This window comes from Photobacterium indicum (assembly GCF_003026215.1).
Classification (GTDB): Bacteria; Pseudomonadota; Gammaproteobacteria; order Enterobacterales; family Vibrionaceae; genus Photobacterium; species Photobacterium indicum.
In genome coordinates this window covers 1-57,671 of sequence record NZ_PYOC01000003.1, presented here as the reverse complement: position 1 = coordinate 57,671, position 57,671 = coordinate 1, and the positions used below count along the sequence as shown (strand labels likewise).

Annotated in this window: 59 protein-coding genes (1 of these 59 running past the window's edge); 25 read left to right on the top strand and 34 right to left on the bottom strand. The window is 40.8% G+C overall.

Features of this window, described 5'->3' with window-relative positions; all coding sequences use genetic code 11:
- Both ccoO and ccoN read right to left on the bottom strand, forming a co-directional pair.
- Positions 1-405 carry the 5' portion of a cytochrome-c oxidase, cbb3-type subunit II gene (ccoO, locus tag C9J47_RS10685; protein WP_107253523.1) on the bottom strand. The gene continues 204 nt to the left of window position 1, outside the view, so 405 of the gene's 609 nt are visible here — the first part of the coding sequence; the start codon lies at positions 403-405; its stop codon lies off the left edge, out of view.
- A gap of 12 nt (positions 406-417) precedes the next feature.
- Positions 418-1,845: a cytochrome-c oxidase, cbb3-type subunit I gene (gene ccoN, locus C9J47_RS10680; protein WP_006231872.1), complete on the bottom strand. Its 1,428-nt coding sequence runs from the start codon at positions 1,843-1,845 to the stop codon at positions 418-420.
- 273 nt (positions 1,846-2,118) lie between these two features.
- On the opposite strand from ccoN, the gene C9J47_RS10675 reads away from it, so the two are divergent.
- Positions 2,119-2,562, top strand: coding sequence for a hypothetical protein (locus tag C9J47_RS10675; RefSeq protein ID WP_107253522.1), 444 nt, complete (start codon positions 2,119-2,121; stop codon positions 2,560-2,562).
- 149 nt (positions 2,563-2,711) lie between these two features.
- Here C9J47_RS10675 and C9J47_RS10670 read toward each other — a convergent pair whose 3' ends face one another.
- Positions 2,712-3,467, bottom strand: a complete 756-nt coding sequence (locus C9J47_RS10670; RefSeq protein WP_107253521.1) for an SDR family oxidoreductase — start codon at positions 3,465-3,467, stop codon at positions 2,712-2,714.
- A gap of 157 nt (positions 3,468-3,624) precedes the next feature.
- Between C9J47_RS10670 and C9J47_RS10665 the strand changes: the two genes are divergently transcribed.
- The 6 genes from C9J47_RS10665 (at position 3,625) to C9J47_RS10635 (ending at position 12,681) form a co-directional block, all read left to right on the top strand.
- On the top strand, positions 3,625-4,815 hold the full coding sequence (locus tag C9J47_RS10665; protein ID WP_107253520.1) for an FIST signal transduction protein: 1,191 nt from the start codon (positions 3,625-3,627) through the stop codon (positions 4,813-4,815).
- Positions 4,802-6,877 carry a PAS domain-containing hybrid sensor histidine kinase/response regulator gene (locus tag C9J47_RS10660; RefSeq protein WP_107253519.1) on the top strand — a complete coding sequence of 692 codons (2,076 nt, stop codon included), beginning with the start codon at positions 4,802-4,804 and terminating at the stop codon, positions 6,875-6,877. Before C9J47_RS10665 ends, C9J47_RS10660 begins: the two co-directional genes overlap by 14 nt.
- Before the next feature lie 1,026 nt (positions 6,878-7,903).
- On the top strand, positions 7,904-9,946 hold the full coding sequence (locus tag C9J47_RS27085) for a hypothetical protein (RefSeq protein WP_170107494.1): 2,043 nt from the start codon (positions 7,904-7,906) through the stop codon (positions 9,944-9,946).
- A 54-nt stretch (positions 9,947-10,000) separates the two neighbouring features.
- On the top strand, positions 10,001-11,203 hold the full coding sequence (locus C9J47_RS10650) for a HEPN/Toprim-associated domain-containing protein (RefSeq protein WP_107253518.1): 1,203 nt from the start codon (positions 10,001-10,003) through the stop codon (positions 11,201-11,203).
- Between the two features lie 429 nt (positions 11,204-11,632).
- Positions 11,633-12,106 (top strand): hypothetical protein, encoded by a 474-nt coding sequence (locus C9J47_RS10640; protein WP_107253516.1) that lies wholly within the window; start codon positions 11,633-11,635, stop codon positions 12,104-12,106.
- Positions 12,106-12,681 carry a hypothetical protein gene (locus C9J47_RS10635; protein ID WP_107253515.1) on the top strand — a complete coding sequence of 192 codons (576 nt, stop codon included), beginning with the start codon at positions 12,106-12,108 and terminating at the stop codon, positions 12,679-12,681. The genes C9J47_RS10640 and C9J47_RS10635 overlap by 1 nt, the downstream gene beginning before the upstream one ends.
- Before the next feature lie 220 nt (positions 12,682-12,901).
- Here the strand turns inward: C9J47_RS10635 and C9J47_RS10630 are convergent, their stop codons facing one another.
- The 8 genes from C9J47_RS10630 to C9J47_RS10595 all read right to left on the bottom strand — a co-directional run bounded on the left by C9J47_RS10630 (position 12,902) and on the right by C9J47_RS10595 (position 22,089).
- Positions 12,902-13,426 (bottom strand): ATP-dependent DNA helicase, encoded by a 525-nt coding sequence (locus tag C9J47_RS10630; RefSeq protein WP_107253514.1) that lies wholly within the window; start codon positions 13,424-13,426, stop codon positions 12,902-12,904.
- The gene (locus C9J47_RS10625) at positions 13,407-14,648 is read right to left on the bottom strand and encodes an AAA family ATPase (RefSeq protein WP_170107493.1); all 1,242 of its coding nucleotides are present in this window, start codon (positions 14,646-14,648) and stop codon (positions 13,407-13,409) included. Before C9J47_RS10625 ends, C9J47_RS10630 begins: the two co-directional genes overlap by 20 nt.
- Positions 14,649-14,918: 270 nt before the next feature.
- A complete protein-coding gene (locus C9J47_RS10620) occupies positions 14,919-15,374 on the bottom strand; it encodes a hypothetical protein (RefSeq protein ID WP_107253512.1) in 456 nt (151 codons plus the stop codon).
- A complete protein-coding gene (locus C9J47_RS10615; protein WP_231854932.1) occupies positions 15,364-15,825 on the bottom strand; it encodes a hypothetical protein in 462 nt (153 codons plus the stop codon). Before C9J47_RS10615 ends, C9J47_RS10620 begins: the two co-directional genes overlap by 11 nt.
- Positions 15,822-18,347, bottom strand: coding sequence for a hypothetical protein (locus C9J47_RS10610; protein ID WP_107253511.1), 2,526 nt, complete (start codon positions 18,345-18,347; stop codon positions 15,822-15,824). Before C9J47_RS10610 ends, C9J47_RS10615 begins: the two co-directional genes overlap by 4 nt.
- A complete protein-coding gene (locus C9J47_RS10605; protein WP_107253510.1) occupies positions 18,347-19,915 on the bottom strand; it encodes a site-specific integrase in 1,569 nt (522 codons plus the stop codon). Before C9J47_RS10605 ends, C9J47_RS10610 begins: the two co-directional genes overlap by 1 nt.
- The gene (locus C9J47_RS10600) at positions 19,905-21,371 is read right to left on the bottom strand and encodes a hypothetical protein (RefSeq protein ID WP_107253509.1); all 1,467 of its coding nucleotides are present in this window, start codon (positions 21,369-21,371) and stop codon (positions 19,905-19,907) included. Before C9J47_RS10600 ends, C9J47_RS10605 begins: the two co-directional genes overlap by 11 nt.
- Before the next feature lie 412 nt (positions 21,372-21,783).
- Positions 21,784-22,089 (bottom strand): helix-turn-helix domain-containing protein, encoded by a 306-nt coding sequence (locus tag C9J47_RS10595; RefSeq protein ID WP_107253508.1) that lies wholly within the window; start codon positions 22,087-22,089, stop codon positions 21,784-21,786.
- Positions 22,090-22,239: 150 nt separating this feature from the next.
- Between C9J47_RS10595 and C9J47_RS10590 the strand changes: the two genes are divergently transcribed.
- The 11 genes from C9J47_RS10590 (at position 22,240) to C9J47_RS10540 (ending at position 40,695) form a co-directional block, all read left to right on the top strand.
- Positions 22,240-22,791, top strand: coding sequence for a hypothetical protein (locus C9J47_RS10590; RefSeq protein ID WP_011218519.1), 552 nt, complete (start codon positions 22,240-22,242; stop codon positions 22,789-22,791).
- On the top strand, positions 22,788-24,164 hold the full coding sequence (locus C9J47_RS10585) for a DEAD/DEAH box helicase (protein WP_107253507.1): 1,377 nt from the start codon (positions 22,788-22,790) through the stop codon (positions 24,162-24,164). Before C9J47_RS10590 ends, C9J47_RS10585 begins: the two co-directional genes overlap by 4 nt.
- 202 nt (positions 24,165-24,366) lie before the next feature.
- A complete protein-coding gene (hsdR, locus tag C9J47_RS10580) occupies positions 24,367-26,757 on the top strand; it encodes an EcoAI/FtnUII family type I restriction enzme subunit R (protein ID WP_107253882.1) in 2,391 nt (796 codons plus the stop codon).
- 169 nt (positions 26,758-26,926) lie between these two features.
- Entirely contained in the window at positions 26,927-28,429 is a 1,503-nt protein-coding gene (locus C9J47_RS10575) for an N-6 DNA methylase (protein ID WP_107253506.1), read from the top strand.
- Positions 28,429-30,084, top strand: coding sequence for a restriction endonuclease subunit S (locus C9J47_RS10570; protein WP_107253505.1), 1,656 nt, complete (start codon positions 28,429-28,431; stop codon positions 30,082-30,084). The genes C9J47_RS10575 and C9J47_RS10570 overlap by 1 nt, the downstream gene beginning before the upstream one ends.
- Before the next feature lie 13 nt (positions 30,085-30,097).
- A complete protein-coding gene (locus C9J47_RS10565; RefSeq protein WP_107253504.1) occupies positions 30,098-31,189 on the top strand; it encodes an SIR2 family protein in 1,092 nt (363 codons plus the stop codon).
- A 214-nt stretch (positions 31,190-31,403) separates the two neighbouring features.
- Entirely contained in the window at positions 31,404-32,747 is a 1,344-nt protein-coding gene (locus C9J47_RS10560) for a DUF262 domain-containing protein (protein WP_107253503.1), read from the top strand.
- Positions 32,737-34,650 carry a GmrSD restriction endonuclease domain-containing protein gene (locus C9J47_RS10555; protein ID WP_107253502.1) on the top strand — a complete coding sequence of 638 codons (1,914 nt, stop codon included), beginning with the start codon at positions 32,737-32,739 and terminating at the stop codon, positions 34,648-34,650. The genes C9J47_RS10560 and C9J47_RS10555 overlap by 11 nt, the downstream gene beginning before the upstream one ends.
- A gap of 143 nt (positions 34,651-34,793) precedes the next feature.
- Positions 34,794-38,240, top strand: a complete 3,447-nt coding sequence (locus C9J47_RS10550) for a DEAD/DEAH box helicase (RefSeq protein ID WP_107253501.1) — start codon at positions 34,794-34,796, stop codon at positions 38,238-38,240.
- A gap of 1,214 nt (positions 38,241-39,454) precedes the next feature.
- Positions 39,455-39,907, top strand: coding sequence for a phage protein (locus C9J47_RS10545; protein WP_107253500.1), 453 nt, complete (start codon positions 39,455-39,457; stop codon positions 39,905-39,907).
- 95 nt (positions 39,908-40,002) lie between these two features.
- A complete protein-coding gene (locus C9J47_RS10540; protein ID WP_107253499.1) occupies positions 40,003-40,695 on the top strand; it encodes a hypothetical protein in 693 nt (230 codons plus the stop codon).
- Between the two features lie 34 nt (positions 40,696-40,729).
- Here the strand turns inward: C9J47_RS10540 and C9J47_RS10535 are convergent, their stop codons facing one another.
- The 22 genes from C9J47_RS10535 to C9J47_RS27065 form a co-directional block, all read right to left on the bottom strand.
- Complete coding sequence (locus C9J47_RS10535) at positions 40,730-41,608, bottom strand: hypothetical protein (protein WP_107253498.1); 879 nt, start codon at positions 41,606-41,608, stop codon at positions 40,730-40,732.
- Between the two features lie 211 nt (positions 41,609-41,819).
- Positions 41,820-42,017, bottom strand: coding sequence for a hypothetical protein (locus C9J47_RS10530; protein ID WP_107253497.1), 198 nt, complete (start codon positions 42,015-42,017; stop codon positions 41,820-41,822).
- An 88-nt stretch (positions 42,018-42,105) separates the two neighbouring features.
- A complete protein-coding gene (locus tag C9J47_RS10525) occupies positions 42,106-42,660 on the bottom strand; it encodes a virion protein (protein WP_211321737.1) in 555 nt (184 codons plus the stop codon).
- A complete protein-coding gene (locus tag C9J47_RS10520) occupies positions 42,660-43,760 on the bottom strand; it encodes a hypothetical protein (protein WP_107253496.1) in 1,101 nt (366 codons plus the stop codon). Before C9J47_RS10520 ends, C9J47_RS10525 begins: the two co-directional genes overlap by 1 nt.
- Positions 43,757-44,461: a hypothetical protein gene (locus C9J47_RS10515; protein WP_107253495.1), complete on the bottom strand. Its 705-nt coding sequence runs from the start codon at positions 44,459-44,461 to the stop codon at positions 43,757-43,759. The genes C9J47_RS10520 and C9J47_RS10515 overlap by 4 nt, the downstream gene beginning before the upstream one ends.
- Positions 44,461-44,973, bottom strand: a complete 513-nt coding sequence (locus C9J47_RS10510; RefSeq protein ID WP_107253494.1) for a chemotaxis protein — start codon at positions 44,971-44,973, stop codon at positions 44,461-44,463. Before C9J47_RS10510 ends, C9J47_RS10515 begins: the two co-directional genes overlap by 1 nt.
- Positions 44,973-45,383, bottom strand: a complete 411-nt coding sequence (locus tag C9J47_RS10505; RefSeq protein ID WP_107253493.1) for a hypothetical protein — start codon at positions 45,381-45,383, stop codon at positions 44,973-44,975. Before C9J47_RS10505 ends, C9J47_RS10510 begins: the two co-directional genes overlap by 1 nt.
- Positions 45,383-45,592 (bottom strand): hypothetical protein, encoded by a 210-nt coding sequence (locus C9J47_RS10500; RefSeq protein WP_107253492.1) that lies wholly within the window; start codon positions 45,590-45,592, stop codon positions 45,383-45,385. Before C9J47_RS10500 ends, C9J47_RS10505 begins: the two co-directional genes overlap by 1 nt.
- A complete protein-coding gene (locus C9J47_RS27080; protein ID WP_170107491.1) occupies positions 45,589-45,738 on the bottom strand; it encodes a hypothetical protein in 150 nt (49 codons plus the stop codon). Before C9J47_RS27080 ends, C9J47_RS10500 begins: the two co-directional genes overlap by 4 nt.
- Positions 45,739-46,011 (bottom strand): hypothetical protein, encoded by a 273-nt coding sequence (locus C9J47_RS10495; protein ID WP_107253491.1) that lies wholly within the window; start codon positions 46,009-46,011, stop codon positions 45,739-45,741.
- A 9-nt stretch (positions 46,012-46,020) separates the two neighbouring features.
- Positions 46,021-46,854, bottom strand: coding sequence for a major capsid protein P2 (locus tag C9J47_RS10490; protein WP_107253490.1), 834 nt, complete (start codon positions 46,852-46,854; stop codon positions 46,021-46,023).
- Positions 46,855-47,476: 622 nt separating this feature from the next.
- Positions 47,477-48,094 carry a hypothetical protein gene (locus C9J47_RS10485; protein ID WP_107253489.1) on the bottom strand — a complete coding sequence of 206 codons (618 nt, stop codon included), beginning with the start codon at positions 48,092-48,094 and terminating at the stop codon, positions 47,477-47,479.
- Between the two features lie 183 nt (positions 48,095-48,277).
- Positions 48,278-48,880, bottom strand: a complete 603-nt coding sequence (locus tag C9J47_RS10480) for an ATPase (protein ID WP_107253881.1) — start codon at positions 48,878-48,880, stop codon at positions 48,278-48,280.
- Between the two features lie 59 nt (positions 48,881-48,939).
- Complete coding sequence (locus tag C9J47_RS10475; protein ID WP_107253488.1) at positions 48,940-49,413, bottom strand: hypothetical protein; 474 nt, start codon at positions 49,411-49,413, stop codon at positions 48,940-48,942.
- 24 nt (positions 49,414-49,437) lie between these two features.
- Positions 49,438-49,929, bottom strand: a complete 492-nt coding sequence (locus C9J47_RS10470) for a hypothetical protein (protein ID WP_107253487.1) — start codon at positions 49,927-49,929, stop codon at positions 49,438-49,440.
- Positions 49,922-50,098 carry a hypothetical protein gene (locus tag C9J47_RS27075; RefSeq protein WP_170107490.1) on the bottom strand — a complete coding sequence of 59 codons (177 nt, stop codon included), beginning with the start codon at positions 50,096-50,098 and terminating at the stop codon, positions 49,922-49,924. The genes C9J47_RS10470 and C9J47_RS27075 overlap by 8 nt, the downstream gene beginning before the upstream one ends.
- A gap of 15 nt (positions 50,099-50,113) precedes the next feature.
- Positions 50,114-52,276: a hypothetical protein gene (locus C9J47_RS10465; protein WP_107253486.1), complete on the bottom strand. Its 2,163-nt coding sequence runs from the start codon at positions 52,274-52,276 to the stop codon at positions 50,114-50,116.
- Positions 52,263-52,430, bottom strand: a complete 168-nt coding sequence (locus C9J47_RS27070) for a hypothetical protein (RefSeq protein ID WP_170107489.1) — start codon at positions 52,428-52,430, stop codon at positions 52,263-52,265. The genes C9J47_RS10465 and C9J47_RS27070 overlap by 14 nt, the downstream gene beginning before the upstream one ends.
- A complete protein-coding gene (locus C9J47_RS10460; RefSeq protein WP_107253485.1) occupies positions 52,430-52,714 on the bottom strand; it encodes a hypothetical protein in 285 nt (94 codons plus the stop codon). Before C9J47_RS10460 ends, C9J47_RS27070 begins: the two co-directional genes overlap by 1 nt.
- Positions 52,711-52,905 (bottom strand): hypothetical protein, encoded by a 195-nt coding sequence (locus C9J47_RS10455; RefSeq protein WP_107253484.1) that lies wholly within the window; start codon positions 52,903-52,905, stop codon positions 52,711-52,713. Before C9J47_RS10455 ends, C9J47_RS10460 begins: the two co-directional genes overlap by 4 nt.
- Positions 52,902-53,111 (bottom strand): hypothetical protein, encoded by a 210-nt coding sequence (locus C9J47_RS10450; RefSeq protein ID WP_107253483.1) that lies wholly within the window; start codon positions 53,109-53,111, stop codon positions 52,902-52,904. Before C9J47_RS10450 ends, C9J47_RS10455 begins: the two co-directional genes overlap by 4 nt.
- Positions 53,108-53,284, bottom strand: coding sequence for a hypothetical protein (locus C9J47_RS27065; protein ID WP_170107488.1), 177 nt, complete (start codon positions 53,282-53,284; stop codon positions 53,108-53,110). The genes C9J47_RS10450 and C9J47_RS27065 overlap by 4 nt, the downstream gene beginning before the upstream one ends.
- Positions 53,285-53,428: 144 nt before the next feature.
- Between C9J47_RS27065 and C9J47_RS10445 the strand changes: the two genes are divergently transcribed.
- Complete coding sequence (locus C9J47_RS10445; protein ID WP_107253482.1) at positions 53,429-53,692, top strand: transcriptional regulator; 264 nt, start codon at positions 53,429-53,431, stop codon at positions 53,690-53,692.
- 17 nt (positions 53,693-53,709) lie between these two features.
- Here C9J47_RS10445 and C9J47_RS10440 read toward each other — a convergent pair whose 3' ends face one another.
- The gene (locus C9J47_RS10440) at positions 53,710-54,066 is read right to left on the bottom strand and encodes a DUF3693 domain-containing protein (protein WP_107253481.1); all 357 of its coding nucleotides are present in this window, start codon (positions 54,064-54,066) and stop codon (positions 53,710-53,712) included.
- Between the two features lie 120 nt (positions 54,067-54,186).
- Between C9J47_RS10440 and C9J47_RS10435 the strand changes: the two genes are divergently transcribed.
- From C9J47_RS10435 to C9J47_RS10410, 6 genes are all read left to right on the top strand, one after another.
- Positions 54,187-54,411: a hypothetical protein gene (locus tag C9J47_RS10435; protein WP_107253480.1), complete on the top strand. Its 225-nt coding sequence runs from the start codon at positions 54,187-54,189 to the stop codon at positions 54,409-54,411.
- Positions 54,408-56,504, top strand: a complete 2,097-nt coding sequence (locus tag C9J47_RS10430) for a replication endonuclease (protein WP_245903424.1) — start codon at positions 54,408-54,410, stop codon at positions 56,502-56,504. The genes C9J47_RS10435 and C9J47_RS10430 overlap by 4 nt, the downstream gene beginning before the upstream one ends.
- A gap of 32 nt (positions 56,505-56,536) precedes the next feature.
- Positions 56,537-56,866 carry a hypothetical protein gene (locus C9J47_RS10425; protein ID WP_107253479.1) on the top strand — a complete coding sequence of 110 codons (330 nt, stop codon included), beginning with the start codon at positions 56,537-56,539 and terminating at the stop codon, positions 56,864-56,866.
- A 3-nt stretch (positions 56,867-56,869) separates the two neighbouring features.
- Positions 56,870-56,968, top strand: coding sequence for a tail virion protein G7P-2 (locus tag C9J47_RS27590; RefSeq protein WP_107253478.1), 99 nt, complete (start codon positions 56,870-56,872; stop codon positions 56,966-56,968).
- Between the two features lie 144 nt (positions 56,969-57,112).
- The gene (locus C9J47_RS10415) at positions 57,113-57,346 is read left to right on the top strand and encodes a major coat protein (RefSeq protein WP_107253477.1); all 234 of its coding nucleotides are present in this window, start codon (positions 57,113-57,115) and stop codon (positions 57,344-57,346) included.
- Between the two features lie 71 nt (positions 57,347-57,417).
- A partial coding sequence (locus C9J47_RS10410) for a hypothetical protein (RefSeq protein WP_146150843.1) occupies positions 57,418-57,671 on the top strand: 254 nt, incomplete at its 3' end.

Sequence of the window (57,671 nt, the reverse complement as noted above, 5' to 3'; positions counted from 1 at the left end):
TTCAGGAACAACAGCGCGAGGATCACGAAGGTGAACACGGTGCCAATCGTCAGAGTAACGCTGACCAACACGTGCCAAATCAGGACCTGTACGTTTTGAACCCCATAAGAATGGGTGTTCCCACACACTTTCACCCGCAACAGAGTAGTGACCATAACGTTCTGTTTCAGAGCGGAACGGACGAATCATTTGGCTGTGACAAACGTTACAGCCTTCGCGAATGTAAATATCACGACCTTCCATCTCTAATGCCGTATAAGGGCGAAGATTTTCTACTGGTTCAGTCGTTTGCTCTTGATAAATCAGCGGCGTAATTTCAACCAGCGCACCAAAGCTAATAGCGATGATGATAAGGATTGCCAAAAGGCCGACATTTTTTTCAACTATTGCGTGACGATTACTCATCTGTCGAACTCCTTATGCTGGTTGCTCAATTGCTTTTAGGCTTTCTTTCGGTGCTGAAATTGTTTTGTATGCGTTATACGCAAGCAAGAACATACCAGACAAGAAGATTAACCCGCCAACAAAGCGAACAAAGTAGAACGGATAAGAGGCTTGCAGCGATTCAACGAAGCTGTAAGTCAATGTACCGTCGGTATTTACTGCACGCCACATCAGACCTTGCATCACACCAGAGATCCACATTGCTACGATATACAGAACCGTACCAATTGTTGCTAACCAGAAGTGAACGTTGATCAATTTGATCGAATACATACGCTCTTGGCCGAACAGTTTAGGGATTAGGTGATACACAGAACCGATAGAAACCATTGCAACCCAACCTAACGCACCAGAGTGAACGTGACCAATGGTCCAGTCCGTGTAGTGAGATAGGGCGTTTACTGTTTTAATTGCCATCATTGGGCCTTCGAAGGTAGACATACCGTAGAAAGACAATGAAACAACAAGGAAACGCAAAATCGGATCGTAACGAAGTTTATGCCATGCACCAGATAAGGTCATGATACCGTTGATCATCCCGCCCCAAGAAGGTGCGAATAAAACAAGCGACATCACCATACCTAACGACTGAGTCCAGTCAGGTAGTGCTGTGTAATGAAGGTGGTGAGGACCAGCCCAGATGTACAGAGAAATTAGTGCCCAGAAGTGTACGATAGATAAACGATACGAGTAAACAGGACGACCCGCTTGCTTTGGTACGAAGTAATACATCATACCCAAGAAGCCCGCAGTAAGCAGGAAGCCTACAGCGTTATGACCGTACCACCACTGAATCATTGCATCCACAGCTCCAGAATAAATCGAATATGACTTACTCATAGAAACAGGAATAGCAAGGTTGTTCACTATGTGAAGTACCGCTACCGTTAGAATGAAGGCACCGAAGAACCAGTTCGCAACATAAATGTGCGACGTATTTCTTTTAATCATAGTACCGAAAAAGACAATGGCATAGGCTACCCATACAACTGCAATAGCGATACCAATCGGCCATTCCAGTTCTGCGTATTCTTTACCTGTGGTCCATCCCATTGGCAATGTAATTGCCGCTGAAAGGATTATTGCTTGCCAACCCCAAAAGGTAAACGCGGCTAACTTCCCACCGAATAATCTTGTTTGACATGTACGTTGTACTACGTAATAAGACGTAGCAAATAACGCACTGGTACCAAATGCGAAAATTACTGCATTAGTATGCAGAGGACGCAAACGGCTGTATGTCAACCAAGGAGTATCGAAGTTTAGCGCCGGCCATACCAGCTGAGCTGCAATCAATACACCAACGCTCATTCCGACAATTCCCCATAGTATGGTAGCTAGGGTAAATTGGCGAACGACCGTATAGTTATAGTTTTGTTCAAGCTGCTTTACTTGGCTCATGTTGCTACTTCCACTATATATTGTTCAACTACACTTATATTTCCTTGTGCGAACAACAAGTTGTCGCAATGCCACCCAAAGCTTATTGATAGTCTTGTTGTTTTTTAAACAACTCAACAATCAAATTGCTATTTTATTGTAAAAGTGGCATTTTCAGTGTGCATAATACGTTAGTTAACAAGCGATTGACAGGCTGATGCCCACACATTGTTTACGGTTAAGCAACATTTATGTGAAAACTTTGAACCATGTAACACGGGATTAAGTGTAATTATGGCAGCAGAAAAATTAACAAAATCACGATTAATTCAAATTATTGTCCTAATGGCAGTGTTAATTTCAGCATTTGTTTGGAGAACAGTCACCTATGAAGAAGGGCAATCAGCAGAACAAAAGGCTATTCACTGTGTAATAAGTGAAGAAAAGTGCTTAATTGTTGAGCAGGACGAGACTGCAGATATAACATTAGCCCCATTACCTGCTACAGCTGAGTCGCCACTTGTACTACAAATCGGCAACATTGATGTTAAACCAACAGGTGTTGTTGAGGGTGTTGATATGTTTATGGGTACAATCCCCGTCGTTTTTGAACAAAAAGGCGAGTATTGGGTGGGTGATTTTAGTGTTCCAGCCTGTATTCATGATGAAATGGATTGGAAGGCAACAATTACGCAAGGAAATCAAACCACAATAGCTACATTCACTGTAAAAAAATGATTAACATTCAAATAGCTTAAATGTTAATCATCTGGTTCTGTGGGGGTTGATTATCCCCGCCTTGTTTTAACATAATAAAAACTAAACATTAGAAAGCAATAAGCCCCAAATAGGCTTATTGCTTTGGTTTTCTGCATGTGATAATTATTTTATTCTACGTAAATCATTTTCTTTGTCATTCCACCATCAACAGTAAAATTTTGCCCTGTAATAAAGCCAGACTGTTCACTAAGAAGAAAGTTAACGATTGCAGCAGTATCTGTTATATCGCCAACCCGACCTACAGGATGTTGGCTAGAATCAATATCCCTTAGTAGTTCATTGGTTGTGTTGACCCAACCGGGAGAAACACAATTAACTCTAATCTCGGGCCCTAAACTGTTTGCCAAAGCGTGCGTTAAAGCCACTAAACCACCTTTAGAAGCACTGTATAATTCCGTATTAGGTTCAGACTGTTGTGCGCGAGTAGAGCTAATATTGACGATGGAACCTCTCGCTTTTCTTAATAAAGGTAAGCACAATTTACTCATCAATAATGGCGCAGTAAGGTTAATATTCAGAACCCGGTGCCACTCTATTAAATCTAATTCTTCAAGCGGTGAATTGTAGGGATTGGAGATAGCAGCATTATTGATTAAGCCATTTAGGTGACCATACTGTGTCGTGATCTCGTTAATGATCAACGACATTTCAGTTTCATTAGAAACATCAGCGCATCGAAAACGAATACGAGGCTCCTCAGAAACTAATTTAAACCCCGCATTTTCATCAATATCAACCGCGATAACAATTGTCTCATTTCCACTGGTGCTATTTATCGCAGGACTGTTCTTAACTAAGAATTCGCAAATTCCTTTACCGATGCCATTCGCGCCGCCTGTTACCAAAATCACTTGATTAGCCATTGCATCCCTTCATTTGCTGCATACTCGAAAGATGATAATGAATAACGGCAAAAACAAAGCAGACTTTAATCAAAAAACCATAAAAAACTCAATCCTTTGCTGGATGCAAATGTAATAATGTTACTTATGTAGAAAAGTAATGACAGAAAGAAGAATAATGGATATCGCAACCAGCATCTCTGCTATTAATTCATCTGAAAGCGCTATTTTAGATGCAATTTGCAAATTACAGCAAAAAATCACGAACCCTAAGTTAGTCTTGGCGTATTTTTCAGAGCACCATGATGAAACTCTGATAAAGAACATATTGCATGAACAATACCCTGACGCCCAAGTTTTGGGGTGTTCATCTTGCCGAGGAGTCATGACTGACGAGGGTTATAACTATGGCGATAGCATTGCTTTATGGGCTATGTGTGATTACAACGGTGCATTTGGAACTGCGTTAGTTTCTACTAATCAATCCCCATTCGAAATGGCTCAACAAGCAGTATTAAGAGCAATAGAAAATAGTGGGCGCCCTGGTGAACTTCCGGCATTGATTTTGCTACATGCCACTCCAGGGAATGAAGAAGATGTTATTAAAGGTATTGAGCATGAGTTAGGCGCGTCAATACCGATTATTGGTGGTAGTGCGGCGGATGATTTTGTTAGCGGAAATTGGAAGCTATTTACTCATGAGCATACCAGTCAGCATGGGGTAGGTGTTTGCGTTTTTTACCCATCTTGCCAAGTAAGTTACTCATTTCATTCTGGCTATGCCAATACCAATCAATCAGCGGTTGTGACAAGAGTTGAAGGCCGAGAGATTGTTGAATTAGATAACGAACCCGCTATAAATATTTATGAAAAATGGTTAGACAAAAATTTAAGTCAAGCAAGCAATATCATTAACGAGAGTAGCCTTAACCCCTTAGGACGCGTGGTGGGGAAAGTGCATGAGCTCGAATATTACAAACTTGCGCATCCACTAAAAGTTACAGAACGCGGTGGAATAGAGCTTTTCGCAACGGTAGAAGAATCTGAAACCGTTTTTTGTATGATGGGAACCGATGAACGTCTAATTACCAGGGCGGGTAGAGTGATTGACTCAGCCAATGATGTTGGCAGGAAAGGCGAATTAGACCCTATTGGTGGCATTACCATTTACTGCGCTGGTTGCATGTTAAAAGTACAAGACAGAATGCATGAAGTCGCCAGTTATGTGAATCACGCCATGCATCAAGCTCCGTTTGTTAGTCCTTTTACTTTTGGAGAGCAAGGGCAATTTATTGGTGGTGAAAACGCTCATGGAAACTTAATGATTTCCGCCGTTCTTTTTCATAGGGATGAGTATGCTAAATTCTGAGTCAGAAAAATTACAAGAGACATTACTTGACTTGTTACGAAGCCAAGAAAGAGAATGTCAATTACGTGAAGAAAATTCAGCTATTCTAGCGGGTATTTCCGCTATGGCGGGTGCAAACAATAAGCGTCAGGTATTCAATAGCTTATTATCTGTATTGCGAAAATACATAGGCTTTGAGCACGCACTTGCCCTTACTCGTGACGACGAAACCGGCCCGCTAAGAGAGCTAGTTACAACATGTAGTGCATTTGAATCAAGTTCATGGGCCATTGATAGAACATTTGTACGTTGTATTAACGGTGAAAGTATCGCTTTATTTTCCCCAAAAGATGTTACAGAGTTTAAAGAGGTTTCTCCTGAAATACTCGAATACTGTAATTCAGCGTTAATGACGGGAGTGAAAGTCAGCTCTGGCGATGCTGTACTATTATTTGTGCATTCTAAAAAAGGGCAATTTACACCTCAGTGCCGAAGAGTACTCGACAGATTTAGACCGTTATTAGAACGTGCAATCATAGATATTGATTACCGCGAACGTTTACAATCTTTAGTAACAGCAAGAACACAAGAGCTCACACACAGCCAGCAACGATTTAAAGATTTCGCCAAAACAGTCGGGGATTGGTTTTGGGAAGTCGATACCAACTATCAATTTACCTATATCTCGGCCCCACATCTTGCTAATCATGTCATCGATAATGACAACATATTAGATATCTTTGGTGAGCAATCTGAATTACGCGTAAAGTTATTAGAACAATTAAAAAGCAAAAAGACATTCGAAGATATTGAATGGAAATTACCTGAAGATGAAGGCGCTTTATGGATCACGCTAAGTGGGACACCTTACTTTAATAAACAAGGTAAATTATTGGGCTATCGCGGTACCGCAAAAGATATTACAAACAGAAAACAGCGTTTAGTTGAATTACAACTCGCCAGAAAGCAGGCAGAAACAGCGAATAACGCAAAATCTGAATTTCTAGCGATGATGAGTCATGAAATACGCACGCCTTTAAATGCAGTGCTGGGCTTAATGGACACGTTAGTTGCTTCTGGGCTCGACAGTAAACAAATGGAGTGGGTGAGCCAGATGGAACAATCTGCTCAATTGCTACTTACAATTATCAATGACATCCTCGATTTATCACGGATTGAGTCAGGTAAATTTGAGCTATTCAATACAGAGATATGTATTGCAGACAGTGTTAACCTCGTCGTTAATCAACTAAACGAACAAGCAAAAAGAAAAAATATCACCTTAACGACAACAATCGATCCATCTGTACCAGACAGTATGCAGGGTGATAAAAATCGAATAACTCAAGTCATGTTCAATCTTATTGGGAATGCCATAAAATTCACCAATGTTGGTTCTGTTAGAGTCTCTGTAAAAGCAGTTAACAATCATATTGAGATTGCCGTTATCGATACAGGAATAGGCATAGCACCGTATGCACAAAAAACATTGTTTAATCCATTTATCCAAGCAGATGGAAGTATTACACGGCGCTATGGTGGTACGGGTTTAGGTCTCGCAATTAGCATGCATCTTATCAAAAAAATGGATGGTAATATTTCATTAGATAGCATGCTAAATGTGGGCAGTTGTTTTACCGTCTCGATACCAATAACATCTATAGTTAATACGACAGAAAAAGAGCTTCCAGAGCAATACCCAATATCAACGCGATCATTAAACATCTTGCTTGCGGAAGACAGCAACACAAATCAACTGGTTGCTAAATTAATGCTTGAAAAGCGTGGTCACCGAGTACAAATTGCAAATAATGGTGAGGAAGCTATAAAGGCCTTAGAGAATGATACACATTATTTCGATATTGTTTTGATGGATATTTCAATGCCAGTACTTGATGGGATCCAAGCTACCAAGCTATTACGAGAAGAAGAGATCACCATACCAATCATTGCACTAACAGCAAACGCAATGCAGTGCGATCAAGTTGAATACAAAAAAGCTGGAATGAATGATTTCTTAGCTAAACCAATAAGAGCAATCGAACTTAATCAAATACTGAATAAATACCAGCACATTGCCTAAACGAACTAGAACTTAATGGTCTTGCAGAGCTGTTAAATGCTGTTGCACTTAACAGCTCTGTAATTAATACCAAACTTGAAGATCAAGGCAAACTGACCATTTGCAGAAGAGCTTAAAGTACGGTGTTAATTACCTATTTTATGGTAAATACTCAATACTGTTAAATAGACATGAATTATAATGACCCACAAGGAATTCATCATGAAGTTACATTACACACGGTTCCTTGACTTTACCAATGTAAAATACACATTTATAAATTATTGATATATATAGATAGGGTCATAGTATATGAAGTTACGCTGCCACCCGGGGAATTTAACTTCTAAGCACCGAAACCAACTTCATGTGTGTGTGAGTGCTTGAAAGCCACAGGAATAGGGGGCTTGGAGGAAAGTCATGAAAAAATCACTTCATGAAGTTATGGTTAATAGGTCAAAAATGGCTGATGTCAGCAAATTTCAGCGTTTTTCCATGAAGTTAATTTCGTGAAACTTACAGATTGTCATGCCCTTGAAACCTGCCCTTGAATGGTGTTTAGATGGATTAGTTAGATGTTATCAGTCAACGTTCAAATCACGACTCGACCAGATCTGACAAATTGCTTTAAAACGGCTTTTGCCTCAAAGTTTGTTAGGGCCAATGAAAATCAGAGTTGCTGAAAACTATTTTTGCGATTCATGATCTAATGGATTAGCAAAACGCAAGACGTGACCCCAATGACACTAGATTCGGTGAAGAATGCGGATGCTATAAAAACGTCCATACCATCTTCTATGCTAGTGATGATTCCATGTCTGATGAAATCTTGCTTCGAATTGCTATTGGTGTATAAGTCCGTCATAGAGCCTCCCAGAAAAATCTACGATAAATCATGCCATTGAAACGATTTCAATTCTCTGGTTCGTATCAAGAAACTGTCCAAAAACAAACACTGTGTCTAACTGTTCATTTGCGTAACTATCTGATTTAAAGAGCAATGCTCTACTGGTATCATACGCCTTATAAAACTAAGGAATTGATCCAATGAGTGATAAAGTAAAAGACGTTTTTGTCGAAAAAATAATCAAGAACAAAATCAAACCACCAACACGATTTGGCTTTAAATTAGATAAGTGGGGTGAGGAGTGGGGGAAAGTTAAAGACAAAGCTTCGAAACGTGACGGAAAAGTTTTTGCAGCTGGGTACATTATCGATAGTTTGCTCTCTGAAATCCGCACAATGTTGGACGAAATCTACTTAAGAGCCCCCAAAACGACTAATGAAAAGTTGATGTTAGCTTATCTGGCAATGTCAAATAGAGAACTTGCAGTTGCTATGAAAGCTGCTTTTGCAGAGGTTAGAACTAGCGCATTTGGCATTAAGATAAATGCCAACTACATGGGGAACTCATTAACACTTCAAGAAATCTCTCATGGATGTGTTGATGGGCTACAGCCAGCAATTCGTATGTGCCAGAAGCGAATCGATGATAATGAACTGATTAAAGCGTCATCAGATCCCATTGATTTAATGAACTTTATTCGTCGTGAAATCGACTTGTCTCAATTGTACGAATTATATTCACATGTGTGGCAGTGCTTGTTTTGGTCTGACTATGACATTATTCGAGTCGATGAAGAGCAGAAAATTTATTGTGTTAAGCAGCCAGCGTCTGATTTTGAGTTTTCATTCGAAAGTAGTGCAATTCGTCGAGAAAGACTCGGTTCTCAAAAAAGACACATTGCAAGTGATCCTACAATTCAAGCAACTTTCTCTAATGACAAATATGTGGTCGTAAGAAAACGAGGAAAAAGAAAGCTTGTTGAAGTCGTAAATGTGAAAGATGCCGACGAGATGACTTTATCACGGAACACTCACTGGCAGATCACTACTACTGATATGCTCAAATATTATCCCGAAGAGTGGTTAATCAAAGAACATGACAAGGGCTTTGCTATTAGAGATGCATTGTCAGTAATGAGATGTTTAATGCTAATGTCTGGTGATCTTATGGAGAGATTTCCAGAAGATGATAGTGCATTCAGTCTTAACAAACTTTTGGAGTTTTGTCCCACAGTACAAGCATTTTCATTAAAGTTGGCATTGACGAAAGCTACAGGTCTAGATTCTGAAAAAATCACAAATATTCTGGATTTTATGACATTCAAAGCAGACAAGACGTCTGACCTATGGTGTCAACCATTAGTCAAAAAATCCAATAATGAGTATGCGATATCGGTGAGTGCTTTAGTTTCACCCGTAATGACAAGACTTATCGAAAAGTGGTGTGTTGAACTAGGCATTGATTTAGGTCAGAAGGGGTATAAGTACGAACAGACTGTTATTGATATGCTAAACGAACAGTTAGTTCAGAACGAATTTATAGAGGATTATGACCAAGCAGTTGGAAAACGCATCAAACTCCCGTCAGGAGAGGAAGAGTTTGATTTATTGGCTCGTATTGACGACCTGATAATCGTTGGTGAATTTAAAGCCACACTCACTGTCGATTCTGAAATAATGAAGCAGCGTACTGCTGATACTCTTGAATATGCGGGTATTCAAGTAAACAGAAAAACAAAGTTCTTACAGGATAACATAGAGTTGGTATTTGAGCGCTTAGGATGGGAGTTTGACTCAACGAAGCAATATAAATTTGCTCAATGTATTGTGAATAGCGCTCAAATGTTTATTGGTTATAAGTTTGATGGGATTCCAGTTGTTGATGAAAAAATATTGAAAGCATATTTTGAGTCAAAGACTATGAGTTTGATGTCAGTTCCGTGTGAGCAAGGTAATATGAGAGATATTGCATGGTATGAATTGTATGCAGATTTGGAAGAGCTGAAAAATAATCTTCAAACCTACTTATCAAGCCCTCCTCAGCTTAGCGAGATTGAAGACTCTTTTGAGTATAGTAACGTTCAGCTTCCTCCAATCCATCAAGACTCGTTCAAAATATTGCAGCGCAGATTTGTGCTGAAAGATGCAAGTCCAACTTATCGAATGGAACAAGAACATAACTTCAGAGTTTTTAAATCAGCAGATTATGAGGAACAGATTGCCAAAATGGATATGGTTATGTAAGTCATTCACATTGCTGATCAAATAAGTGCAGATTGTTTTTAGCTGGAGAGTTAAGTGGGAAGTTACGCAGATATAAACATCAATAATCAAGAACTATTGTCTTGGAATAACACTTTTGATGAGTGGTTTTTTACAAAACAGGATAGGGTTCGAGATGTACATGATGATGAAGAGATAGACGATTTCATTGGTTACAAAGTCGATGCGAAAGCACTTAAGCGCCGCCTACAGTTAGCTGGTTACGATTTGCGATCAGCTGAATTGGACTTCAATGAAGTAAAAACCTCTTGGATTGCTGAGATGAAAGAGTCTCTTGAGTCTTGCAGAGATAATCCTGACAGCATTTATGCTGACGATTCTGAGCAATTAACAGCTGATTTGAAAGTTGTTGAAGAGCATGGATTTCAAGATTGGCTGCGTACTCTTCCCAAAACTTTCAATAAATCGAGTACAGATTTCGATACAGATTACTTTAACCCAAAAGTAAACATAGAAGGGAAACCATTGTTGTCGTTCATATTGTCTGCATTTCACAGTGTTTATGATGATAATCAGGGTTTTGCGGGTTCAACTTTTCCGTGTATGTATGCTGAAACGTATGCAGTTGTGTTGTTGGAAAATTGTTCAGATGATGCTGAGTGTGTCCTTGATATAACAGACTTAGTTAACGGTGGATGGGTTAGTGATTTTGATGATATCGCTGAAGTTCAAGCAGGAGAGACGAAGTTTCACGAGCATTTTTGTACGTCACTGGATGAACTATCTACGCTGAATGAGTCTGCTAACAACGTGATTCTACAAAGAATGGTTTTTGCCAGTGTCATTACGACAATGGAAGCGTATCTGTCAGACACGATGAAGCGTAATGTACTAAATCGAAGCGCGATTAAGCGTAGATTTGTTGAGTCTCATCAATCATTTAAAGAGAAAATTGCAAAAAAGGATGTGTTCTCATTCTTTGATTCGTTAGAAAAAACACTAAATGATGAAATCGACAAGATTTCTTTTCATAACATCGACATAGTAAAAGAGTTGTACAAGAAAGTTCTAGCTTGCGAGTTTCCAGAAGACAAACTGTCTAAGCTGCGACCATCAGTATTCACAAGACATGATATTGTACATCGCAATGGTAAGAAAGCAGACGGATTCTCTGTTGATGTATCCCAACAAGATGTTATTGAGCTTATTGAGCTAGTACGTAGTGTAATTAAAGATGTTGATCTTCAAATTGTTGATGCTCTTTTGGTGGATAGTTAACTGATTGAAAACTCAGTAATCACAACTCTAAAATGCATGAATTAATGTTCATTGGATGTGTGATCTGAGCACACAATTGAGGGCAAGTCTTGCGTTTTGCTCTCTCAGTGATTTGACTTACTTTTGCTAATCTGAACCTCACGAGCGGGTGCATAACTTCTAGCTCTTTTTTGTCCCACTTCGTGCCAGCCTCTTTATCTGGCACGTTTATGCCCTTACGTGTTAGAGTAATCACACTTCACGATCCATCCTTCGCACAAACGTTCACCAGTAAGTGTCGTTAAATTTTTCTAACTGTATTAGCAATAAAGCAACTGCTTTTACTGCATTGCTTGATGACTGTATTAGAACTGATAATTGGCTCTTAACATCTTTAAAATAAAGGCATAAAGTGGCTTAGTATCACAGTGATACTAACGAGAGGTTAACATGTCTCAAAAACTAACATTAGCTTTATATCAGTCAGAAGGCGACAGGTTAAATGAGCGCGGCGTAGAGCGTATTGACAGCGTAGCTGCTCCAGACGCTATTTTGAATATGCTTGCAAATGAGTTCGAAATTATTTCCACAAAGGTCTATTTCGCCCCTGACTCCGATAAAAGTTTCACTATCGATCACTTCCGCAATGAAGATGTAGCAAAAATCATTTTGAAATTGGAGTGCACCTATAAGGACTTGGTGATCAAACAAAATGATGACTTGTCTAGCAAGGGGGGCAACAAAGCTCCTAGTGGTGATGAGTGTTTTGCTGTTGAACTGTATGATGCTGTTTGTGATGGTGCACAAACACTGAAAGATAGTATTACTGTTATGATCACATTCCTTAATGTTCTTAATTTGTTCTACAAAAAACAAAGAGATTTCGAGGATGATGATTATGCGTTTATCAAGGTGGACGGATAATGAGTGATGATAAATCTAAGAAATCAAAGCGAAAACCATACGATAATGAAAAGCCAAAACGTTCAGAACTTAGAACAGTAAATGTGTTTAATGAGCTTGCTATACGAATAAAAGGTATGGATGTTAAGCGCGAGACGTTTACTAACGCTTCTGATGGTGGCCGAGACTTTGTCGTTTCCGCCAAAACAGATGATGCAATTCAACTTACGTGTGATTTGACTGGTGCGAACCCAGAAGATCTACCCGACTTTTCAAGACTCAAAACTAAAGGTCGAGGTAAGTTACAAGTGCGCATTGATGTGAAAAGTGGAAAAACATTCTCAGCTGATATGGCAGATGATCATTCTGAGGATACAACAAAGAACGCTCGCTGTGCAATCCATTTGCTTGCATTCACAAACGAAGATATTGTGGTTACGGACGAAGCCAAGGAGAGGATGGATGAACATAGAGAAGCTCATGGGAAGAGAGGGGTTTACATTGACTATGCAGATGTAAATGGTTTAAATAGGTTAAAAGATCGAATAGCGACGCTCCCAGACCCAGATGACGATAATGAAGAGAAAAAAGATTAGTCTCAGAGCATAAAAGCCAAATATATTAGAATAAATTATATTGTACAATTAATATGATAAAGCCTGCACTGTCTTAAGAGACAAAGTGTCAGATCGTGTAAGAGTAAGTACACCTGATCTGCTTGATGCTTCGCATCACTGCCGTTCGGCAGAGTTTTGGCACTCGCGCCGATTGAATTGTCTACGCTGCGCTCCGCTTAATTCAACCGATCCAAGCGCCTTATGCCAAAGGCTCGATGTGCTCTTTTAGTAAATCCGCCAGATATGTCTGCCGTTTATATTTTGCGCTTAGACCTGTAATGGCGCTAATTAACTTATACTCTGCCCCAAACAAATGTAATTCTACTTCTGCCCTTGTGATGCCTGTATATACCCATGAATGGTCAACTAGACCACTATTCTCAACAGCAACTAATACCCGTTTAAATTGTGAACCTTGGCCTTTATGGAGCGTTATACCATATGCCAAATCCAACTTTGCCAACAAATCTTGGGTTAATAAAACTGTCCTTCCCTCATCAAGTACGACCTCACCAAATGAACCCTTCTTCTCATCGGGCGTTACACTAATGAGCTTTCCTAAGGTTCCATTCTGGATGTCGACTTCATAGTTGTTCTTAGTAAATATTACTGGGTCACCTTTTCTGAACTTAGTACCGAATTTCCTGTAACCCATATCAACTATTAAGGGTTCCGATGCCCCATTAAAAGTGGCTTGGCAATATTTATTGATGGCATCTTTCATGTTGTTTGTTGCGACTATAATCTGGAATACCCGTAGCCCCTTCCTGCCTTTGCACTATATCTAACTCAGTTACAGGCATCACTCCAGAACGAACCATATCAGTTAGAACCAATCCAGCTCTAATAGATGCAAGCTGGTTATCATCACCTACCAATATAAAACGAACGTCTGGGCTACAGTGAAGCACTATCTGAAACATGGTTGGTAAATCAACCATTGATGCCTCATCGATAATAACGACATGCTTTCCTTCTACCAGAGGCTTCTGGCCGAGAAATCTTGCAATGGTTGATGTTTGAAAACCAACTGACTTTTTTAACGTCATCGCAGCTTTACCAGCCAACGCAACTGCATGGATGTTATAGCCTAATTCATGAAAGGCTCTTAAGACAGTACGCAATACCGTTGTCTTACCTGTACCAGCGCCACCAATTATTGTAGCGAGGTTGTATTCAAGAGCTTTAAATACAGCTTCAGCTTGCTTTTCAGTGAGTGAAAATGGGTTGTTCTCCATCGCCTTATTAATAACTTCAGGGTGCAAGTCAGTCCATTCTGCTTTTGTGGAAAGCATACTTTTGAAACGATGAGTTATCACCATTTCCATAAACAAATAGGTTCCGTGGTGGAATCTGCCGTTTATTTCAGTGAAGCCAAATTTGCGAACGGCTAATGACATTGCGCTTTCAGTAAGGTCAAACTCATTAACGTCAAGTTTAAGCCGTTTCCGAACTAGCGGTAATACTTGGTCAGCGGTTGCCCATGTGTTTCCCCATTTTGATATAGATTTCAGTGCATCATTAGTCGCACCTATAAGTCGATATGGATGGTCTCCAGTAAAGCCAAATGACTCTTTTGCTATCTTGTCTGCCTGCTCGAAGGATAATCCTAGCGTTACCAACTCATAAGGATTGTTCTTTATATCTCGCGGATCAAATGACTTGTTTAATTTGAAGAGTTTCTGTTGGATATTTGGAGGAATGTGATGCTGTGAGAGCCAAATCGAATGGCGTAGGTTTTCAAAACGCTCAAAGCCATTGATCAAGGTTTCTACTTGCTTATCGGTAAACGCTGTCCTTAATTTCTCTAGGTCTTTATTGATAATTGAGGGGAATAACTCTTCTCGCAATACATCCTGTGCATCCACCATAGTCTTCCTGCCAATTCGATAAAACTCTTTGCTATCAGAAATAAAAGTTATCATTTCATCAATATCGTTTGGCATTGTTAGTTCAAGGCTAGATGGGTTCTCGAAGTAAACCCTTGTTCTCTCATAGTTGTTCGAATATGTCTCGGTGCGATATTCATATGTTCCAGTAATCTCCTTTCTTAGGTTTAGCATGTAGACTATCCATATGCACGTTAACGGCAACATAAGATAGAGCAGTAGCAACCTGCAAACTATCACGTCTGACTATTTTTCCATTCATGAAAAAACGGTCACCTTCTTTCCAAATGGTACGAACTCGGATGTATGCTGTTAACTTATCTTGCATTAGTCAAGCTCATCAGAAATAAGCGCACCTAGTTCGCCAAATCGTTTTAACTCAGCTTTCAGTATCATATTCTCTTCTTCAAGGTCAGAGTTCCTCTTCCTTAGATAGAGGAGTTCATTGTTGGAGCCATTAAATTCAGCTAGCGCTTCACCTTTATTGGAATTAGAGCTTTTTTTGTTTGAGTCTTTGCTAACGTCTTGCTCAGACTTTTTAGGAAGGATGCCTTCTTTTCGCTTCTCATCTTCGAATTCTGTAATTGCGTTTTGCATTCTATTTGAATAAACAGCAGAACGAGAGCAATCCAAGGCTTTGGAAATTTCCGTTCGGTTAAGACAATCATCGTCGTTAATAATTTCCCGAATTTCATCATCAGACACATGCTTTTTCCATTCCTGAAAGTCTGCGAATATTTCATCAGACCTACTTGTGCCATTCTGACTTTTATTATTCGACATCATCATCCTTCATGTTTTCTACCGTCCTAAGTTCCTTAACCAAATAAGAACTCAAGATAGCTTCAATAGGGATATTAGTGTTGGTTTTGAGCAGCCTTATTATTGCGATCATTGTGTATGTGTTAGTTGCTAGCTGGTTAGCTAGTTCTTGTTTTTCTTCTCTAAGTCTTTCGATGTTTGCTCTAAATGCTAGCTTGTTATTTCTGGATTTAAAAAGATCCATATCGCGCTTAGTGAAACCAAGCCCACTCAGGTATTCGGCATTTACCTTCTCAATCATTCCTTTTCTAGGAGTAAGGGTGCTAACCTGACCTGTAATAAGTCCTTTAGCTACAAGACGCTTATGTACCAATATCGGTGTTATTTCTTCAACATTACCTTCAGCCTTGATTAGCTCTAACTCAACAGCGACTGCTTCATCGAGTGCAGATCCTCTTAAATCACCCATCATTTATCCTCTTCAACTACAGTATCATCTAAAGAATAGCCTTTCTTGTTGCGCTGATGTTCAATAGCGAAATAATCAGCAAGTGTTGTAGGCTTTTTAAAGGCACCAAGTTGTTCTGGAGTAGGTTTGTCAATAAGCGTGACAATAATGCCTTTAGCTAACGCCTCCTGAGATTTTTTCTTCATCTTATCTAGAATCGAAACTGAATTACGTGCTTTATTCAGTGAGTAGTTAAAGGCATCATCTTTTTCAGCAATCAGTTCTAACTTCTGAAGGTTATTCTTGGCGTTAATAGAATGTTTAACGATGGTTTCTAATTCGCCACTTCGACCTGTCATTGCATGATATCCACATTCTTCACCATTCACACATTTTGCACCAAATGGACATCCCCATTGAGCCAAATTACGCGTACAGGTGCCAAGGACTAGTGGATTAAGTTCAGCGTGTCGTCTTAATAATTCTTCAGCTTCTTCTTTCTTACCTTCATTCAATAATTCATTGTAGGCATCGTTTAATTCTGGTAAAAAATCTTCGGATACCATATCTGCAAGATATTTTGCCTGTTCATCTTTATCGCCGTAAGTGTGAAGCGACTTTTTAAAATTGCTCTCTAATGAGATATCTGGGTCAAATACAATTTGTCCTGTCACTTTGGTATATTTAACAGGGTTGGTCATCTCCATTTCATCTAATGGTGAGTCACTAAAGAGTTCGTCTAGATCATCGACTACATCATTTGAATCACTTTCTTGAATAACAGGGTTGTTGGTATCTGAGAAAAAATCAAACTGATGTCCTTCATCCAAATCACCTAGAAGATCAGGCAACGGTGATTCTAATTCCTGAGCAAGGCTAAGATGTTTATAAGCCTCATTTTGCCTTATGTCACGTCGGCCCATAAGCATCGCTTGCAAATGGTCAGTAATACCTGCTATTGCAAGAAAGGTGTTAATATTGTGGCGCGGCATGTGAGTTAATAGTTCTGTAGGGTTGCCATCCTCGTCAAATAACTTGTATTTCTTGAAGATAGACATTCCTCCCGCAGTGCCGAGAAAACGTTGTATTGCTGGATGAGTGATATAAATGATGAAATTCTTATATACACGACCACGACCAAGGTTTGAACCACCATAGGGCACTATGAACAAAAGCTCTTCATAATCAACAGGATATTTCTTTTTCTGGTGAACAACCACTTTATTGAATTGACTATTTTCCTTCAGGTGCTTTTTATCTTGAGCTAATTTGATAAAGCCCTTATTCAAATCATCTTTAGAATAGTATGTAAGCGTTTTACTTGAGGCTTTTACACCGACATTCTTTTCTTGCTCGACCGGGAGAATACCAATATTGGTTAGCGCTTTCTTTCCTTTGTCGCGTATATCTGACCAATATTTGCCGCTTGCTGAAGACTTAAGTAAATAATCACATACATCATCAAGCTCAACAAATTCGCCATCAATTTTGTGAATTTCAGGAGGCAAGAAATCGGCAAATCCAAACTTTCTCTCCCGAATAAGAACTTTTCTATAAGGCTCAGTCACTCCTTCTACGGCAGCAACAATTGCTTCCACTAAGGGGATTGCATTAGGCTCAACCCAATGGACAGTTTGTTTAGAACCTTTCATCCCAAGGTAATTAATTTTTAAGTTGTATTCGCACAGCTTAAACTTCTTCGCCAATTTCAATGCATCACCCTTAATAGGGACGCGCTCGGTGCAGCCTTTTTTTAATGAGGCTGCTTCATCAAACCTAAAGCCAGTAATAATTAACATGAGCAACAGGTTTAACAGAATAATTTCACCATCATCCTCTACAATGTTTATCAATGCAATAACGTTGAGGAAAGCCTTTATTGATATTAACTTATCTTTGTCATCATCAGCATCGTTAATATTTAATGTGCCTTCTTCGGCCAGTTTGACGTCTATCGCTTTCTGTCGCTTCTTGGTGTTAGTAGTGTTATGTGAGCCATATTTTGAAACGAAACTAATTTCAGTTAATACAAACTTCTTCTCATCTAAAAACCTTGATATTGACTGCAACCCAATAGCAGAGTTCTTAAGGTTAGTTATGTCTTTGGCTTTAGCTTCAGCAATCATACCCATTGCATGGTTGAACACCTCACTAGAAAGATAAATTGGATTTGATTGTCCCGTTGTCATTTTCAACGAATAGTATAACTGGCGTAATAATAAGTTAGCCGCCCTCAACTTTGAAGCTGATGGTGTCTCCGCATCTTTGTTAGGGTTAAAAGATGATACGAAAAACGCCTTCATAAAGTCCTGATAATACTTATCAGTGATATCGAATGTTTCTTTTATCTTGTTAATCTTTCCAACTTGATGGAACTGAGCTTTCGCACCATTTCCAGTACCACTTAACCAAGCGACACCTTTTGCTCCTAGAGGTTGCTTATCTTTATCCCAAGAAACATTTGAATTATACGCTTGATTCATTAAGTCCCAACGAATCTTTTGCTCGGCAATGAATTGTCCAAGTATCTCTAAGTTCTCTTTCATTATTGCACCTCAACAAATTCGATATCATTATAATTGCCGAAGCCTTTACCGTATCGCTTTTCAAGTCGCTTCATTACTGACATAACATCACCCCTCATTACGGTGAGTAGGGGGATAACTGGATTACCCATGTCACCAATATCATCAGATAAGGTAACAGTCTGTACTATTTCCTTCTGGATGCTGTATAGAACTGCAAGATGATCACCATCAATAAATGGCCTGAAGAATAAACATGAATAACAACTTCGAACTTCAGCAAAAGGGCATTCTGCACAATCTCTGTCACAGCCACCTACGTGATAGTGAAGCTGTCCACCTATAACTCCAGCAACTTTTCGTCCTGTCCACCTATCTGAAAAAACCAATTCGCCAGTCGTCATTAGTTGAATGATACTTTTCCACGCTTGATTCATTCCAAGCGCTCTTAATCGAACTAATGCCAACTCTGGTGTTGCCATAATATAATGCCTAGCAACAACAAGAGAGGTGTGACCAAGGATATAGGCGATATCTTCGGCTGAAGCACCACGCATTGCTAGTGAGTGGGCAGCATTATGCCTAAATTGGCTCAATGAAATTTTAACATCATCCTGACAATAAACATCCAAGCACTTACTTATGCATTTATTTATTGAATCACTCGATTGAGCAAAACTAGGAAATAGCTTGTCAGTATCATCAAGTTCATGTGCTGAAATATAAGTCTCAAGTATCACGCCGACTTCTTCTGGCAGGGCGATATCCATTCTCTCAGTAACATCAACAACACGACCTTTTTTTGCATAAGGGATTTTCAAGGAATATCGGGTAGCTTTTCCAGCCTTTCTTATTGTGTCTACATTAAAGTCAGACACCTTCAATTTATCGAACTGCGTTGCTCGTGGCCCTGCAACATAGGCAATTCCCAAGTACGAGTTATTTCGTAGTTCCATTTTGGAAAATTCGGTGCCTTTCTGGATGTTATTACTCATCCGCCAAAGCCCTTTGACAACTTGTGAGATTCGCCGCTCATGGATTGCTTCACCCGCATTCTGATAGATACCCCAATTGTCATTATCAGGCCGAGGCAATACTACCAAGTCATCTTCAATATCTTCGCCAATAGCAGGGAAGTCAATGGAACCTAGCTCCCTTAACATGAACAATAAATAAAAGAATGTTTCGTTCCTTGTTTTGAAACTTGAGTATTCACCGCTCTGGAGTAGTGGTATAAATGTTTTTTCTGAGAAAGAAGCCCCTTGTTCTTTGAGCCAAATGAATATCTGCTTAAACCCATACAATAATGTCTTGGTGGTAAAAGGAATATGGTCGATAACGTATCTACGTATTAGGTATTTGCATAATTTCTTCTGGTAACCACACTCAAAGCTACTAAAGTCAAGGTGCAAATCAGCACCTGAATAACGAAACTTCCATGAATCACCAGTCGTCTTAACGTATTTATCATCAAATTCATCCGCCGCCATAAAAACAAATTTGTTCGGTATTTCAAGAGCATTTATCACCTTCTTCTGAGCGGCACTAAAACAATCAAAGGAAGGTATAGCTATCGCATTAGAACGCATAGAAAATATCCTCAGTTTTCTCAGTTTCTATGATGGACTCCAATTCATCCTTTACCTTCTTGGCATCTTCATTAACCCTACGAATATTCTTCTGGTTTGCCTGCTCAGCAAAGAAACGCTTGCCGTAATTTCTCGGCATGTCACTGTAATCAGACCAACCGCCAAGATTTCTCAGAGAATCAACAACGTTTTCCATAATCTGTTTCTCACCAATAAACTCTCCACCTGTATGAGCTGCTATTTTTATTGAGGCGTCATACTCCTTGGCATAATTGTATTTCAACATTTCGTATGCCCATGTATGCCTCGCAACCTTAGGTGTAAGGCGGGGTAATGATTCATAAATGGCTGTGTTGCGGAAATCTGGATAGTGTTTTGTTATTGTCCCGTCGAGAATATTGAAAATATCCTTGATTCTAGATACTGATATTGGTTTATAAGGAGACTGCGATGAGGTGAACAAAACCTTATGATTCTCGATATCATCATCAAATAATTTTGCGCGGTACTGATTAATAAACCCTTTCAGGTGCGTGTAGTCGCGTTTAGTAAGGCTTAAAACCCGATGTGAATATGCAGTCTTAATTGATGGCTCATAACTTCTAGGATCAATGTAATCATCATCAAGGCTAGTCACGGCAAGGAGATATTTAACCTCACCAGAAGGTGTTGGCGCTGACATCTTTACCGAATCAATATCGAGGAGTAACAGTTCTCCACGCCTTAGGCCATAATTGAAGTATAGCCGTATCATAAGGTCGTTTCGAAGCTGGATGAATTGCTGCATCCACTCATCTTTATGCTTAAATGGATTACGATTATTAGGCCGTGATGGGGTAGATGGGGTGGAGATTACAATAATCGCCCTGCGCATCAAATCGGGAATACTTTTATAGACCGAATATGTGCCAGTGCCTTTGCCGCCTTGCTTCAATAGTAATTTTAACTCTTTTTCATACTCAGCTAACTCATCACGGTAATCCTGCCGTATCTTGCGGCATTCTTTCACCGATAAGTCTTGGTATTTGAGTGTGATGTAGTGAGAGATGAGATATTTGAAGAATCGGGCAACAACTTGGACACGCTTAGCATTTGTCTGCTTAAACTTTGTTGGCGCAGAATTTATATGGTGTACCGTTTCATCAAGAGGGATATCATCTAAATGCTGCTTGGTACAAAGCCAATCAAAGAAATTCTCCAGCTCACTAATAGGCTCACTGAGGTCATATTTATTGGCAATTAAGGAATAGCAGAAAGAGTGCCCAAATTTACGCTCCCAAAATGTATAAAAGAAACTGATCGCACGGAGATCTTTCTCATGTGTTGACTGAGCATGACCAGATTTAGACAACATAAACAACGTCGGGTGTAAGACAGGCATGCAGGTCTCGGTGTCCTCAAGCACCCAAGTGGAGTGTCGCTGGTCTTCACTGTAAACCTTACTAACGCTATACATTGGTGATCCTATCTGCATAAGACTATGAAGTTATAGTAGTCATACAAGATTCATTTTTCCAATGAGTTTGGGGGATTTATAAGTTATGGTGCCCCGAGCGGAATCTAACTTTTCTGGAGTTCACCAAGATGGTGAATAATTACTGAGAACATCATTTAAGAATTTAATAGTATTAGGTTAACCTAAGTAAGGAGCTCAAACTCATGAACCACCTGAAATCAGGTAATTTCAAAGCATTAAAACGCATAAAAGGTTCATTCTAATTATATGACTCATGTCAGCGTGACATTTTGGCGTTCATGACGTAGTCAAATCTGACAGCCTGCATCTCATTAACTGGCTTCTACTCAATAGGAATAGATAACAGTTTATTTCTGCTTTAACTAAACTTTATTGGATAAGGTCAGGTATCTTAACCACCCTCAAGCTTTCTAATAAGCTCCTTCTTATCTTCCTCTGATAGCTTTTCAATCAAACAAGCTAACTTCGCCGAATTGTCCGAATTACAGAAAAAGTAGGAGAGTGGAACACCCAACTCGTCAGCGATACGACGAAGGGTTGCAATGTCAGGCATGTGTCTGCCTTTTTCATAGTGGTTCATACGCCCACTCGCAGAGCTTGGGTCCATTCCCAAGCGAATCCCCAACTCTTTCTGACTGATACCTGCTGCCTTACGAGCTTCTTTGAGTCGTATCGGCAAAGGGTTTTCTGTATACATGAAAACTTCATTATATAAATCCTAGATAACTTAGATTTTCTAAGTTTTTACCATTCAGGTATACTTAGCAATCCTAAGTATTGGGTTTGTGAGCTGAGTGGCATACCCATGTAGACATTTTTAAAGTCAAATACGTGAGTAAAAGTAACTGTGGAAAAGCAAGTCTTTAAGATTAATGAAAAAATGCATGCATTATTGGTTGCAAACGAGATGGACGAGTTCACCGTCCTTGAACTGAGAGATGCTTACCTTAGCTGTAATCGAAACGAGGCTTGCAAGATCGAAGCTCGTAAGTTTGTCTATCGACAGATAACAAGGTTGCTGCAAAAAGGGTTGTTACTAAAGCAAGAAGGCAACACAGTACGAAATGCGACGTATAAAAAAACTGATTTGTTTAATAAATCCACCATCGTGTTGCTCTGCTTAAGTGAAGATCAAAGCGCACCTCATGAACTCCCTAAAGGAGCTGATGTTGGTGCTGTTGTTTCATTCCTTCAAGCAGAACTGCAACAGTATCAGGTCGATTTATCATCAAGTATTGCTGAGTCGGAAGAATATCAACGCCTACATGAAAAACTGCCTGAACTGAAACCTCAGCTTGAAATTTACTTTATGCAAGCGCGTGAAAAGTGTTCAAGGCTACTAGGGCAAGTTACTGCCATCGAGACAATTCTTACTGATTGTAAAAGGGTGCAAGGGTGAAGCTAAGAAAATGGCAATCTGCTTGCGTAAAACAAGTACTACAGAAATACAATAATTACTTAAAACACTTTATGTGTTTAGCGACTCCTGCTGCGGGTAAGACCACAATGGCTGCTGAAGTAGCGTTGCAATTAGTTAAGCAAGATAAGATAGATTTCGTCATATGTTTCTGTCCCACAAAAGAAGTAGAGCAGGGAATCCGACGTACTTTTGAACGCCATCTAAGCCGGAGTTTTAATGGTTCAATAGGAGCATTAGGTGGAGTGTATACTTATCAAAGCTTACTAACGCTCACACCAGAATTTTGGCAAATATTACGTGAGTATCGTGTATTAGTGATTTTTGATGAGCTTCATCATTGCGCCGGGGATCGTCTTGCAAATGCTAATGCTTGGGGTGCTCAAATCTTGATTAATATCTGTGACTATGCAACGTATACATTGGGGCTTTCTGGAACACCGTGGCGTTCGGATCGACTACCGATAACACTAGGTAGGTATCTTGATGATAACCAAATTGAATGTGATTTCACTTATGGTTTGAAAAAGGCTGTTGCCGATGCCGTTTGTCGTCAACCACGAATTGTACTGATTGATAATGACAGGATCACCGTTACATCAGGGAAAGAAGATGCCAAAATATTTGGTAGCCTGACAGATGCTTTTTCTGGTTCAGACTTAGCTTACAAATCAATCATTTCTGAACAAGAAACGATGAAGCATATCCTTTCTCAAGGTGTATCAAAATTATCTGAGTTACGAGAACAAAATCCAGATGCAGGTGGTTTAGTTGTAGCTTCTTCGATTGAACATGCCATTGAATTAGCACAAATGCTTCAAAGCGAATTTGGTCAAAGTACTGTAATGGTTTCACATCAAGACTCGATGCCATCTGAGATCATTGATAGTTATAGAAAGCAAACTACCGAATGGATTGTAAGTGTAGGGATGATTTCAGAAGGTACAGATATTCCGAGACTTCAAGTGTGTTGTTATTTAAGCCACGTAAGAACCGAAATGTACTATCGACAAGTGCTTGGCAGAATTTTGCGGGTAAACGCCTCAGTAAACCAAGAGGCATGGTTCTACACTTTCGCAGAAGCCAACTTGGTTAAGTATGCAAATAGAATTCAAAGCGATTTACCTGACACTCATGTTATCTATGAGTTAGAAAATGAAGCTGCTAACTATAGCCATGGTGGTCAAACAGGACAGTCTCAGCCAAATGGTATTAGTGAACTGTCACTACGCTTTGATGGGCGAACAAATACCAACCTAAGTAACAATGGTAATTCAAATGAACTATACAAGGCGCCAGATTATCAATTGATTGGTCAATACCGTCAGAAAGTAATATCACTCTTTAAGATATAAATTTAGATGTATATCTTAAAGCAATCACTTGTAATCTAGACATTACTCACTTAAATGCATTGGAAGTTTGGCACAAAACGCCATTTCGTATATTATGCGCAAGCGTATTATCCCAATTATTTAAGGGGGCACGGTGAGCGTATCAGATCAGAACATCAACAAAAAGAACCTTACTGAAACTGACATCATTTCAAAGTTCATTATGCCAGCCATCAAAGGGGTTGGTTGGGATGACATGACGCAGATTCGTCAAGAAGTTGCTCTTCGAGATGGTAAGGTGATTGTTCGTGGTCAGATGGGTGTACGTAAAACCGTCAAGAAAGCTGATATTGTGCTTTACCATAAGCCAAGTATGCCGTTGGCCGTTGTTGAAGCGAAAGCCAACAAGCATGAAATTGGCAAGGGTATGCAGCAGGGGCTTGATTACGCTCGCTTACTTGAGGTTCCCTTCATCTTTGCATCCAATGGTGATGGTTTTATTTTCCACGATAAAACCAAAATTGGTACGCCTGAGGAAAACCAGCTTGAATCAGAAATACGTTTAGAAGACTTCCCCACACCGCAAGAACTTTGGGCTAAGTATTGCGCTTGGAAAGGCTACACAGAAGCGCAACGCTCAATCATTACACAAGATTACTATGACGATGGTAGCGGTAAGTCGCCGCGTTACTATCAGCTACAGGCGATCAATAAAACCATTGAAGCCATATCTTCGGGTAAAAACCGTGCGTTATTAGTGATGGCAACAGGTACAGGTAAAACCTATACCGCATTTCAGATCATCTGGCGTTTGTGGAAAGCACGCAATAAGAAGCGCATTCTCTTCCTTGCTGACCGTAATATACTTATCGATCAAACGCGTATTAATGACTTCCAACCGTTTGGCTCTGCGATGACAAAAGTAACAGGCCGAACAGTTGATCCTGCTTTTGAAATTCACTTAGCTTTGTATCAAGCGTTGACTGGGCCAGAAGAGTCGCAGAAAGCCTACAAGCAAGTCGATCCTAATTTCTTTGATCTTATCATTATCGACGAATGCCACCGTGGTAGTGCTGCTGAAGATAGCGCATGGCGTGAAATTCTTGAATATTTTAGTAGTGCTGCCCAAGTTGGTTTAACAGCCACCCCCAAAGAGACTGATGAAGTCTCTAATAGCGATTATTTTGGCGATCCAGTTTATACCTATTCCCTCAAAGAGGGCATTGAAGATGGTTTCCTAGCACCTTACAAGGTTGTACGCATAGATTTTGATGTTGATGGTCAAGGTTGGCGACCAACCAAAGGACAGGTTGATAAAAACGGCGAAATTATTGAAGACAGAGTTTATAACCAAAAAGACTTTGACCGTACGTTAATCATCGATGAACGTACCGAGCTTGTAGCCAAAACAATTACATCGTATTTGAAGCGTACCGACCCAATGTCGAAAACCATCGTGTTCTGTAACGATATCGATCATGCTGAACGTATGCGTCGGGCTCTGGTTAACATGAATCCAGAGCAAGTTGCGAAAAACGAAAAATATGTAATGAAAATAACGGGAGATGATGATTTAGGTAAAGCCCAGTTAGATAACTTCATCAACCCTAAAAAGCCTTACCCTGTGATTGCGACCACCTCAGAACTGATGACAACAGGTGTCGATGCCAAAACGTGCAAACTTGTCGTACTTGATCAGAACATAAAATCGATGACTAAGTTTAAGCAGATCATTGGTCGTGGTACACGTATTGATGACCGCTATGGCAAGCTGTGGTTTACCATTCTCGATTTCAAAAAAGCCACCGAACTGTTTGCGGATGAGCGCTTTGACGGCATCCCTGAAAAAGTCATAGTAACAACACCAGAAGGCGTTGATGATATTGATAAGGGGGGCGACCGAACAGAACCTGAAATAAGAGATACAGAGGAAGGTGGTCAGAACCCAGATGATGGTTTAGAAGAAACTGACACCAATGGCGATAACGCTGGAACTGGCTCACCAGAGCCTGAATGGGGTACTGAAGAAGAATCTCGCTACATTAAATTCCATGTGTCTGGTGTAACCGTGAAGAAGATTGCCGAGCGTGTTCAATATTATGATACTGACGGCAAGCTTGTTACCGAATCTTTTAAAGATTACACCCGTAAAACCATCGCTAAACAATTTGCTTCGCTTGATGATTTTACCAAAAAGTGGAACGACGCAGAGCGTAAGCAGGCCATTATCGATGAACTGTCAAACGAAGGCATCATTTGGGAAGCACTAGAGCAAGAAGTCGGTAAAGACCTCGACCCATTCGATATGATTTGCCACGTCGTGTTCGATCAACCAGCATTAACGCGTAAAGAACGAGCAAACAATGTGAAGAAACGTAACTACTTCACCAAGTATTCAGACGTTGCTCAAAGGGTACTAAATGCCTTACTAGATGAATATGCCGACGAAGGTGTACAGGCTATTGAATCTAAGGATGCGCTTAAAGCAAAGCAAATTGTTGAAATCGGGCGTCCTCTTGAAATCGCTAAGAAAGGGTTTGGCGGTAAACAAGGATACATAGAAGCAGTTAACGAATTAGAGTCAGAAATTTATCGTGAAATTAAGTCCGCTTAATGCGCTGCTACCTTAGAAATAACGCGTGTAATTCGCTATAATCCCACACAAATTTCAGGCTTGGTTGAATCTATTCAATCAAGCCTTTATTCATCATAAAGCTTGCAGTTGTCGGAGACTTTCCACGCTACAAAAATGATGAATACCCCAACGAAATAAAGAGATAATCATGTCGGTAAGTTCAGCAATTAAATCAATTCAAGACATCATGCGTAAAGATGCGGGTGTAGATGGAGATGCACAGCGTTTAGGGCAGATGTCATGGCTGCTATTCCTTAAAGTGTTTGATGCGCAAGAAGAAGAGCTAGAGTTTGAACTAGATGATTACCGAGCGCCAATCCCTGAGCAGTACCTATGGCGCAACTGGGCTGCCGATGACCAAGGTATGACAGGCGAAGAGTTACTAGAATTCGTTAACGCTCGTTTGTTTTATGATTTGAGAAACCTGACAGCGCCTATTGATAAAAATCCTCGTGGTTTTGTCGTTAAAGAAGCTTTTAGCGATGCTTTCAACTATATGAAAAACGGTACATTGCTGCGTCAGGTGATCAACAAGCTAAATGAAATCGACTTTACCGACTCTGGTGAACGCCACTTATTTGGTGATATCTACGAACAAATTCTAAAAGACCTGCAAAGTGCGGGTAATGCAGGTGAGTTCTATACCCCTCGCGCCATCACCAAGTTCATCGTCAAAGTTACTGATCCTAAGTTGGGTGAGTCCATTATGGATCCTGCATGTGGTACAGGTGGCTTCCTTGCGTGCTCATTTGATCACGTTAAAACTAACTACGTGAAGTCTGCGAGCGATCATAAAGCGCTTCAATCTCAAATTCATGGTGTTGAGAAAAAACAGTTACCTCACTTGCTATGTACTACAAACATGTTACTTCATGGTATTGAAGTACCAGTACAGATTAAGCACGGGAACACATTAGCTAAACCTCTTTCAAGTTGGGATGAGCAAGTTGATGTAATTGTTACTAACCCGCCATTTGGTGGAACAGAAGAGGACGGTATCGAGAAGAATTTCCCGGCGGAAATGCAAACCCGCGAAACGGCGGATTTGTTCCTACAGCTGATTATTGAAATTCTTGCCTCGCCAGTTAATGGACAGAAAGGGGGCCGTGCAGCCGTTGTATTGCCAGATGGAACACTTTTTGGCGAAGGTGTAAAAACCAAAATCAAAAAGATGCTGACGGAAGAATGTAACCTTCACACCATTGTTCGTTTACCTAATGGTGTGTTTAACCCATACACGGGTATTAAAACCAATATATTGTTCTTCACCAAAGGTGAACCAACCAAAGATGTATGGTTCTACGAGCATCCATACCCAACAGGCGTTAAAAACTACAGTAAAACCAAGCCAATGAAGTTTGAAGAGTTCCAGTCTGAGCTAGATTGGTGGGGCAATGAAGACGATGGCTTTGCTAGCCGTGTTGAAAACAATCAAGCATGGAAAGTGTCGATTGATGAAATCATCGAGCGCAACTTCAACCTTGATATTAAAAATCCATACCAAGGTGAAATAGTAAACCATAATCCTGAAGAGTTATTGGCAAGCTACAGTAAGCAACAGCAAGAGATCAGTGAATTACGCAACCAACTGAAAAATGTCTTGGCCGCTGCCTTATCTTCAGGTAAAGAGTCTTCAGGCGAGGGTAAATAATGTCTGTAGAAACGCTAATCACCGACAATATCGACATTTGGACATCTGCGATTAAAACCAAATTGGCATCAGGACGTGGTAACGGAAAAAAACTTGAGCTTTATGGCGTAAAGAAGCTGCGTGAATTGATTTTAGAATTGGCCGTACACGGTAAGTTATTACCTCAAGATCTCAACGATGAGCCCGCACCTGTACTTCTTGAGCGTATTGCAGAAGAAAAAGCGCTGTTGGTGAAAGAGAATAAAATCAAAAAGCAAAAAGTTTTTCCTGAGATCACTGATGAAGAAAAGCCTTTTGGAGAACCTAAAGGTTGGAAGTGGGTAAGCCTTCAAAATTTGATTACAGTAATGGATGCAGGATGGAGCCCAGCTTGCCCTCCTGAACCGTCGCCATCAGATGAAAAGTGGGGAGTATTGAAGACTACCGCAGTTCAATCTATGGAATACCGAGAGCATGAAAATAAAGTGCTTCCAGTTAATAAAGAACCTAAACATCAATATGAGGTTAAGACTGGCGATATTTTGATTACTAGGGCTGGCCCCAAAAATAGAGTTGGCGTTTCTTGTTTAGTTCAACGTACACGCCCAAGATTAATGATTTCAGATAAAATCATCAGATTTCACTTGGTTGATATTAAAATGTGTGAGCGATATATATCGTTATGTTTGAATGCTGGGGCAACTGCTGAATATTTAGATTCGGCAAAGTCAGGCATGGCTGAAAGCCAGATGAATATATCTCAAGATAAATTGAAATCAGCTCCTATTCCATTAGCTCCTTTAGCTGAACAACTCCGCATTGTCACCAAAGTCGATGAACTAATGGCACTTTGCGATCAACTGGAACAGCAAACCAAATCTAATATTGATGCGCAAAAAACGTTAGCAGAAGTTCTGTTTGCAACGCTTACCAATAGCACGGATGCAGGTGAACTGACGCAAAACTGGGCACGAGTAAGCGAACATTTTGATATTTTATTAACAACAGAGTATTGCATTGACCTGCTAAAACAAACCGTATTGCAATTGGCGATTACGGGTAAGTTCGTTGATTTCGGTAACTTCGAAATGAAAACAGTTAAACAGTTATTATGTTTTGGGCCAAGAAACGGGGTTTCACCAAAAGAGGCCCCAACACCAACTGACTGTAAAGTACTAAAACTTGGTGCTACTTCTTATGGATATCTTAATGTTGAACAGTCTAAGTTTGTTGATGTTGACGTCGATCCTGAATCTCATCTATGGCTAAAGGAAGGCGACATTTTAATTCAACGAGGTAATTCTGCTACTTTTGTTGGCTCGAATGTTATTGTCGATAAAGATTATTCAGGATACATATATCCAGATCTTATGATGAAGTTAAGAACAAATGAACTTATTGCCTCTGAATATTTATCACTAGTACTTTCAGCCTCCAGCTCTAGAGAGTCAATGTGGTCTCAGATGACTGGAACTTCAGGCACAATGCCGAAAATCAGTAAAAAAGTCGTTGAGAACGTTAGTATTCCAGTTCCTGCAGATAAGCAGGTGCAGCTGGAAGTAGTTAACGAAGTGAATCGAATATTTTCAATTATTGAAAACCTAAGACTGAAATTAAATCAATGTCAAATAACTCAAATTCACCTTGCTGATGCGATTGTTGCCAAGTCGCTTTAATAGGAATTGAACCATGCCTGATGCTATGACAAATAATTTAGAACCATTGCAAACTTATCATGAATATAAAGCTGAAAATGAAACTATTGATGATGATGAATCGGGGTATGCTGTTTATTTTCAGAAAGGTGAAGATGACCCAGTATTACTAGCGAAGCCAAGTTTAGCTTTATTTCATGGAGACCTAAATCTTTATAATCAAGAAAGTGAACGTATTAGACTTGAACGATTCTCAAGTGTATTAAATACTGAAGTATTTCCACGTAACAAACAAAATTTTGATGAGCTGTTAAATGCACAGCGCTCAAATAAAGTGACACCTTTCATTGGTGCTGGAGCATCAATAAGTGCGGGCTGCCAGAGTTGGAGTCGTTATCTAGAATGTAAAGCTAAAGAAGTCGATATTGATGATGATGTTATCGAACAGCATCTAAGTGGTAACATGCTGGAAGACTTACTTGACCTTATTTTACGTCAACCTAGAGGAAGGGCGTTTGAATTCTACTTTACGCAGGACTTTGAACATGCAAATCCTGAAAATTCATATGTTTGGAATTTCCCAGATATTTTTAATGCTTGCGTAATAACTACGAACTTTGATCGAGTTATTGAAGATTGTTATGCCCGTCAAGGTAAATCCTTTAAAGAAAAGACCGTTGGGCTGAACAATCCTCATAATTTCATTAAAGCAATGACTCGTGGTGATAGATACCTATTAAAACTACATGGGAATATGGATAACCCTGAATATCGGGTTTTTACAAAAGCAGAATATCAACGAGCATATAGTAATGATGCCCAAAGTCTTGTTGATATCGATTATCCATTACCTAAATTACTTACACATCTATATTTAAGTCACTCCTTTTTATTTATTGGTTGTAGTCTTGAAGTTGATAGAACGGTTAAAGCATTTGAACAACTTTTTGAACGTGAAGAACGAAATAAAATTGCGGATCACTACGCGATTATTGAAGCACCTGAAAATAATGACAAATTTTATGAGCTTGAACAACGACTAATGTTTTGTAATATAAAACCAATATGGTACGAACACAATCAGTATGAAAAAGTCAATGAAATAATTGGGTTAATGATAGTTTAGAGTGCTATTTATTTAACCTTATAATCAATGTATACCAATCACCATGAACTCAAACATCTACATCCCAATACGTAATTGCTGATACGTTTGTACCGAAACTAAGTTACAGCAAATTCGAAAGCCTTATCAAAAAAATTGACAACTATAATGATGAAATCCAACGCTATAAGCACAAATAGAATTATCTACTGATAAAAAATGGAATTTAAGTTAAATGGCAATCATTGAGAAGCAAGTCCTCTCCGTTAAATCAATACTGGAACTCCCTTTAACTATTCCAGATTATCAGCGCCCTTATAAGTGGCACGCAAGACATGTAAATCAACTACTCGATGATGTACTACGTCATCGTAATAAAAGCAGTTACCGTCTTGGCACGGTGGTCATTCATGAAGAGCAAGCAAACCAATCACAACCTTTTCAACAACTCTCAATTGTTGATGGGCAACAGCGTTTACTGACTTTAACGTTACTCTGTAACTTAATAGACAAAAATCGTGTCTGTAACCCTACATTACTTGAGCATAACTTTGACTCACCGACCACAATCAAAAACTTGCAGCATAATGCAGCCATTATTCAAAGCCGACTTAAGCAACTCAGTGAAGTCGATCGCGAAGAGTTAGTCGAATTTCTATTGCATAAGTGCGAGTTAATAAGTGTAAAACTTGATGACTTGAGTGAAGCATTCCAATTCTTCGATTCACAAAATGCCCGTGGTAAAGCTCTCGCACCTTACGACCTTCTTAAAGCCTTCCATCTACGTGAAATGGCCGTTAATACTGAGCAAGAAAGATTAGCGTGTGTTGATAGTTGGGAAAGTGGTGTTAGCCCTGATAACAAAACGCCTAGTTTACAAATGATCATGAGCGATGTTCTTTTCAGGCTGAGACGTTGGTCTGAAGGCGAACAAGGCAAATACTTTAGCCGTAATAACATTGATGTATTCAAAGGCGTTAACTTAAGCTCGGCAACGTATCGTTATGCTGAACCTTTAAGAGCTATGGACTACATGGTTGAGGAGTACAACTCAGACCGTGTGCGCCAGTGGGATCAGCAGACGATGTTGTACCCATTTTTGGTTGATCAAACCATGCTCAACGGCAAGAGATTCTTCGAATACATTGAACACTATACAAAGACCTACCAGAACCTGTTCATTGATGAAAAGCCTGAACTAGCAGAAATATTGAAAACTATCACTACCTACAAAGGGCGTAATCGAGTAGGTGACCACTATGTCCGAAATCTCTTTTATTGTGCTGTGCTTTTCTATTATGACAAATTTGGTGATGCTGAATTAGAAAAAGCGGCATTGTTATGTTTCGTTTGGAGTTATCGTATTCGGTTAGTACAGCACCGCGTTGTAATTGAATCGATAGATAATCCAGCAATGGGAAAGCAAGGAATATTCAATATAATAAAGAAAGCACTTCATCCTCATGAGGTTTTATCTTTTACCGTTGAACCAATACAAGAGTCCGATATTAAAGGAACAAAAATTGATGGATTAGTCGGAAAATTTAAAACATTGGGGTATATACAAAATGGACAGTAATCAAAGCGTTCTAGAGCTTTCAGTTGCGGAGTTATTCCAACAAGATGACTATATTATCCCAATCTATCAGCGTAATTACGCATGGGGGGAATCTGAAGTCGAACAACTCCTTCAAGATGTGTGGGATATCGCTTCAAAAGGTAAAGGACAGAGTACGTACTATATTGGTAGCCTAGTCGCCTATAAGCGCGATGCTAATCAATACGAGACTATCGATGGTCAGCAGCGCCATACTACGTTAAGCATTATTCTATCTGTGTTAAAGAATGAGTTTTCGACAACGCTGCCTGATATTCATAAGTTGAACCTTGGTTTTGATAGTCGCCCTAAATCCGTTCAAACGTTACGGAAGCTTTTTAATGAACCGAATCGCCGAGGCGATGAGCTTGAAGAAGCCAACATTCGGTCTGCTTATGAAATTTCAAAACGCTTCCTGTCTAACCATATAAAGGATATTGCACAGTTCAGTGATTACTTGCTGAATAACGTGAGAATTCTACGGGTGATTGTTCCTGAAGATACAGATTTGAATCACTACTTTGAGATCATGAATAACCGTGGTGAACAGCTCGAAAAGCATGAAGTGCTTAAAGCACGATTGATGTCAGAGCTAACCAATGATGATGAGCGAAATGCATTCGCAAGCGTATGGGATGCTTGCTCTGAAATGAATCGCTATGTTCAATTAGGGATTAATTCTAAGGTCAGAAGTCATGTGTTTGGTTCAAATTGGAATCACATCCCTCAGAGCTTTGAGGTTCTGTGCCAGCAAGTGAAAGTAGAGAGTACCAATAAGCAAGTAAGAACCATGGCAGATATCATCGGAGCACCTCAGTACCACGCCAAGAAGGTATCTACTCATGATGTTAACGAAGAAGCGGGGACTTTTGGCTCTGTTATCAATTTCTCAAACTTCTTGCTTCATGTGCTGCGTGTAACACTGAAAAAAGACATTCCACTAGATGATAAACGACTTCTGGATACCTTTGCGGAAGAGAAACCTAATGCTCGCCAATTCGCTCTCGATTTGCTCAAGTGTCGCATGTTGTTCGACCGCTACATCATCAAGCGAGAAAACGATGAAGACTGGAGTTTAAAGACGCTGACACTTTATGAACGTAATAAGCGTACTTTTAGTTATACCAACAGTGCTTCAGAAGAACGTAACCAGCAACTGATCATGTTACTTTCCATGTTTCATGTGTCTTTTCCTACTCTTGTCTATAAGCATTGGCTTAATGCTTCATTACACTATCTTTATGCAAATTCGACAGAAAGTGGCGATGTTGACTCCTCTGAGTATACGGCGTTCTTAGAAAAGTTAAGTGACCGATTCTTCTTTGGGCGATTCGGACAACTAGCCAATAATGCTGAACATACTGATTATTTAGATCTAACGTTTGCTGATGTTGACTTACACAAGGTAGAGCTTGATCGTACATATTTAAATCAAGGTACTGGAGTTCAGAACTTTATTTTTAATCGACTTGATTACAAGCTTTGGAAACAGCTCAAGCAAGGTAAGTCGTTCTCTGGTGTAAACATGGATTACATACGCAAGCGTGTTGCAGGATTCAGCTTTTCTTTTAGAACATCAGTTGAACATTACTTCCCACAGAACCCACTGGGGAGTGAACCAATAAATAAATCTGATGAGTTGCCAATCGGTGTGGATAGTTTTGGTAATCTTTGCCTGATAAGTCGCCATAACAACTCTAAATTAAGTAACTATTTGCCGACAGCAAAGAAAGAGCATTATGAGAAAGCAACAACCGTCGAGAGCCTTAAACAGATTTTCATGATGAGCTATGACCAATGGGGAGTAGGGAGCGAAGAGGGGCTTAAAAACATCGCAGATCATGAAACTATGATGATTAAAGAGCTTAGCACACGTTTTGTATAAGCATATACGATGAAGATATGGCTTTAAATTATTGATATAAAATGAACTTTTTGAAATAATCGATATATTAAGGTTATTTCTATTCGTGAGTTCGTACACCTTAGGTTGGCGTTCAAACATTAGTCACAAAAGAAGGAACAGGGATGCGCTTCTCTCTGAAAGCATTAGTAAAAACATTGTTTGGCCGTCAATCTGAGCATTCGAGTAACAAGTCAGAAGCAGCAAGTAGTAATAGGGGCGTTGTACAGCAATTCACATCGAATAGGCAATCGTTGTTAACTGATTTTCAAATACTCTCTGTACTGGATTACTGGTTGGATTTTGAGTTATTTGATATTCCAGAATGCCCTTATGATTTCAAGAAAGGCATTGTTAGCGAACCTGCTGATGATTTTGATAAAAAGTGGTTGGATGATGAACAACCATTTCCTGCGATTAAGAAAGACAGCAAACTGTTTGTGATGTTTCAGTGCCATCGTGCCGGATATTTGTTCAAAAATGAGGATGGCGAAAACGGTAAGCCTTTACACCCTAATACGGTAACTCCTAAAAGCTATTTACTGGGGGTCGCTTTAATTCCAACATTAAATACTCATGAGTCTACAGGTGAGAAATACCTAACTTGGCAACTTTCCGAAGAAGATCAAGACAAAGTCGTTAACCTTGCAACTATCCGTACTATTTATCGACGATGCAGGTCTTCAGTGCCTGCCAATATGACTTTAACTGATTGGGTCGATACCTGTTTTGAATCAATTGATCAGCTGCTAAATAAACATCTTTCGGGGAAAAAAGATCCTGAAACTAATGCGGCAGAGCCTCTGACTACAGAACAGTTAAAGTTGGCAATCATTGAAATAAATCGCTGTATTGCAAGAGAGTTTTGGCCAACCCATGAATCACGAGAATTCATGGAGAAGTATGCTAAGGCTGTAGAAGTAAACAAGCAAGATAAGTACGATGAATCGATAAACCCTAGCAAGATTAAACCTCACTTAGAAGATATCACTACATTTCGTTGGCGCTTTTGTTATTACCCTGATGGGAACGAGCAAAATCAATTAGGCCCATTTTTTGCCGATGATTTGAATCATATTGCGGAACAAATAGGTAAGACATCTGCCAAGAATGCATTGTCTCCAGCGCTTTACCAATATTTACTCGGTAATGATAACCAAGTGATGCTTGGCTCTGCGAGAGAAGACGTTGATAGTTACTATAAGATGACAAGAGGCTTCTTTAAAGGTCGCTGGCCTGAGAATCCTGATTATGGCTTGAGTCTATTGCAATCTTGCGCTGTAAACTTAGCAACAAAGAAAATTGATAATCCTATCGTTGCAGTTAATGGGCCTCCCGGTACTGGTAAAACGACATTACTCAAAGATATTATTGCTGACCGATTTGTTACTAGAACCATTAGATTGCTTGAAACTGAGTCTTCAGAAAAGGATTGGTTGGCATCTGATAGGGCGCTGGAAGCTGTTCTAGATGCTTCAATTGTTGTTGCATCTAGTAACAACAAAGCGGTCGAAAACATATCAATGGAATTACCAGCTCTAGGTAAAATTCATGAATCATATCGCGATGATATCGGTTACTTCCGCCATCAATCGCAAAGCGATGAATGGGGTATGTTCTGTGCCGTACTAGGAAACAGTAGTAATAGAAAAGCATTTTGTGACAATAGGTTAAATAAGTTATTACGATACCTTAAAGGGTTAAGTAACTACCTTGGTTTGTCTCCTTTGGTGTATCAGCTGAAAGGAAAATCTCAGGATGAAGCTCAGAGCCTGCTTAACGACTACTTTGGAGAATTAAAAACAACAGGGAACATTGCTGCTTTTATTCAAGGTATTGCGTCCAGTCAAAAGTTCTTAAAAACACATATGGGATTTTTAGCACCCTTGAGTGAAGCACTTGAAAAAGTAGCTGATGATGAACTATTAGTTGAAGAGTTCGTCGAAAAATGGTGCCAGTTAGATGAAAAGCTCTGGCTAGAATCCCTCAATGCTTTACAAAAATTAGCACAGGTTTGGTGGAAGTCAGAGCTTTGGAAACATGAGTTAGAAGCTGAGTATAAAGATGCAAAGGATGCTTTTAACGGTTTGCTTGATAACCATAGTGATGCGCTAGAAGATTTAAACTCAAGTCGTTTTGATAAGTGGGGAATAGATCCATGTAGCCATTTAATTTCTAAGGCTGCATTTGAGTTACAAGGTAATGAAGAAGAGCATGATGCTGAAGCCCGTATCCAACAATTATCACCAATTGGCAGTAAGGGGATCAATCAGCTCAGAAGTGAGCTTTTCGTTGCGGCCTTGCGTGTTAACGAGGCAATGATAAAGCTAAATGCAGCTGAGCATCATGATACTTTCAAATTGCTACCACAGCTCATCAACGGTAAATATCAAAGTCATGAAAATACCCCTAACCATGAAACATTGTGGGGGCTGTTATTTCTTCTGTATCCAGTAATGTCAACATCGCTATCATCAGTAGAAAGCCAATTCCGCTTGATGCAAAAGAAAGCAACGATAGGCTTAGCAATGTTCGATGAGGCAGGACAGTCAGTTAACTATCATGTCGTTGGGTTACTTCAGCGCTGCAAACAGGCTATGGTTGTTGGGGATCCTATTCAGCTTGAACCTGTGGTTCCAGTCCAAGGCGAAATTGACAGAGGTATTGCATCTGATTTTATTGCTATATCCAACAAAGATGGTGAAACCTCGTGGGGTGACTGCTTCCTTGTTAGCGAATCTTCAGCTCAGTTATTAGCCGATAGAGCCGGGCCAATAAAAGCGTTAATAGGCCAACGACAGGTTGGGCTTCCTTTGTTAGTTCACCGCCGCTGTACAGACCCTATGTTCTCTATTGCTAATAGTATTGCCTACGATAATAAAATGGTTATCGCTACAGTGCCTTACAAGTGGAAATCGGTCTCTTCAGGCTGGTTTAACGTGGTTGAGAGTAAAGATTCTATTAAACGGCAACGTTACAATAACCATACCGAGGCCGATTCCGCCTTTGAATTGATGCGTTATCTTGTTGAGCATCAACCCGATATGGCAAAAGGTGGTATTTACCTAATTACACCTTTTACTCACATGAAGAATGAACTTCAGACTAACTGGAAATCTTTATACAAACAGTCTTCGAACAAACAATGGATGCAGCAAGCGGCTCAACTCGGTGGTAAAGAAGGGGGGGAAGTCAGTGATTTTACAAAAGATAACATCGGCACCGTTCATACTTTCCAAGGCAAAGAAGCATCTGTTGTTATCTTCTGTTTAGCCGCATCGAAGGCTAGGGGAACCACTGGTGGGATCAAGTGGGCAAACAGCAAACCTAACTTGATTAATGTTGCCGTTACACGAGCAAAGCACCATTTATTCATTGTTGGTAACTATGAGGATTGGTGTCACGAAGCTTGTTCAAGCCAGCTTATTCGTGATGGTATGACAATCTATAATAGCATGGATGAGATCAGAGCTAATACGCCGTTATTACTGGAAGAACACTTAATGAATACAGTTAATACTCCTGAAGCATGCGTAGATCCAAGTTGTTCTAATTTCAGTAGTGTGTGGTGATTATTCTTTAAATAACAACACATTACTTAGAGTATTTTGATTGCAGAATGTAAGCAGAATACTCTAAGAATAAGTGATTATTATCTGTTTTAGCTAATCTGATTTTTCTCTCGCCATCAGGGTTTCTATCCATACGTCAAAAATATAGAGACTCAACTTAGGATTAAACTGAACAAATACAAGCTTCGACTGAAACAACGCCTCCTGAAGCACTTGAAAGTACACAAACCCTCGATACCATATTGTCAAAGACACCGCGTGACGTTCGTTGAGTATCTTGCTGGCAACAGCAACACCAATCCAATTGGGCTTAGTTAGAAAAGCGTGGGCATATTGATATCGTGTTGATGGCTTGCCAGTGTTGGATGACTTACAAGCGCACCACGCGGATTTTATGTCAGCGCCAATTCAACATTTCAATTATCGCATTAACGGCCAACGCTATGCAGCACGACCAAATCGAATCCGATTCGTGCGGTAGAGCTGAATCAGATACTGAACAAATACCAGAACATCGCGTAAATCGTTCGGCCACATGTCGATGAAGCGAACACCTGAAAAATAACGCAAGCAACGACTGTTGAGTCAATTGCTTGCCGTTTTTGATCGTGTGCTGTGTGAAATCTACAGCAGCAGCGAAGCAATGTGCTTGCAGATTTTGATCTTTGTAGCTCTTGGTAATGAGTACCGAACTTGAAGGACAATGCAAACTGACCATTTGCAGCAGTACCTTAAAGTAAGGTGCTAATTACCTATTTTATGGTAAATACAATTATGTTCAATGAAGTTATAGTAGACACACAAGATTCATTTTGCCAATGCGTTTTGGTGATTTATAAGCTATTGATATAACAGAGTAGACTTCACACCCATGAAGTTATGGTGCCCCGACCGGAATTTAACATAATATACATAATGCGCACTGACGGGGCCAAATTTAACATTTAAAAGGTCATTTTTGATATTGATGCGTCACTAACGAAACTTTTATTGATAAGGCTATTTAAACCTTTGGAAACAGTTAGTTAAATTAACTTTCTTTGGTTTTAAACCATCAATGAACTCGTTACGTTATCGGCAGAATGAAAACCATGGTTATGTCGTTATTTTCGTGGTGTTGGTTAAAATGGATTTTTAATCGCTACCACCAATCAATCATGTGTCTATCAATCGAAAATAACTTTCTAATAAGAATAAATTTTGCGAGGTATATCATGTTGCACGAATCGTTCGTCAAACTTTTTTGGAGACATTTTGACTCAATTTCCCAAGCTGCCGCATGGTTTCATGTAAAACCCGTGACCGTCAAACGTTGGTTGGCTGGTAAAGTTGATGTAAATCCGATGGCTGAAAAGCTACTTATCATCCGCGCCCGTGGCTATTTACCCGATGATACCCGTTGGCGTGGTTTTCGTATTGATGAGTATCGCTGCATTATTATCACTCCCGAAGGTCGCCAATTTGGCCCTAAAGAACTGGATTCATGGGCTGTTCGCTGTGACGAGTTTCATGCGCTAAAACGACTGTATGAGCTGGACTATATTCCAGTGCGAACCAATGTGGTTACGCCGCTGCCATTTCGTGGTGGTCGCCGCATTAATCAACCGGAATCTGAGACAGTCGCCAAAGAGAAAAAGAAACACTACAAGAAACGCAAAATCAAATAGTTAAGTGAACCCAAAGAATCCACATTCAACTTAATATGCCTCTTGTTTTATGGCTATCATCCTCACCTTAGTTTTGTACATATAAGGGATTATGAATGAGAAATTTAGTTATTGCCGTTTCGGTAGCGTTATTATCAGCATGTGGCGGCGGTTCGTCTGATTCACAAGCCACAGGAAACACTGCGATCTCCCCGACTCCATCAATTCAACCCAATGGTATCTATAAATCAGATGATGCCGTGATGATTATTGATACCGAGATTACTCATGGCGTACTTGCTGCTGATTCAAGTAATAATCTGTATTTATTCGATACGGCTACATTAAATAATGACACATTAGATCTTAAAGGCGTTCACCTTTGGTCTAATAGTGTTAGCTTTTACGATTCATCACAAACAGCATCGCTGACATTCAATGGCAATACAGCCAGCGCAATGACAACCATTGATAGTCAGTCATTTGTTCATACTTTCGTGAAACAGCCTGATAGTTTGTCTCTTAATCAGTTAATCGGTACACACACTAATACAGATGATGGTTCAACATGGGACATTGATTCAGCGGGTAATATTACGATTAATGGCATGTGTACTTTTTCCGGTACGTTGACCAAGAATGACCATTACTTCAAGGTTTCAATGACGGCAACAGCTTGTAGCCCTGCAAGCTATAACGGGGATTACGACGGGGCTGCATTTACGGTGGATGATAACGGTACTACCCAACTCGTAGGCGCACTTTATAGTGATGTGAGTATAGTTTGGGGAACTGTTCCTATTAATTAAACAATAAGCCCGCACCGCAGTTGCGGGCCTCTTTTTAAATATTGAAAGCAGATGAGTTAATTTTTTTTGCCATTTCAACTTGAAGTAAATTGTTTAAGTTTTCAAAATCAGAATAATTACTAAACTCTTGGACTCCTAAAAGTAAGTCAACACTTTCTCTATTTTCACGTTTCCATTCATTAAAATATGGGAAAGTGGATACTTCCTTTAAAAAATATTGAACTTCGATATAGTTGCCACGTGTAACTTTACCGTTGATAGATTTAAACCACTCTTGTTGTGCAATTTTTAGTGATGCACGCCAGATTGATTCTAAAGTTCCATTATCTAATCGAAGCCTTTCTAATTGAATAACGATAGATTCGTTATTTTGCACCTCTTGTATAAATAACCTTCTATATGACTTCATTTTCTCCGTTTTTTCTTGCTCAACTAAAGTGTTAACCTCTGTAAAAACTTTTTGATAAAAAGAGAAGAAATCTGATTTCTGCGAATTGTTAAGTATTTCGTATTTATTGGTATTAAAATAAGCACTGTTCTTTTTCTCTTTAGTTACATCATTTTCATCATGAACCCCATTCAAAATATCACGAGTGCTTTTTTGTAACGTGCTCATTCTACTACTAAGACGACTAAGACCACTAAAACTACTAAGATCATCATTAAATGATGATCTTAGCCTTGCAATAAACTGGTCTATTGCAATTTTTGAAATCGCATCTGCTTGTATTGTATTTAGCGGTCTGGAAACTGGATCTACTAACATTCTTACTTTAGTTATCTCTTGAATCCATGCAGAACGTTCTTGTTGACTTTCTGGATAGATAATTAAAGTGTAAAAAATAACCAAAAACACTGCTAGACCATGAGTGGCAACTATTTTTGCTACAACCTCAAACGCCTTACTATTCATACATTTCACCTATGATTTTTTTTGGTATTTTACATTTAAATTATTGTTGTTACTATTTTTTTTCCAAAAGTAAAATTCTGGATTCATGTGATTCAAGACACTTCTTTATCCATGTAATATCTGTCTTCATTGCAATTCCAGTTCCAAATGCCGAACAAAAACCAGTAGCCGCAGCGACTAACACTGTTTGATATAACTCCATCCAAATCCCCTATTTCTTCTCTTTTCTGAACGTGTCCCATAAGCCAATTAGCATGGCGGCTACGGCTGGAATTGCGCCCGACGCTTGAACTCCTGATTCACCGATAGTCACATCGGCTAGTTCTGTGTTGCCTGTTAAGATACCTGTGGCAACGCTGGCGATAAGTACTAAACCTGTTTGCGTACTTTTCTGTTTAAAGTCGATCATAACCATCCTTTTTTACGTAGAAACTTTAGGGTGTACGCGCCAATCACGACACCGACAACGCTGATACCAATGCTTTTTACGGTTGGATTCATGCCAGTTTCACCCCGTCTAATACTGTGTTGATTGGGTAGCTGTGCCCGACCTCCATTCTCGCCATCGCTTTGATGATGTTCGCCGCTACATGATCGTTGCTGACATCAATCGGCGCATGTTTACTGATACCCATCCATTCACTGACCATATTGGCGTAATGGTCGGTTTCGTTTTCATGGCTTGGGGCAAAGGTATGCACGATGCTGTGAATGGTATTGATACCGCGTCGCTGGTAGCTTCTTAGTACACGTGCACCCGCTCGAAAACCGTATTTGTTATCAGAGAAAATACAGAAACGCCCGTCTGTGCCTTGTTGGCCTAGCCAGTTATTACGCTTGTTGTATTCGATGTTTAACGGATTTTTATTACGGATACCGCGAACCGTTGAGCCTGTTGTCATGTCGTTAAGTGTTCCTGAATTATCGAGTAAATCTGACCACCAAAAATCATTAATCGGACTGCTATTGCCACCCTGATTGGTGGCAATGCTTTTCTGTCTTAGCCATATAAACAGCCCACAAAGGACGGTTAAACCCAAGACCCCACGCATTAATAAAAACCTATACCAACGGGCATGGCGGAATATTGCATTCCAATCATTCCGTAAAAATTACCGCCACTATTAACTTGGCTTGCAAAGTCTTCGGGACTAAATGTCAGCGTGATGGAATTCGGTTCAATCGCTGTCACTTGGGCGCTTGGCTTCATTCGACTCTCTACAATCACATGCTGTTCGGGGGCGAAAATATACGGCAAGTGTCGTTTGAAATTGAACTTCACCACGTTAGGCGTGACAACTTCAGCATTACTGCTGATTTGGTTTCGCCAGCCAAATGAACGGCGGTAAGCATCTCCATGGTGGGAGTTAGCAAAAATTGCGGGGTTATCGCCATGCTTATCGGTGTGCCAAAGGTGGGCGTTATAAATTCGCCCAGACTGCGCACCTTCTACCTTGATATACAAGGCTAATGTTCCGGCATCACCATAACGTTTACAGCCCACGGTTTCGGTTTCAATGGTGATTGGCAGCCATGGGTCAGACTCAGTAAAGGTATAAACCTTTTCCCCCATACGCTGACTCAGTTTTAGCTTGCCTTCGTAGTCATGCCATAAACGCGCAATACCGATAGTGACCGTTTGTCCGGCAACGCCAGACATAGAAACTCGTCCTTTCAAGGCTTGATGAGCACTACCGTTATAAGGAACGGATACAACCTGATAAAGCGTAAAGTTAGGCGAATAGTAAGACAGCACTCCGCTTTCCTTATCTATGTCTGGGTATGCCTCGTAATAGCCATCAGACAGCCCATCAATTTTAAACCCTGACACGCTATTGCTTTCGGTGGGTACTTCAACTGCCCAATCTGGTGCAACCATCATCGAACAGCGACCGTTTCCAATGGTACGGGATAAATCGAGCGTTTTACCTGCTTCGGCAATTAACTGACGGTAGTTAGGTTCAAGCTCCATATTTTCATTGAACTGTGAGTTAGCCAGTAAGTTAACGGCGGCTGGCTGCGAACCAGAGCTTAAACCATCAATCAGTGCGTAAAGGTCGGCGGCTGTTTTCTCAAACTCATCAGCAAGAAACTCTACTTTGTTACGTGGATCGCCAACGGGTAAACGCTGGCTTAATGTTTTCTCTGTCATCGAATCACCTCAATGATTTCTATTGTGTCGTTGTCAGTACCCGAAAAGCTCAAACCGCCAAAGCTGTCTATTCGCTGCTTTTCCCCTGGTGATAATGTGAAGCCATTACCAATGGTGACAACGCCCACATTAGTTAAACTGGCTTTTAACAAAACGTGACAACGTAATGAATTAGCATCTAATACCGCTTGCCCGCTGGCGATGGTTAATAGCGACGTTTCAACGGATGCACCGCCAACGGGTTTGGTTAATACGGGGTTAGTGGCGTAAATATTTACTCTTTGCCCTGTTTCTAATTGCACCTTGGGCAATTCAGATATAACAACTTGTTGATTCGCAGCTAACACCATTGCAGGCAAGGCTGAAACGGCAACCTGCTGATTTTCAGCCAGTTGCATGGCGGGTAATTCAGATACTTGAACGGGCGGCATTTGTGACACGGTCACAGACTTGCCATCCGTTGGTGGTACATATCGCCCAAAGCCATACAGAATTTCAACGTTGCCCGCTTCACCCAAGTTCTCAATGGACACTAACCCACTGAGGTTGTCATCAATGATTTGAGCGCCTTGCTGTAATCGGTATTCACCGCGTTCTGTTTGCAATAAAACCTTATTGTTACAGGCTTCGACATACAGAAATTCACCAATAATCTGAAATTGGTTACGTTGACGCGGTTGCATGAATTGTTTAAAGCTCATTACTTCTTACCTCGCATCACAAACGCCACAACCAACAAGAACGCGATCACTGAAATTACAATGGTCATCTGCTTTGAGGTTGCCACTTGCCCGCCGTCGATTTTCATTTCTGCTAGCTCTTTGAGGGTTTCAAGGTTATCGGTGTTTTGCTTGGCTTGATTACCCGCTAGCCCTGCCACGTACTGCAAGTTTTCACTGTGGGAATTGCTCACCAGTTTGGTGGTATCACGGCTGAGTGCGATCGCATCGCTGGCAATGTCTTTATTCGCATCAATGGCATCACTGCCTAAATTGGCCGCAATCCCCAACGCTTTTACGTTGCTGGTTAAGGCTAATTCGCCTAACTCTGCGGCGCGTTCCATTGCGCCGTGGTCAGTCATGGTGACATCAATGTTTGAGTCATTAACGCCCGCAATGGTGACACCTAAATTGTCACCTTGAATGGCATTCTGACCACTGGTATTGGTACTTTCTGTGGTGTTCTTACTGGAGCTACTGCCGCCGCCACCCATTACGAACCCTCCAAACTGAGTGACAACACGGTGTCATGTGTTGTCGTGTCTAAAATAGAAAAACCAAAGCGTTGTAAAATACGTTTCATGCCTTGGCGCACTGTGTGGTACTTAATCGAGCGGTAGCCTTGTGATTTGACGGCCTCAATGATGGTTGGCGCGGCATGTGTCAGCCCGCGCCCTGTCATGGCTAAAATCAGGTAGTCATTCTCTGCCGTTACCATTCCAACAAACCGAACCGACACACCTTTGCTTTTTAAGTGGTACAAGCTGGCGTGTTTGTTTTTCACTGCATCACAACAAAATTCAAATTCTGTTTTAGCGTTCTGGACGCGATCAAACGCTGGACGCAATAACAAAAATTGACTGTGAATATCAGCGCGGTTCGGTCGCATCAGTTGTAAGCGCATTAGCCCACCTTTTTCACTAAGAACCAGACCGCCATCAAGGCTAATAAGACAGGAAGCCAATTGGATAACGTATTGCCGCCACCCATGTTGATGGCACCCACCTTGAAACCCATGTTGGATTCAGACGTTGCGGTTGATGGACCCGCCGCACCACCGCCCGCACTGATTGGCATTGAACCGCCTGCCGATGCACCTAGACCGGGGATCATTTCATCACCCCCATGATATTGGCTAACCAAAGCCCCATAACAACAAAGAGCAAAATCTTAAACGTTCGGGCAAAGGCTTCACCGCTAAACAATCCGCCCGCAAAGCCGATACTGCCCGCGAATAACGGCCAAAATAGAAGTGGCATTTACTTACCTCGCATCATTAGCATCATGAACATCATCAAGACCACAACACCGCCGCCAATCATCAACATGTTGTTGTTCATTGGTGCGTACGCTATCGGTTGACCCGTTGGCTGTTGGGCTTGCTCTTGTTTTGGGCGGTTTTCTTCGGGTGCGGCTGATGCGACTTTCTCGGCTTCACTATCAAACCAAGCATTAACCAAACTTTCACCGCCATTGAAAATAGAATCGGTGATACCGCCGAGGCTTTCGCCCCAGCTATCCATTAAACTCATGGCGTCCCCTTATGCCGCGTTCGGCAATGGCTTGACCTGTTCAACCGCTTCAACAATCACCGGAATACTGCCGACTGCGTTTTTATCCAGCTCGAAGCACAATTGGCTACGGGCGGCAGTGTTTAACATGCCATCAGCACCAAAGCCGTAACGGATAAAGTCGAGACTAAACCAACCCACTGTTTGCTCTTTCTTCGATTGAGCAAGATCGTAAGCGTTGTCATCTTTGGTGATGTTCATTTCTTCGTAGGTATCACGAATAACACGAACACGTTGAATGGAATCATCTTTGAAGTGGATACGTTTGAGGTTTAAGCCAGCGCTACGCTCTGAAAAGTCGAAAGGCGTACGCCCTGATGCGGCAGCAAACCAAGTCAATTCATACAAGCGCGGCATGTAATAGCGTTCGGCTTGTGCTGGCAGCACATGGGCGCGGGCACGCATTGATGGTGCTTTTACTGACGAATCTTTGGCTTTGAGTGTGATGTGAATAAACCAAATTTCACCCGCTAAGGTAACGAGGTCAGTTTGACGAACACCAATCTTGGTACGCAGCGTCGCATCACCAAATGAAATGGTATAACGACCTTCTTGAGCGTAGTTTTTACGGTGGGCTTGCAGTGCAACCAGTGTTTCGCCTGAAATACTGTATTTAGCAGAACCATTCAAAGACACTTCAACGCGTTCAATGTCTTTTGGATCGGTAATATCCGTCACCAATTCGATGCTGTGATAAGTGGGACCCGAAACCATGCGCAGTGAAGCACGATTGCCCCAACCTACACCTTCAATCGGATCAAGTTCTTTAGGGCGTGGAGCGAAGTTTGTGCTTAACAATTCCATGCTTACCCCTTAGCCGATTTGGTCTTCAACGGCATCAACATTATTTGATGCCCAGACAACGCCAGCAGCGACAAGCAGTGCAATCACTGCTGTGACTGCATACCCTTTAGTTTTTGCATTCATGTTTATTAGCTCTCTGTATAAACGTGGTTAAGAGCCAATAGGAAAACAGGTGATTCGGTTTTAAGGCAAACAGAAAAAAGCCCGCGAACCTATAGGTTTACGGGATTTAAAGAATTTGGTTTAACGCACAAAATTTAATGCAGAACAGGTTCAACTACAATCTCACCACAAATACATGTAACGATTTCTCGCTCCTCATCAACGTAAAAGTCTTCCTCTTGCCCGCACTCTGGGCAAGGCTCAAACTCAATTCTAATACCATACATCTCGTACCCTCAATTAACGCCTAAGAGTATTAGTAACACGAAAATTTAGGTGATTTAATCTAGGTTTAAAAAGTGTGGAGATGTCTCGCAAGTTTAAAAGGGAAACAACATAATATAAGGCTATCTTTCCTTAAGCGAGATTACAAAAAAGGTCTGCTATTAGCAGACCTTTTTTCACGGTACATAGAACAGATATTAGGTTAAATTCCAAATTAAAGTTGGTATATAAATAATTAGTATTTAGCTTTAATGGTTGTTTTTTCAGTTTGTAGCTTACGTATTTCAGCATCAATTTTAACTAATCTATCTTTATCATCTTTAGTCATAGATTTACTCTTCGGATTAAAATCACATGCTGAAAGAGCTTTCTTAGATTTTGATGTAAAACCAGATAGGTTAACTTTAAAATTAACAACTTCTGATCTCCTATCATTTTGGATTTTTATATAAGCATTGTTGCCAGCAATCATTTGAGCAAAAATCTTACTAAGGTTATTTTTAGTAGAATCATTTACATAGCCAGAACGGTATGAGTTTGTGTATAAACTACCACTTAACTTTACAGGAGCGTTATCATCCACCTTGATGAAAACCTCCACATTAGAACGGGGAGTAGCTAATGCCGAATCCGTATCAAATGTCAGCATTATGTCTTTATCTCCTCCATTTACATCACATCTAATACCGATATTTTTCTCTAACTTGTATTGATAATAAAAAGCACTGACCGTCCGTTCTCCTGTAATAGCATCTGTATTATCAGTAGTTAGCCATTTTGCTGTTGCTGCTGTTGCTGCTGTTGAAAATAGAATAACAACAAGAGTAATAAATACGTTTCTTAGGTGTTTCATTTTTATTTCCATTATGATGTGGTTTTGATGAATATCTATTGGTGTAAATAACATTTGAATTTCACATCAAAACCACACAGTGTAATTAATAACTATCGATTATAAAGGAAATTAAATTATGGAACGAGATCATCGGCTAGATTTGTCAGTGTAAATTATGGCTAAACAAAAAAACTAACATTTTTACCAACAAATCACGCCCTTCGTCCACGCCTTCCCATCCTGCAAGATGTACTCAAGTTTCACTAAAGGAATAATTTCACTCGCAGGTATCCCTGTTTTACGTTGAATATAATGCGCACTGTCATCGGCTTTTTGCATCATCACACACGCATACTGACAGTTATCAATGATCGTCTTTGATACTTCCTGACCACGTTGAAACATGTTGATGGTGTGAATGTTGTATTTCCGCCCTAGCCTCAATAACTTGCCATGATAGCCCGTTGCTTTGCCTGTAGTGTGGCTATGCTCGGCAACTTCTTCACAAATCACCTTTATCGGTTTGGCATGTTTACCATCACCGACACCCCATGCAATTGAGCAGAAACGGTCAAAATCTTCTTCGGTGGTTTCTCGTTTCGGATAATACGCAATCTTAAACCCTTGCTTGGTTTTACGACCAGCAATGACGGCAATAGCAAAGTCACGCAGGTTGGAATAGCTACGAACGACACGCCCCGCAAGCTTGCCTTGGTAGTCGTTAAGAGGATCAAAGATAAGTACTTGGTCGGTTGCCTTAACAAACAGCTTTTTGGCTGCGGAGGTTTTCCCGCAGCCAGACATGCCAACCGCATACGCATGATGATTATCTAGCGTATTGTTTTGGTTAACAGGTTGGAGTTTCACGCGGCCACCTTTTCATTATCATCGTCATTCGCTGCCGCCTTCGATTTTATGTCTTCTAGCTTTAACTGCCTGACTTGCATCATGCTGCTGAACCCTAATAAACCAATCGCAAACAATGCCATGATTTCGTCCATATACGGTTCTAACCATGGTGGCGGTTTACCGCCGTACTTCACAATCAAGGGCGCAACCTTATAGGCTACGTTTTCGGCTTGGTCGGCATCAAATTTAAAGTCTTTATGTACCGCCATTTTAAGTGTTGATTCTGCCGCCATTAAACCCATGAATACGATGCCCGCAGCCGCTTCAATGGACATGGTTTCGGGTTCTTCTTTTGCTTTAACGTCGGTTTGTGTTGGGTCAAAATCGACATCATCATTGAAGCTATTGGTAAACCGTTTTTCATCTTCTTCTGAATGGTGTTCAATCTGTTCGGCTTCTTCTGGCTTGATTGGTTCTTCTAGTTCCATGTTGTTTCCTATAGGTTGATTGGGTTAGTTGAATTTAACGATTGCACCGCCAGTAAGCCCGCCAAGGACAATGCCGCAAAGCACAGCACCCCAACCAATACGCTTTTGTTGCGGTTCTTTTTCGGTTTGATTATCGGTTGTGGTTCGGCTGCTGGTTTGCTCTGCAAGGCAGGTAGTTGCTGGCTTTTCTGGCTTAACGATTGGGCTTTTATTGCCTCCGACTTCACCGCTTGTGTCTGTTGATGTTGGCGATGTTTCTTCAATGATGATTGATTCTTCGGGTTGCGCTTGCTCACTGGCGATTAGCTCCGTGTTGGTTACATGGAATTGATTAAATACACGTTGAACCGGATCACCGGTGCGTTGGTCGGTGCCGCATTTATCGCACATTGAATATAGGAACTTTGCACGTTTACCCCGCGAACGGTGCAAGGTACGCACATCACCACATTCACAGCGTTGACCGCCAACGGTCGGATTAGTTGAGGCGCGTGTCGGCCATCCGTTGTTATCCATTGAAATGCCCTCCACTACGCTGTTCTAATTCAGCCAATTTCTGATTAACGCCATTCATCCAAACCAACACCAAACGCAGTGGCGCAATCAGCTTTGAGGCAAACATGTTGCCTTTAGCTTTTTTCACTTCGTTTTCCAGTTCTAGCGTGATTACTTTCAATTCATCCATGGTTTACGGTTTCCTCTATGCAGCTAATACGTGGATTTCATACTGTTCGCGGATTAGCATAGATTTGGCTAACTCCGCCTCGTTATCGATTTCATTTGGCACTAATGGGTCACTTAGGACGCTTTGCCAATAAGCGCGTTTCTCTTTGAATCGTTCGTACTTGTTGGCGTATTCAATACGGGCAAACTGTTTGGCTTCATTGACGGTTTGGCGATAAGCATCATCATCAGATTTAGATTCCATTGACCAGCCCCGTGCACCCGCCGCCCAGAGCAGAAAATCCCACACCTTTTCTTCTGCTTTTTTTCCATCAAATGACAAACTGAAAATGTTCTTAGTGGAGGCATGTACTTCACGACTTTTTATTTGGCTCCGAACCGCTTTTTGTTGGTGCTCAAGCCGAATAATGCGGCCTGTTAATTTGTGGATCACGTCTTGTGGCTTTTGGGCTTGTTTGGCTATCGCTTTCGCCTTGACGGTTTGGTCTAACTGCTTATTAAGTCGCCTCAAGCTACGGTCTAGCGGTTTGCGCCATTGCTCTAACTTGTAACCACATTCTTTGATAATGGCTGCCATATTTCCCGCTTCAAAACTGTCAACACATACCCACGCGGGGGCGCGGCTACATTGGGCAATATTGTAACGATTCCCTTTAATTAACCCTTGGTCGGCGTTTTCACCTTTGGCCGCATAACCAACGGCTTTAATTAGGTAAGTTCCGGCAGCTTTGGGCTGTTTAATACGTTGTAAGTTAGCCATGCCATTACCCCATATTTTTTCAATACGTTTTGACCAGGCTGAAAATAACGGCTTAGGCACTAACCAATTAAGTAAAACATGAACATGTGGGTTGGGCTCACCGTTCTCATTCGCAGGACATTCAGCCACCCAAATGTAATGAAAGTCGGCAGGGTCTTGAGTAGGACCAAATTCACTTGGTTTACTATGACCAGCCACCGACTTGTCTTTTAGTTTGCAATATTCCGCACCACTTTCCAGATCAACCTCTACGGTGTGATTTGCTATCCAACCACGGTGATACATCTTTTTAGCGCTATCAAGAAAACGAGAAACCTCTTTGCCTATGGTTGTTTCCGCGGTTTTCGTTAATGTGAATACTTTTTCTGGCTTAGCAAATAATGGCGAGTATGACCCTGCAATATCACCGTTTTCGTTCATCACTTTAACCAAGCCATCATCATTAATATCGACGGTTAGCGCAGGGTCATCGGCACACATATCAATGTAACAATACGGCCCTGCAATATGATTAATCGGTTTCGCCATGTTTCGTTTTATGTTTATCGGGGTATTGGCTCCATCAGTGCATTTCAGTTGTGGACGACCACGTAACATTGAGCGTGAACCACGAGTTTTACTGGCTGGAAGCGGTGGTTTAGGCAGGGTGCAATATGGCGCAGCGTCACCATCAACCATTCCGCCAAATAATTTATTTCGTTGTTCTTTGGTAAAGGTCAGGGTTAAGAACGTGGTAAATCCACCGCAGCATGTTGCAACATAAGCACCCGATTCAAAAATTTTGCTCACAGCACGCTTAGTCAGACTTTCAGTAAAGCGATCACCCTCTTGTGGATCGGGTGCAGAACTTGACGGTGTTTGAGTGTGATATTGGATTTTATATTGACCAGACCATTCACGATTCATCAACCTGATTGAATTTGGGTTGATTTTTGGCTCGGTAATCTTCGACTTGCCTTTAGGCGCTAAGACGCGTGCTTTGTTTCCATCTTCTGTAATCGTGTATAACGTGTCTTGATTGTAGAAAGCCTCGGTACTGGATAGAACCGTATCACCGCGCTGTAGCTTGCGTTCTTGTCGCAGAATCTTATCTAATTGGGCTTGTTGTGGGTGTGTCGGACTTTTGCGCCCTTGGACAAGCCTATTGTTTTCGTCACTTCGTGCCGCCGCTTCGCGGAGATGTTTAGCGTTATAGTTAGGCAAAGAAGCAGCATACGCTTTTTGTTTATTGGCAATAAAATCAGTATCTCGGTTAACGCGATTTAAATTCCAAAACTGTTGCGGTGTAACTTCTTGAGGTCGTGGACCACAAAAATTGAATCCTAAAAAACCGCTCTCGAAGGCGGCTTGATTGCTTTTAGTAATATCGACTGGCTGAACAGCGCCAGCCACATAGAGAACATCGTTAGGCGGCAACATTAGCAATCACCTCCGTTAATTCCTTTCGAGTCTCTTTGATATAGGCCATAAACTGAATGGCGGTGCGGCGTTCGCCCGCCAATCGATAACTTCGCGCCAGCGCAATGCTGGCTCGAATGTCATTTTTCAAAAGTTGATAAAGGGTGCTGTTCATTACAAGCCACCCATAACATCAACGGCGTTAGCAAAAGCCTGATAGATGCGACGAAACTCAGCAGCATCATTCAAGAAAAACGCGACATCTTCATGATCGCCATTAAGACGATTTTGACGCGCAATCATTAGAGAACGCTTACATTCACGATAAGCATGGTCAGCCATGTACTGTGCGGTGATTGATTTATCTACTGGGATCGCAACTTCGTGCAATGGCATAGAAGAAACCGCCGCCCCCGAAGGGGCTTTAGTCACTTGCTTAGGGATTCTTTGAGTATTCATGACATCACCACTAAACGGCGTTTATCATCAACCGGAATAATTGCCATAACAGAACGCAGATATGATGGCTCATTACCTGCAAAATTAACGCACTGTGAAACCGCACGATAGAAATTAGATTCAGGGGTGAAAGGCAACGTTTTGTTAACTGTTGCACCTGCATTGGAATACCATTCAACGGATGTGCTCATTTCCACACCTCCGACAACATTGCTTCTAATGTTTCGATAACGAGTTCATCATTCTCAAGCGTTTTAGTTACCCGTTGTATATATTCGTCATTGCCTGTTTGTTTAAATTTCTTAAGATGTTTTTCAGATTCACGTTTATTGTGCTTTATTGCAGAAATAGCCATGCAAAGAGAATAGAATTTCGTTTCTTTGGTTGTCATGTTCATAATGCACCACCTTTCGCGATAGTTGCGCGACGTGCTTGAACTTGAAAAGTACGGCTATAGCGGTAATCACTACACCCAAGCGGTATGAAATTTAGTTTTTTCTTAATTGGTTTATTAATGCGATGTTGCTTCAATTCCGTTTGTAACTGTTTGATATGTTCTAGTGGTGTCATGTCCGTATCCCCATACAAAGCAAGTTAATGTGTACGGGTTCATATTAGTAAGTTTAATCTTGATATCAAGATGCCCCTTACTATAGGAAATGACATTTTGATCGCCTATTATTTAACAACTTATGGCTAAAACACGGTATTTGCATGACATATACAATTGAATTGCTCGATATGGTCAAGGCTAGATATAACTTGACCTCCGATTACCAGCTTGCCAAAAAATTAAATGTCACAGGTGCTAGAGTTAGTAACTGGAGATGTAAGAAAAATTCGATGGATTGGGACATAGCTTTTGCTATTGCTGACCTTTTAGAACTAGAAGATCACAAAGTCGTTCACAATTTGTTGGAAGATAAATATGAAAACCCCCGCCTAGTCAACGCTTTACGAGTAATAAGCCCTAATTAAAGGGCTTTCAGCATGATTTACCACGCTATACATAATGCGTACTGGCGGACACCAATCCCAAACGCCATAAATCCAGTAATACCAAGGCTTAGGCGCTGAAATCCTTGGCTACTTAACTTTGCCGTGATGTCCTGCCATATCTGCTGGGCTTTATGAGTCTTAGCTTTATCAGCCGCAAGAAAGATCAATGCTTCGTGCACATCAATGTTTGAATTTTCAGCTAGAAAAATAGCTTCATTATCAGTGAGTTGCCTAGCTCCACTTCTAATATTACTCATCTTCTGCTTACTAATACCCAAATCATGCGCAATTTGTTTGTCTTGCACATAGCTTTTAGCTTGTTTATAGGCATCTAACAGTTGATTTGCATACATTGCATTGCTCCTTTTTTTCCTAGTTTAGACCATTAGTATCCAAAAATCGTGTCTTGAGGTATCGATTCATCAGGACTACAGTATCGGTAAATCAGGACTGGTAAGTATTTGGAGTTACATATGGCTATCAACATTCAACTTAATGACGGTGTTCGTTTCTTTGATAACGGTCGAGAAATTGTTGTTGTTACCGCTGCGTATGCTCCCAAGTATTTACAAGCCAAGGCTTACTCAAACAAAGAAGTTTTCGAGATTACTGACTTGGCAACTCAAATTGCTGATGGTCGCTCGCTTTCATTCTGGTCTGGCGTTGTTCAGTCTGTTGGTCAGGATGCTCAATCATGATGTCGCCTGATGTTGTCCTTCAAGCTGAGCAGCAAGAGAAATCGAACTGGTTCACGCGTAACGAACTGGCAGAAAAATCAGCATTAGAACTAAAGTTACCTTGTCACTTTAAGTCTGGTTCAACTCAGGCGGTAATGCCAGAGTGTTACAACGTGGTCGCGTCCATCTTTAATGATGAGTTTGGTATCAATCCATTCTATGCCGCGCCCCAGCCTCACTTAGTCCCGCGTTTTGATGACCATTCAAAGAAGACGTTTTTCGTTCCTGAAAAAAGTTGGGTTGTTCGTGCATTTGATGCGTGTAAGTCACATCGAGAATTTGCACCGGTGATGACACGTGCCTTCATCAACATGACGAAAAAAATTGATTACCTTGATGCCGTTCGTGCTGTTGAATCCGCTAACGAACGTCTGACAAAAATGGAATTTCGTTACACCTCAACCGATGAAGAATTATGTGAGTTTGCAAAAGCCAAGTCTGCACATGTCATGCGTAAGGTTGCGGCCATTGATGACACACAAGCTGCTTTTGAAGTCGCACGTAACATTCTGGCTGATTACGGTTTGGCGTTTCGTGATGAGCTGGTTGAACAAAAGGAAAAAGATAACGAGTTACAAAGTTTGATTAACCGCGCAACCAATGAGCTTTGGTGGCGTCGTGCTTTACGTCAACGCAGTGCGTTAGAAATTGAACGTGTTGCCCGTGATTTAACAATTGTTCATAAGCATGGTCAGTCTTACTGCTCAAACTTTTCGCTCCAACGTCGTCGCGTTCGTGACCAAGACAACTTATCCATGATGCAAAACACCATTGCTTATGATGCGGATGACGAATCTAACTGGTTCACGCTGAATGAGTTGGCGGGAAAATCTATTTCTAACCCTGAAATTCGACGTGCTGAAATGTTTGTCCGTTTGAAGGGGTTCGAGAGTATTGCACAAGCGAATGATCATGTTGGGATGTTCTATACACCCACATGCCCTAGCCGCTTTCACTCTGTGGCCAGTAACAAAGTTAATCAGAAATGGTTAGACGCAGACTGCCCAACAACCCAAGACGCACATGATTATATGACGTCGATGTTTGCTGATTTTCGCAAGGCACTCGATAAAGCTGAGATTAAAGTTTACGGCTTGCGTGTTGTTGAGCCTCATGCCGACGGTTGTCCTCACTGGCATCTGTTGTTCTTCATGGAAAAGCGTCATGAATCCACGGTGACAAGCCTCTTTAAAAAAGAAGCAATGAAGGATTCACCGAATGAAAAAGGCGCAAAGAAATACCGTTTCACATCTGAAAAAATCGATTGGTCAAAAGGCTCTGCGGTTGGCTACGTCGCCAAGTACCTGTCTAAAAATATCGATGGTAAACATATCGATTCTGACCGTTCAACCACGCTTGAAGGTACAGAAGCCGCTGAGCGTGTTGTTACTTGGGCGCGTGTTAATCGCATCCGTCAGTTTCAATTTATTGGTGGTCCATCCGTTACCGTTTGGCGTGAACTTCGTCGAATTCGTCAAGATTTGAAAGAGGATGATGCTGTGTTTAATCGCCTTGATAAGGGTGAATGGCTCACTCTTGAAAATGTCCGTCGTGCGGCTGATTCATCGGATTGGGAAGCCTTCTGTCTTGCGATGGGCGGTGTGTTCGTACGTCGTAATGACCAAACCGTTAAGCCTGTTTATCAAGTGCCTACCATCATGGAAAAGCTGATTGATGAGTTTGGCGAGGAGCATACAACCACCCTAACCTCTAAAACCCGCTATGGCGATGATGCCAACACTCGTGTGATTGGTGTGGTCTTCAAAGCTGCCTATCTTGCGACGCGTGGCCGTCAATGGAAAACCGAAAACAAAGAAAAATTCCTTCGTGGAACCAAACGCATCATGACGGGTGTCACTGACATCTTCGAGGTGCTAGAACGCGAGGGAGAATACCAACGTATGGCTGATGAGCAATACGACCAGTACCAACAATATTTACAACGTGTCGATGAGCTTACGGCTTTTGCTTTTGATGAGTCGCAATGGCCTGCGTTCGTGGGCGCAGCCCATGACGTAGGTTATTTCGATTCATCCTTGGACTTGTGTCAATAACTGTCCCCCCTTTTAAAAATTGGAGAACTCAAATGATTATCAAAGGACGCATCAACGATTCTGACGATATCGAAAAGAAAACGAATACCAATGAGAAAACGGGTGAATCCCGCGACTCTGGCACAGTGAAACTGCAACTGTTTAACCCCTCCGAGGTGGTTGATTGTCGTGTGTCCCCTGATGTGTGGGATTCAATGGGCGGTGGTTCGGATTTACAGAAAATTATCGATAAGAAAGTCGAGTTTAAGATCCAACACGTAGAACGATCTTTTGCAGGTGATGGCGGTAAACACGTGAGCTTTTCAGGCTGGCACTTGTTGGCTGTTCCGTCACTTGAAAGCAAACCAACACAACAAGGCTAACCCATGACTGACTTAAATCCCGAAGACATTACAAAGATTCTGTTCTGCGTGGGTCTGGTCATTTGCTTCGCCCTTGGTGCGATTAAAGGTGGTCAACGATGATTGAAATTGTTGCCTATCTGTTCGGGGCTTGGGGTTTAGGTTGGTGTTTTGGGTTCTCGATTCTAGCGTACAAAAAATTCATTGAAACCACTTACACGGGGTAAGTGTTTCTTATTTCAAACCCTCAATAATGAGAACAATACTATGTCTACATTAAAAAATGCGTTAACTGTTCACCAAAATAAATTGATTGCAGCTGGTCTGATGGTTGTGTCTGGCTCTTCGTTTGCTGAAGGCAATGGCGCGGCGGCGGCCTTTACTGCTGTCGGTGCTCAAGTGACTGAATATGAAGGCTACACATGGCCTGTCATTCTGTCGGTAACGGGCGCGTTTATCGGTATCAAGCTATTCAAGAAATTTGTTAATCGAGCTGTTTAATCGAATAACGATACCCCTTTGTTATTTACATCATGGGCGGCTTCGGTCGCCCTTTTTTATGAGCGCAATATATGAAACGGTATTTATTTTTATTATTGGTGTTGATTCCTTTCTATTCTTCTGCAGCTGATATTTATGTTTTAACCTATCCAGCCAGTCTTTATTGTGGTTCAACTGGTACTAAGGCTTCACTTGCTGAATGTTTGAATAGTGGTTCTTATGAGCGTGCTAATTCGAAAATGGTTTCTTGGAGTCAAGGAAGTAATGTTTTTAGTTGGAAGTTTTCTTCTTCAAATGACCCTAATAAGTGGTTCGCTGCTAAGGG

What these genes read in the sequence shown, in the direction of transcription:
- C9J47_RS10620 (WP_107253512.1), bottom strand. Translation starts at nt 15,374, where the DNA reads ATGTCGAATAATAAAAGTCAGAATGGCACAAGTAGGTCTGATGAAATA.
- C9J47_RS10615 (WP_231854932.1), bottom strand. Translation starts at nt 15,825, where the DNA reads ATGATGGGTGATTTAAGAGGATCTGCACTCGATGAAGCAGTCGCTGTT.
- C9J47_RS10475 (WP_107253488.1), bottom strand. Translation starts at nt 49,413, where the DNA reads ATGGAACTAGAAGAACCAATCAAGCCAGAAGAAGCCGAACAGATTGAA.
- C9J47_RS27070 (WP_170107489.1), bottom strand. Translation starts at nt 52,430, where the DNA reads ATGAACAGCACCCTTTATCAACTTTTGAAAAATGACATTCGAGCCAGC.
- C9J47_RS27085 (WP_170107494.1), top strand. Translation starts at nt 7,904, where the DNA reads ATGAGTGATAAAGTAAAAGACGTTTTTGTCGAAAAAATAATCAAGAAC.
- C9J47_RS10460 (WP_107253485.1), bottom strand. Translation starts at nt 52,714, where the DNA reads ATGAATACTCAAAGAATCCCTAAGCAAGTGACTAAAGCCCCTTCGGGG.
- C9J47_RS10535 (WP_107253498.1), bottom strand. Translation starts at nt 41,608, where the DNA reads ATGAATAGTAAGGCGTTTGAGGTTGTAGCAAAAATAGTTGCCACTCAT.
- C9J47_RS10595 (WP_107253508.1), bottom strand. Translation starts at nt 22,089, where the DNA reads ATGTATACAGAAAACCCTTTGCCGATACGACTCAAAGAAGCTCGTAAG.
- C9J47_RS10485 (WP_107253489.1), bottom strand. Translation starts at nt 48,094, where the DNA reads ATGAAACACCTAAGAAACGTATTTATTACTCTTGTTGTTATTCTATTT.
- C9J47_RS10550 (WP_107253501.1), top strand. Translation starts at nt 34,794, where the DNA reads ATGCGCTTCTCTCTGAAAGCATTAGTAAAAACATTGTTTGGCCGTCAA.
- C9J47_RS10425 (WP_107253479.1), top strand. Translation starts at nt 56,537, where the DNA reads ATGATTATCAAAGGACGCATCAACGATTCTGACGATATCGAAAAGAAA.
- C9J47_RS10435 (WP_107253480.1), top strand. Translation starts at nt 54,187, where the DNA reads ATGGCTATCAACATTCAACTTAATGACGGTGTTCGTTTCTTTGATAAC.
- C9J47_RS10450 (WP_107253483.1), bottom strand. Translation starts at nt 53,111, where the DNA reads ATGAACATGACAACCAAAGAAACGAAATTCTATTCTCTTTGCATGGCT.
- C9J47_RS10470 (WP_107253487.1), bottom strand. Translation starts at nt 49,929, where the DNA reads ATGGATAACAACGGATGGCCGACACGCGCCTCAACTAATCCGACCGTT.
- hsdR (WP_107253882.1), top strand. Translation starts at nt 24,367, where the DNA reads ATGCCAGCCATCAAAGGGGTTGGTTGGGATGACATGACGCAGATTCGT.
- C9J47_RS10630 (WP_107253514.1), bottom strand. Translation starts at nt 13,426, where the DNA reads ATGAAAGATGCCATCAATAAATATTGCCAAGCCACTTTTAATGGGGCA.
- C9J47_RS10640 (WP_107253516.1), top strand. Translation starts at nt 11,633, where the DNA reads ATGTCTCAAAAACTAACATTAGCTTTATATCAGTCAGAAGGCGACAGG.
- C9J47_RS10490 (WP_107253490.1), bottom strand. Translation starts at nt 46,854, where the DNA reads ATGGAATTGTTAAGCACAAACTTCGCTCCACGCCCTAAAGAACTTGAT.
- C9J47_RS10440 (WP_107253481.1), bottom strand. Translation starts at nt 54,066, where the DNA reads ATGTATGCAAATCAACTGTTAGATGCCTATAAACAAGCTAAAAGCTAT.
- C9J47_RS27080 (WP_170107491.1), bottom strand. Translation starts at nt 45,738, where the DNA reads ATGCCACTTCTATTTTGGCCGTTATTCGCGGGCAGTATCGGCTTTGCG.
- C9J47_RS10610 (WP_107253511.1), bottom strand. Translation starts at nt 18,347, where the DNA reads ATGAAAGAGAACTTAGAGATACTTGGACAATTCATTGCCGAGCAAAAG.
- C9J47_RS10600 (WP_107253509.1), bottom strand. Translation starts at nt 21,371, where the DNA reads ATGTATAGCGTTAGTAAGGTTTACAGTGAAGACCAGCGACACTCCACT.
- C9J47_RS10525 (WP_211321737.1), bottom strand. Translation starts at nt 42,660, where the DNA reads ATGCGTGGGGTCTTGGGTTTAACCGTCCTTTGTGGGCTGTTTATATGG.
- C9J47_RS10560 (WP_107253503.1), top strand. Translation starts at nt 31,404, where the DNA reads ATGGCAATCATTGAGAAGCAAGTCCTCTCCGTTAAATCAATACTGGAA.
- C9J47_RS10625 (WP_170107493.1), bottom strand. Translation starts at nt 14,648, where the DNA reads ATGCCAAACGATATTGATGAAATGATAACTTTTATTTCTGATAGCAAA.
- C9J47_RS10660 (WP_107253519.1), top strand. Translation starts at nt 4,802, where the DNA reads ATGCTAAATTCTGAGTCAGAAAAATTACAAGAGACATTACTTGACTTG.
- C9J47_RS27590 (WP_107253478.1), top strand. Translation starts at nt 56,870, where the DNA reads ATGACTGACTTAAATCCCGAAGACATTACAAAGATTCTGTTCTGCGTG.
- C9J47_RS10515 (WP_107253495.1), bottom strand. Translation starts at nt 44,461, where the DNA reads ATGAGCTTTAAACAATTCATGCAACCGCGTCAACGTAACCAATTTCAG.
- C9J47_RS10445 (WP_107253482.1), top strand. Translation starts at nt 53,429, where the DNA reads ATGACATATACAATTGAATTGCTCGATATGGTCAAGGCTAGATATAAC.
- C9J47_RS10545 (WP_107253500.1), top strand. Translation starts at nt 39,455, where the DNA reads ATGTTGCACGAATCGTTCGTCAAACTTTTTTGGAGACATTTTGACTCA.
- C9J47_RS10575 (WP_107253506.1), top strand. Translation starts at nt 26,927, where the DNA reads ATGTCGGTAAGTTCAGCAATTAAATCAATTCAAGACATCATGCGTAAA.
- ccoN (WP_006231872.1), bottom strand. Translation starts at nt 1,845, where the DNA reads ATGAGCCAAGTAAAGCAGCTTGAACAAAACTATAACTATACGGTCGTT.
- C9J47_RS10520 (WP_107253496.1), bottom strand. Translation starts at nt 43,760, where the DNA reads ATGACAGAGAAAACATTAAGCCAGCGTTTACCCGTTGGCGATCCACGT.
- C9J47_RS10455 (WP_107253484.1), bottom strand. Translation starts at nt 52,905, where the DNA reads ATGAGCACATCCGTTGAATGGTATTCCAATGCAGGTGCAACAGTTAAC.
- C9J47_RS10465 (WP_107253486.1), bottom strand. Translation starts at nt 52,276, where the DNA reads ATGTTGCCGCCTAACGATGTTCTCTATGTGGCTGGCGCTGTTCAGCCA.
- C9J47_RS10670 (WP_107253521.1), bottom strand. Translation starts at nt 3,467, where the DNA reads ATGGCTAATCAAGTGATTTTGGTAACAGGCGGCGCGAATGGCATCGGT.
- C9J47_RS10605 (WP_107253510.1), bottom strand. Translation starts at nt 19,915, where the DNA reads ATGCGTTCTAATGCGATAGCTATACCTTCCTTTGATTGTTTTAGTGCC.
- C9J47_RS10635 (WP_107253515.1), top strand. Translation starts at nt 12,106, where the DNA reads ATGAGTGATGATAAATCTAAGAAATCAAAGCGAAAACCATACGATAAT.
- C9J47_RS10565 (WP_107253504.1), top strand. Translation starts at nt 30,098, where the DNA reads ATGCCTGATGCTATGACAAATAATTTAGAACCATTGCAAACTTATCAT.
- C9J47_RS10415 (WP_107253477.1), top strand. Translation starts at nt 57,113, where the DNA reads ATGTCTACATTAAAAAATGCGTTAACTGTTCACCAAAATAAATTGATT.
- C9J47_RS10505 (WP_107253493.1), bottom strand. Translation starts at nt 45,383, where the DNA reads ATGCGCTTACAACTGATGCGACCGAACCGCGCTGATATTCACAGTCAA.
- C9J47_RS10500 (WP_107253492.1), bottom strand. Translation starts at nt 45,592, where the DNA reads ATGATCCCCGGTCTAGGTGCATCGGCAGGCGGTTCAATGCCAATCAGT.
- C9J47_RS27065 (WP_170107488.1), bottom strand. Translation starts at nt 53,284, where the DNA reads ATGACACCACTAGAACATATCAAACAGTTACAAACGGAATTGAAGCAA.
- C9J47_RS10495 (WP_107253491.1), bottom strand. Translation starts at nt 46,011, where the DNA reads ATGAGTTTAATGGATAGCTGGGGCGAAAGCCTCGGCGGTATCACCGAT.
- C9J47_RS10510 (WP_107253494.1), bottom strand. Translation starts at nt 44,973, where the DNA reads ATGGGTGGCGGCGGCAGTAGCTCCAGTAAGAACACCACAGAAAGTACC.
- C9J47_RS10675 (WP_107253522.1), top strand. Translation starts at nt 2,119, where the DNA reads ATGGCAGCAGAAAAATTAACAAAATCACGATTAATTCAAATTATTGTC.
- C9J47_RS10540 (WP_107253499.1), top strand. Translation starts at nt 40,003, where the DNA reads ATGAGAAATTTAGTTATTGCCGTTTCGGTAGCGTTATTATCAGCATGT.
- C9J47_RS10665 (WP_107253520.1), top strand. Translation starts at nt 3,625, where the DNA reads ATGGATATCGCAACCAGCATCTCTGCTATTAATTCATCTGAAAGCGCT.
- C9J47_RS10530 (WP_107253497.1), bottom strand. Translation starts at nt 42,017, where the DNA reads ATGATCGACTTTAAACAGAAAAGTACGCAAACAGGTTTAGTACTTATC.
- C9J47_RS10480 (WP_107253881.1), bottom strand. Translation starts at nt 48,880, where the DNA reads ATGTCTGGCTGCGGGAAAACCTCCGCAGCCAAAAAGCTGTTTGTTAAG.
- C9J47_RS27075 (WP_170107490.1), bottom strand. Translation starts at nt 50,098, where the DNA reads ATGGATGAATTGAAAGTAATCACGCTAGAACTGGAAAACGAAGTGAAA.
- C9J47_RS10430 (WP_245903424.1), top strand. Translation starts at nt 54,408, where the DNA reads ATGATGTCGCCTGATGTTGTCCTTCAAGCTGAGCAGCAAGAGAAATCG.
- C9J47_RS10570 (WP_107253505.1), top strand. Translation starts at nt 28,429, where the DNA reads ATGTCTGTAGAAACGCTAATCACCGACAATATCGACATTTGGACATCT.
- C9J47_RS10555 (WP_107253502.1), top strand. Translation starts at nt 32,737, where the DNA reads ATGGACAGTAATCAAAGCGTTCTAGAGCTTTCAGTTGCGGAGTTATTC.